The organism is Rufibacter ruber (assembly GCF_001647275.1).
Classification (GTDB): domain Bacteria; phylum Bacteroidota; class Bacteroidia; order Cytophagales; family Hymenobacteraceae; genus Nibribacter; species Nibribacter ruber_C.
The window spans coordinates 1-41632 of sequence record NZ_LRMM01000042.1; the positions used below are offsets into that span (position 1 = coordinate 1).

Consider the following 41632-nt stretch of genomic DNA (forward strand, 5'->3'; position numbering starts at 1 on the left):
TTTTTGGGAACCTGTTTGGGAAAACAGCAAAAACAGAAGGGGTAAAGAATAACCAAGGAAACGGGCGACAAGCGGCAAAGGCCTTTCTCTGGTGTGCATCTCATACACCAAGCCCCGTCCTTTGGAAGGAGGGGCCGCAGGTCTTGCACCTGCCCCACCAGCGTGGAACCGAAGTATCCCTTGCCTACGGCACCGTTTCCTGGCTATTTTTCTTAAAACTCATCCAAACCAGGTGCTTCCTGTAAAACAGGGAACAAGCGGGCGACAAACGGAGGGAGACTTTTGCGTTGCTCTACCTCTGAGCTACACCTCCCGCTTGGGGAGATGGAGGGAATCGAACCCCCGGCACACGGCGGGACAGGCGAAGTAACTCCCCCCTACGGCACCGCTCGTTTTTGCCCTGGTTTACAGAAAACAGCCTGAAAACAGAAAAACAGGAAAGGGCGACAGGCAACGGGAGGCGGTCAAGTGGAAGTAGAAGTAACTCCCGTCTACGGCACCTTTCCTTTTCTCTGGATGGACATTGGAGGTTCATTTAGCAGGCCCCGCCTCCAGAACTCCTGTTCTGAAACAGGGGCATCAGGCAAGGCTGAAATGAGGGAAAGGGCGACAGGCGGTGCGTGTATTTCCGCTGTTGCCAGCGGGCAGGATTCGAACCTGCGAGTCCTAAGACCAACCACGAAGTAGCACGCATTTACGGCACCTTTCCTTTCCTCTGGATTTCAAGCAAGATGTCAAATTCTCTGCCTGCACTAATAGAAATTGTTTTTTCAAAGCACAGGAGAGGAGAGAAGAAGCAGGAAAGGGCGACTGGCAGCGGGAGTAGGTGCATGGCTCTACCACTGAGCTATACCTCTTTTCAGGGAGGTGGGGGGATTCGAACCACCGGCCTATGCGTTGCGAGTTGGAAGTCGAAGTAACTCCTGCTTAACGGCACCTTTCCTTTCTCTTCAAACCTTCCGCCCGTTTGGCGGAAGGGCACTTTATTGATGTTCTTTTATAAGGATTTACTTTGGGCACCCCAGCAGATACTCCTCTTTGAAGCAGGCCGTTTCATTCTCACTTTTCTCTGGTTCAAGTTTCTAACTTGGATCTATTTTGAGCTGAAGTTTTCAACTTCAGTGAGGGGAATGCCTCAAGATACACATGGCTGATTCTCCCAGATTGCTGAAATCTATGGCGCGGAAGTTACTTCCGTGACGTACCAAGAGCGGGTTCAGGCATGCGCGGTTCTCCTGTGTAAACATCCCCCTTCGCCCCCTTCATAAGGGGAGTATCTGCTGGTAACACCACCCGTGGGCTTTGCCGATAATCTTTCTGTTTCCGGCCTGTTTTCCAGAAAACAGGCGAAAACAGAAAAATGGCTTCACTTAGTTACCCTTGCAGCTCAATGGCTTCTACCATGGCCAGGGCATCGCCGCCGTTTTCCAGGGCCTCCAGTACCTCGAAGACTTTGTCTGACCAGCCGGCAATAAGGAACACGTCTTCCTGCAGCAGGCTGAGGGGGGCGGTGCCGTAGCCCGCCAGGTCAAAGAGGTAAAGGCGCGCGCGGGGGTGAAAGGCTTTGTATTGGGTCCACTCCTGCGCCAGGCTGTAGCCGTCATAGTTGCTGTTCCAGAGTTGGCAGTCAGTGAAGAGCATAATTTTGTCTGCCCGCACATAGCCCGCCCGGAGGTTATGCAGCACCAGATGGCCGTTGGTGCTGTAGCCCACTTCGCCCTCGCGCCGGTAGAACTCCTGCACGTTGGCCAGCACGCCCCTGCGGGGCAGGTTGATGACCTTAAACGTATCCCCAAACATGCCCGCCACCACGCGCTCACAGGTGTGCTGCAGCAGCATGCCCAGCAACAGCCCTATGTCATAGAGCTGGATCTTGCTATTGGCCGACACACTCTTTTGCATGGAACCCGACACGTCACAGGCCACCACCACTTTCTGCTCCTTGGAGAAGCCCCGCAGGTTGCGCACGCTGTGCTGCACGGCGGTCTCCAGGGCGTCTAGCACGCGGGGCACGTCTGGCGAGAACAGGGGCTGCACCTCGCGGTACGCCGAGAGGAAGCGGAACGGCAGCTGCCTGGCCTTCTGCACCGCCTGCGGGTTGGCCAGCGTCTGGCACACCTGCTTTATGTGCGCTTTGGACACGTTGGCCTCCAGAATGTTGCGCAAGTTGCGCAGCAGGGCCATGTAGCCCAGCTGGCCGCTGTCTATGAGTTCTTCCCACTTGTTCCGGAACGCCAGATTGCGCTCGCCGCCGTTCCGGAAGTGCTGCTGCCCCAGCGCAGACAACTCGGTTTCCCAGGTGTAGGGGGTGGGCAGGGTGTTGGTGGCAATCTGGTCGAAGACACTTTGCTGCTGCGCGTCTTTGGCCTTGGGGTGCGCCAGGAACAGGGCGTCCCGCAGTTTGACCTCGGCGGCGCGGTTGTACTTGGCGAACTGGTAGGCGTCAAAGCGGTTGAAGGCCAGCGCCACGCCCCGCTGCAGCTGCTTGGAGAGCCGGTGCAGTTTCTTGGTGCCCTGGCGCCCGTTCCGGAACTGGTAGTAGGCCAGCAGCTCGGTGATCTCGTCGGCGCGTTGCAGGGTCTGGGCCACGGCGCGGCTCACCAGGCTGTCGCCGCGGTGGGTGAGGGCCAGTTCTACCAGCAGCACCAGGGGCACGCTGCGCAGGTGCATCTGGGTGCGGGTGTACACCGCCAGTTGGGCCACAAAGGCAGGCTCGTTCTGGGCCACCAGCGTCTGCAACTTCTCCAGCCGCGCGTTGGCGGACTGGTAGAAGCCGTCTTGCAGGGAGGCCGTGACGGCCGCCGCGTACAGCTCGGCCTTCGGTCCCAGTTTCCAGGCCAGCGCCCCCTCGTGGTTGAGGGTGGGGGCCTCGGTGGCGGTCGCTTTCGGTCTGAAGAAGTTGAATCGCATCGTGGTAGTGGTTAGTGAACGATGCAAAGGTGAGGGGCTCCTGCGCAGTCTTTTTGCGCAGGTGGGGAAAGATTAAATTTTTTTTAAGTCTATTGGATAATAAAAAATGTGGATAAAATAATACTTGAAATGGGTTGTTGAAAAAACTAAATCCATATTTTTAAAGAAAAAACTATGTATATATCTAAATTCTACGCTCATAACTATAGAAGCCTGAAGAATGTTGAAGTAAGCTTCAAAAATGGAGTCAATGTTATTGTAGGAAAGAATAATTCTGGAAAGTCAAACATCGTCAAAGGTCTTGATATATTATTAGGTGATAGATTTCCTAACTACATAACCTTCACTGATAATGATTTTTATACTGAAGAACATGTACGTGAATGTTATGACTCAGATGGTAAAATAGTATTGAATGGGAATGATGTCGTTTTTGAACCTTATGAAAGTATAGAACAAAGTTTCTATTTGGAAGCCACTCTAGAGGGGAGAGATTTTGACGAAAATAAAATTAGAACTATAAAGAAAAAAACTGCTCTTTCTAAAATAAAGAGTTTTAATTCCTTATTTAAAGATGATAATGGAAATGTAAAAATAGACTATGAGTTTTTTCAAAACTTAGACGAGATAGATAACTCTAATAATATAGAAGAAATCATTCAGTATGGTAGAAATACCAAAACAAAATGGTGTAGTGCAGAAGAACTATTGCAGTTTCTTAAAAATTCTACAATCATTAAACTTTTCTTTACCAAAAATAAAGATGAGGACCAATCTGGTTATGGTATGTTAATGTGTGATTTGAATGGCGATTACTGGATTACACATTTTATTTCAAAAAAATTACGAGATTCACTGTTAACAACAGCTTTGATTGGAACCTTTAGAAGTCCAAAAGATGAATTAAGGAATGTTCATTATAGCTGGTTTGGAAAGTTAATAAAAGGCTTATGGGATCAAGGGAAAGACAAAGTTGATGACTCTGTTGGCGAACGAATTGAGTTGTTGATCCAGAAGAAAACAGTAGATATAAAAAAATTAGTTGATGGAGTATTTGATGATAATACACTAGACTTAAGAGAAATTCTCATGAGAGCAATCTCTCACAAGAAGGTTAGTTTTAAATTATTAGATGATTCATCATTCGATTTATATAAAAATATAAGACTATTCGTGAATGATGGTATTGATCGGCCTTTGACTGAAAAGGGATCAGGAATACAAAGTGCAATTATAATATCTCTGTTTTCTGAATTTTGTAAACAATTCCATAATAATAGTTCTTTGTTGATTGCAGAGGAGCCTGAGTTGTTTCTGCACCCTCAAGCTAGAAGAGTGATTGCTGCAGAATTAAGTAAGTTTTTGAATACTGGAGAAGCTCAAAAGCGGCAGCTTATCATAAATACTCATTCAACTGAATTTTTGAAAAATATTTCCCCAGACTGTATAATCCGAATTTATAAACCAGAGGATAGTAATTATAGCCTAGTGTATCAGTTATGTGAGGATGTAAGTGGTGCTATTGGTAATGATTTAGTACGGCTATTATGGTCTAACAATTGTGAAATTTTTTTCGCAGATAAGGTAGTTCTTGTTGAAGGTGGTGAGCTTTACTTATTAAGTCCAATAGTGGATAAGCTTACTGGAGATAACCAGCTTTTAGATTATAATAATGTTTCTGTTATTAGAGTTAATGGAAAAGGAAACTTTATTACATATATTAAGATGCTTAATGAATTTAAAATTAAGTGGCTTGTATTAGGTGATTTAGATTGTTATAAGGATGAGGTAGGAAAAATCGTAAGACATTTGCAAATACAAGATATAGATGGTGATGTAGCTCTTGTTCAAAACGCTATTAAGAATATAGAAACAGATTATAGTAAAATTCAAGAAAGGAATAAGAAGATAGTAAAAAATACTGATGCTCAGCAGTTAAAAAGAGTATTCGAGCTTTTTGTGCATGGAGAAATAGAAAGAGATAACGAAGACTTAATTCAAATAATACAGGAGATGCAGGATAAGTATAAGTTGAAAGATTATTATTCTGCTATTCAGGAGTCTGGATTATCTGAAAATTTTTCTAAAGTCCAGAAAGCATTGAAAAAGTGTAATGTATTTGTTTGGTCTAAAGGCGAGCTTGAAAATTATTATACAGATGCATCACGTGCTGTAAAAGGAAGTAAGGATATTGTTGCCCTGGAAATATCATATGCTTTAAAAGAAACAGATAATTCTGTTGATGATTTCTTCAATGAAGTTGATGAGTTAAAGGAGTTAGTTGTATCAATATTTTCTGATATAAAATTAAACAATGATGAGATCGCCAAGGTCATTTCTACATATGGCGTTGTAGAAGAGGAAACTCAGCCTAGTGAAGAGTAGATCATAACAGTGAGTTCCTACTGTTATTGAAATAGATTCTAAAACTGTGGGAACCTCTTATTCCCCCTCCAAATACTGCTCATCCCCACACATACCCACAATCTTCTGCGTGAAAGTCCCCACCACGTTCACCAGTTCCTGCTGGGCGGCCATAACCTGGTGGATGTCTTTGTAGGCCAAGGGCGCTTCGTCCAGGCCAGAGTTGATCACTTATGCCAACCAGTGGCTGCTGCACGCTCAGCTCCTCTTTCTGTTTTTGGTCTGTTTTTCTGAAAACAGCCCAAAAACGGAAAGCCTAATTCCTTCTGCAGAGATCGCAACTGTGTTCAAAGGAAATAAAATTGCAATAGGTGTACATATAGGGGACTACTTGCTACTAACTTACCCATGCCGGCTAATCAGACAGATTGACCTTCCAATCAAACAGATCTCCTTCCTTCTTTTGCTCTTCTTATAGGTGCTCTTCACGTGAAGGAGGAACAAGCTATTAGAGGTTTGATTTTCATTTTGTCACCATACTGGCTAAATGTGCGCAGCTGAATGACGAAATATTAAAAATATTCTTAAAAATTTAGGAAATATATTTTTTTACTCTACCTTTAGATCGTTGAATATGTATGAACATATAGACATATGTCTTTTGAAGGTATGAAGGTTTTTAACATAGATCATGGCAGTGCCATTCCTCTTCACCTACAGGTTGAGGATCTCTTGCGCGAACTTATTAAGAATCCTGAGTACCAGGAAGGCAAACTGTTACCCAATGAAGTAGCCCTGGCCAAACAGTTGGGTATTTCCCGTAACACCGTGCGGCAGGCCACCAACAAACTGGTGTTTGAGCGCCTGCTGGTGCGCAAGAAAGGCGTAGGCACCACGGTGGCCAAAGACAACATCACCACCAAACTTGACAAGTGGTCCAGCTTCACCCATGAGATGGGGGAGAAGGGCGTCACGTTCCGCAACTATGAGATTGAGGTGGCCCAGGTAGAGGCAGATGAGGAAATAAGGCGGCTGTTTAACATTACCCGCAAGTCTAAAGTGGTTAAACTGGAAAGGCTGAGGGGCCTTGACACAGGCCCCGTGGTGTATTTCATCTCCTACTTTCACCCCCGCGTAGGATTAACCGGCAAAGAAGACTTCACCCAGCCGCTGTATGACATGCTGGAGCGCACTTACCATACTGTGGCCTCAGTGTCTAAAGAAGGCATCAGCGCCATCTTGGCAGACAAAGAACTCTCAAAGAAATTAGAGATAGCCGTTGGCGATCCTGTCCTTTTCAGGAAAAGGGTAGTCTGTGACCCAGGCGCCGGCCTATTGAGTATAACCTTGGCTTTTACCGGGCAGATAAATTTACCTATACCATTGAGATAGAAAGAGGATAGGCGTTTCCTGCCGGGCAGGAAGATCTATGTACAGAACGTGTTGCTTTAATAAAACGTGCCTCCTTCATGCCTGGCTAGGATGGCGCGTGCAGGAGAGCGGGCACCTGAACACCTTCTTTTAGACTGTTCCTGTTGGGATTAAGGCTTTTTAGGCTTCTTATATGTCTGAACATATGAACATATAGATTATAGTTCCTTTTGTTTAACCACTGTTGCATACGTACATATGATTTTCCATCAAAAAAGGTCTCTTGTTTTTGCGCTTTTCCTGGGCAGCTTGTGCTGTGGGTACAGTGGGCAAGCAAGAGCCGCCAGCCGATTAAGGGCTTTCCAAGCCCCGGCAACACGCACCGTCACAGGGAAAGTAACCTCTAAAGACGGGAACGAAGCGTTGGTAGGGGTGAGCGTTTCTGTAAAGGGTACTACCACGGGTACCGTTACCAATGCGGCGGGTGAATACTCCATTGCGGTACCCGGAGATGATGCCGTGCTGGTGTTTTCTTACATTGGCTTTGTCACCCGCGAGATTCAGGTGAAAAACCAGTCCACCCTGCCGGTGGTCTTAAGTACCAATGCGCAGGAACTCTCACAAGTGGTGGTGATTGGCTACGGCACCACCACCAAAAGCGATTTAACTGGCTCTGTGGCCTCTGTTAAGTCAGAAGAAATTTTGGCTACGCCTACTACGTCTTTTGAACAGGCGTTACAAGGCCGGGCGGCCGGGGTGCAGGTCACCCAGACCTCAGGCAAGCCCGCGCCGAAGCCTCTATCCGGATCAGGGGAACCAGTTCCATCAACGCGGGCAACGAGCCCCTGTACGTGATTGACGGCATGCTGGTGAGCAGTGACGGCAATGATATGGCCTTGGGGGTGAACCTGGGGCCGCGTATCAGTGCCCTGTCTACCATCAACCCCAATGACATTGAATCTATTGAGGTGCTGAAAGATGCATCGGCCACGGCCATTTACGGTTCAAGGGGGACCAACGGGGTGGTGCTCATCACTACCAAGCGCGGCAAATCAGGTGTTGGTACCGTCACGTTTGATACCTACTATGGGGTGCAGCAGGTGGCTAATAAGTTAGATGTTCTGAACGCAGCTGAGTTCGCAGATTTGGTGAACGAAGCCAAAATCAACGCCGGCCAAACACCTATCTATAACAATCCCACCAGCCTAGGGGAAGGGACTGATTGGCAGGACGAGATATTCAGAACGGCTCCCATGGCAAATTACCAGCTTTCCTTCGCCGGGGGCGATGACAAAACCAAATATGCCATTACGGGCGGCTACTTCACCCAGGACGGCATCATCAGAAACTCAGACTTTAAGCGCTACTCTTTCAGAGCCAACCTGGACCGGGATCTGAGTGCTAAGCTCACGGTGGGTAACAGCCTGAGCTATGCCCGTATCACGTCTTCTGGGGTATTAACCACCACGGAGACCATTGTGCCGGGGGTGACTTCCTCTGCGTTGCAGTTCAACCCAATCCTGCCGGTGTACAACGCCAATGAGCCGGGCGGTTACACGTTTGAGAACCGTGGCGGGAATTACTTAGGAAAGACCCTGGGCAATCCGGTGGCCGATGTAAATGAATTCACCTCCTATGGGGTGACTTCCAGAATCCTGGGGAACGTGTACGCCCGCTACAAAATTCTGGAGAATCTGGAGTTCAGGGCCAGCTTTGGGATTGATGGGTTCTCCTCTAAAGAGAATGCCTTTGGTCCTAACTTCCTGAAAAGAACCCAAGCCAGTAAGGGAGAGGCGTCAATAGGCACCGTGACCGGTCTTACATGGCTAAATGAGAACACGCTTACTTACAAACCAGTCATCCATGAGAACCATAAAGTAGATTTCTTATTAGGGTACACACTGCAGGAGTTTAACAACGAGAGCCTGCTGGTGATGGCGTTTGATTTTCCGGATTCCCGCACCGGCTACCATGATATTTCTGCTGGCCTGCTGCCGCAGAAACCAGCCAACGCGGAGTCTAAGTGGAGCATGGTCTCCTACCTGGGTAGAGCCAATTACACCCTGTTTGACCGCTTCCTGTTCACCCTAACGGGTAGGGTGGACGGATCCTCCAAATTTGCCGCTGGTAAGCAGTATGGCTTCTTCCCGTCTGGAGCGGTAGCCTGGCGTATCTCAGATGAAGCGTTTATGCAGCCGTTTACCTTTCTTAATGATTTGAAGCTGAGAACCAGCTACGGCATCATTGGGAACCAAGCCATTCCTCCGTATCAATCTCTGTCTTTGGTGGGAGCCTACGGACAAGGAGTGTTTAACGGAACAGAGGTATATACCGGGAGAGAGCCGCTCACCTACGCCAATAAAAATCTGAAGTGGGAGACCACCGCTCAGTTTGACATTGGAGTAGATGCTGCCTTCTTGAATAACCGCATCACGGTAACCGCAGATTACTACAAGAAGAAGACGTCTGATCTGCTGCTGTCTACCCCCATCCCGTACACCAGCGGCTTTAACTCTACTGTGCTTAACGTGGGAAATATCCAGAACCAGGGGGTGGAGCTGGACATCCGCACCATTAACACCAAAGGCCGCTTTGACTGGAGAACTTCGGTCAACTTTACGTTGAACCGCAACAAAGTCACCAACCTGAACAGCGAAGTAGACATTCTCATGGGTGGGGGCACGCTGCTGCGGGTGGGTGAGCCGGTAGGTACCTTCTACGGGTACATCTTTGACGGCATCTTCCAAACCGATGAAGAGGCGCGTACCAGTCCTGTGCTGAAAGGGCAAGAAGCTTCATCTTCTAACCCGGCGTCCCGCGCCCGCGCCGGTGACCGGAAGTACCGTGACATCAATGATGACAAAGTGATTGATGAGAAGGACAGAACCATTCTGGGCAGTGCCCAACCTGATTTCACCTGGGGCATCAACAACAGCTTCTCCTTTAAGGGCATTGAACTGAGCTTTTTCTTCCAGGGATCGCAGGGGAACAAGATGGCTAACCTCAATCTGTTTGACCTGCAGAATTTCAACGGCCAAACCAACGTGCTGGCAGAGGCCGCCCTTAACCGCTGGACGCCCTCCAACCCAAGCAATGAGTACCCAAGAGCCTTGGCGTCAGGCAGCCTGGACAACGGTGTCTTTTCTTCAAATATAGTGGAAGACGCTTCTTACATCCGCCTGAAAAGCGTGACGCTGGGGTACCAGGTGCCCACCACCCTTACTCAGAAAGTGAAAGTGAAGAACCTCAGAATCTACGCCAGCGCCACTAACCTCTGGACCATCACCAACTATTCAGGCTACGACCCAGAGGCTAACACCTTTGGACAGAGCACCGCCGTGTTTGGGGTAGACAGAGGCGGGTACCCGCAGGCGAAGACCTATCTGGTAGGGCTGAACATTGGGTTTTAATCTTTGAATGCTATAACCATGAAGACATATTTCATCTCACTCAAAAAATGGGCAGCAGTGCTTTTGGCGGTACTGGTGTTGCCCTCCTGCCAGGATTTTCTGGAGGAGGACCCCAAGAATTTTGTGGCCATCACCAACTACTATAAAACCCCTGATGATGCCATTGCCGCGGTCAATGCCATTTACGCCTACCTCAACTCAACCAGCACCGGTTCTACCGCAGGAGTGTACCACAGTTCCTTCTGGGTAGCGGCTGGTCTGGCCTCAGATGAGCTGTTGAATGCCCATCCGTTTGCGCCTGACCTGGACCAGCTGGCTACTTTTACGCATGGTCCACAAAACGCAGCATTATTGGAAATCTGGGCCATGCATTACAAAGCCATCACTATCGCTAACATCGCCATAGAACGCATTCCGGGTATTGCCATGGAGGAAAACCTGAAGAACCGGTTGCTCAATGAAGCCCGCTTCCTGCGCGGTCTGCTTTATTTCAATATGGTGCGCATGTTCGGGAGCATTCCGTTGCTGACCAAAGAAGTAGAGCCCTTAACCCCTGCGGTGGCTACCCCTGACCAGATTTACGCCCAAATCATTACTGACTTAACTGCCGCCGAAGCGCTCCCATTAAATTATGTGGCGGGCAATGGGAAAGGCAGAGCCACCAGAGGTGCCGCAAAAGCCCTGCTGGCCAAGGTGTACCTCACCCGCAAAGACTGGGATAATGCCGCCAAAAAAGCAAAAGAGGTCATTGACTTAAACCAGTATGAACTGTGGGAAGACTTTGCTGATGTTTTTAAGCTGTCTAGCCGCAACGGGAAGGAAGCCATTTTCTCGGTTGGTTTTGGGGACCAAGGCGGAGCTATAAGTTTCTGGGAGGTGGGACAGTTCAATGTAAGGTTACTCCCTTCAGAACTAAGTGCTGAAGGTGTGGAAAATGCCCAAGGCTGGCAAATCCCTACCCTGTACCTGTACAATTCATATGACTTTAACGACCGGAGAAGGGAGGTCACTTTCTTAACCCAGTATGTGAATAGAAGCGGCGCGGTCACCCAGATAAGACCCTACATCCAGAAGTACTGGGACCGAGCGGCTGAGCCCAAAGGTAATGGGTCTGCCAACGACTTCCCGGTACTGCGCTACGCAGATGTGCTCCTGATGTACGCTGAAGCTAAGAATGAACTTAATGACCAGGCCACTGCGCATGAGTACATCAATAAAGTGCGCAAGAGAGCGCGCTTTGACGGAACGGAGTACCGCACCACAGTGCCAGACTATGTTAATCTAACCAAAGAGCAGATGCGCGCTGCAATCATAAAAGAGCGCGCTATGGAATTTGTGGCTGAAGGGCACCGGTGGTTTGATCTGGCCCGCACGGGTACTCTGGAAACGTTGGTGCCATTGGCTAAGCCGGGTGTGGTGCCTACGGCCAAGCACTATCTGTTCCCTATACCGCAACGGGAGCGTGATCTCAACCCTAACCTTCCGCAGAACAATTACTAATAAACTACTTGCTGAGTATGATGAAGGAACCAATAGCCATTGCCATGGATCTAGGGGGCACTAAGATCAAATTAGGCCTGGTGCAGGGGGGAAAGGTATTGGCCATGACGCAGATGGATGCTTATTCTGACCAGGGGTTGAGAGGACGGCTGCCATATATCCGGCTGACCATTGACTCTCTGCTGGAAGAAAACAAGCTCGCGGCCCCGCAGTTGGGCGGAGTGGGGGTTTCCATTCCGGGTATTGTAGACAGCGTGCAGAAACGAGTCCTTTCTATTGATAAAAAGTTCGGCGACGCTCCGGAAATTGATTTCACAGCCTGGGCCAGGGAGGCATGGGGCTTGCCCATCATCCTGGAAAATGATGCCCGGGCGGCTTTGGTTGGGGAATGGCAATATGGCAATGGCAAGGGAGTGAACAATGTGGTATTAATGACCTTAGGAACCGGGGTAGGTACCTCGGCCGTGATAGAGGGAAAACTGCTTCGGGGCAAACATTTTCAGGCAGGTATCTTGGGGGGGCACTTCACCATCAACGTTGCCGGGAGGCTTTGCAATTGCGGTAATGTGGGCTGTGTGGAGGTAGAAGCCGCCAGTTGGAGCATTGAAGACAAAGTGAAAGCGCACCCAAATTATACCAAAAGCCTGCTACGGGTAGAGCCTAAAATTGATTTTGCCGCACTCTTCCGGTGGGCAGAAGAGAAAGATGCCCTGGCGCAACAGCTACGCGACGAGAGCCTAGATGTCTGGGCTGCCTGCGCCATTAACCTTATTCACGCTTATGACCCCGAAGTACTGCTGGTGGGAGGGGGCATCATGGCCAGTGGCGCCTACATCATTCCCTACCTACAGGAAAAGATAAACCAACTGGCTTGGACCCCTTGGGGGAAAGTGGAAGTAAAACCAGCCTCTTCTTTCAACAGTGCCGCCCTCTTAGGAGCCGGTTATTTAGTGTTACACCAAAATTGATCAGTTTTGAAAAAATCAAATTACGATAAGTTCCCAGAGATTAAAGTCAGCGGACATAGCTGTGTAGTAAGTTGGGAGGCCATTGCCCAAACGCTTCAGCCACAATTAGCAGACAAAGCGGTGATAGCAGTGGATTGTTACCACGGTGTTGACACCGTCAATGTCTTAACCAGTCTGGAGGAGAAACTTCAGCCATCTGCTGTGTTTGACGCCTCCGCCGCCTTCAAATCTGAGGGGCAAATCAATGAGCTGGTAAAAGAATATGTCACTGATGATCCGGTGTTCGGGTACATTGCGCCACTCCACCTTACTGATTTCTTTGATGCGCAGAAGCTGGCGGCAATGAGGGAAGAGATTGAGAAGGTGCCAAATGGGTTGGTGTTGGTGGTAGGGGTTGGAGCCGGTTTGGTGTACCCCAATCCAGATGTGCTGGTGTACGCAGATATGCCCCGCTGGGAAATCCAATTACGGTTCAGAAGGGACAAAGTAGGGAGCCTGGGAGTCTTTAATGAAACAGAAAGCTTCTCCTATCTCTACAAACGCGCCTTCTTTGTTGATTGGCGGGTGTGTGACAGGCACAAGAAAACCTTGATGGATTCTTGGGACTTCCTCTTAGATACCACCAATCCCGATACGCCCAAGCTCATTACCGGGACAGCCTTCAAAGAGGCGTTATTACAGACAATTAGCCAGCCTTTTAGAGTGGTGCCATTTTTTGATCCGGGCCCTTGGGGAGGGCAATGGCTGAAAGAGGTGATAGATTTAGACCGCTCTGAGCAAAATTTCGCTTGGGGGTTTGACTGCGTGCCTGAAGAGAATAGCCTCTTATACCGGTTTGGGGAGAATGTAGTAGAAGTGCCCTCTTTGGATTTGGTGTTTGCGCATCCTAGAGAGTTGTTGGGGGCTGAGGTCTTTGAAACGTTTGGAGACGAATTCCCTATCCGGTTTGATTTTCTGGATACCATGGAAGGCGGCAACCTGAGCCTACAGGTACACCCCCTCACCGAATACATCCAGGAGAAGTTCGGCATGCCTTACACTCAGGATGAAAGCTACTACATGCTGGAGGCCAAGGAAGACGCCTTTGTCTATTTGGGCATGAAAGACAACGTGGTGCCTGAGAAGATGCTACATGAACTGGAGGCGGCCCAAACCCATGGTCATTATTTTGAGGCGGAGAACCATGTGGAGAAATGGCCGATCAAGAAGCATGACCACGTGCTGATTCCGGCGGGAACGGTGCATTGTTCCGGGGCTAACAGTGTGGTGCTGGAGATTAGCGCCACTCCCTACATTTTCACCTTCAAGCTCTGGGATTGGGGACGCATGGGACTAGACGGCAAGCCAAGACCCATCTCCCTAGAGCACGGCAAGAATGTGATCCAGTGGGACAGAACAACCCAATGGACGCAGCAGAACATCATCAACAAAGTAGAATTGGTGGCTGAGGAAGATGGCTGGCGCGAGGAAAGAACCGGTTTGCATGAAGGCTCTTTTATTGAAACGCGCCGGCATTGGTTCTCAAAGGCTGTTCCCCACCATACCAATGGGGTGGTGAATGTGCTCAATCTTATTGAAGGTGCTGAGGCTATTGTAGAGAGTCCTTCCAATGCCTTTGCTCCCTTTGTGATCCACTACGCTGAGACGTTCATTGTGCCAGCCGCCGTGGGAGCCTATACCATTCGGCCTTACGGGGCCGGTGAGGGCAAAGAATGTGCTACGCTCAAAGCCTACGTGAGAACCCCACTCCACTTTAACGCAAAGTATTCCATCACTAAAAATTAGTCTCTTTATGGAAAAGACCGGAAGTACCTGGTTTGTGTACAGAATCACCATGGTGGCGGCCGTAGGTGGACTCCTCTTCGGGTATGACACCGCCGTGATCTCGGGAGCCATTGGCTTCCTACAGACCAACTACAATTTGTCTTCTGCCATGATGGGTTGGATTGCCTCCTGTGCCATTCTGGGATGTATGCTGGGGGCAATGTTTGCCGGTGGGCTCAGTGACAAAGTGGGCAGGAAGAAGGTGTTGATGCTTTCAGCGGTTCTTTTTGCCGTTTCTTCTGTGGGTACGGCCATGCCACCTAGCCTGACCTGGTTTGTGGTGTTTAGATTAATTGGAGGACTAGGCATTGGCATTGCGTCTATCCTAGCTCCTATGTACATCACAGAAATTGCCCCCGCCGCTATTAGAGGGCGGTTGGTCTCTATCAACCAGTTGGGCATTGTCACCGGTATTCTCCTCATCTACTTTGTGAACGCCGGTATAGCAGGTCTGTATGATGAAGCTTGGAATATCACCACGGGCTGGCGCTGGATGTTCGGCTCGGGCATTATTCCTTCGGTCATTTTTATGGCGCTGCTCTTTTTTGTGCCCGAAAGCCCGCGTTGGCTGGCGAAGAAAGGGCAAGTGGAGGAGCCGCTGGCTATCCTTACCAGAATCAACGGCCCACAGAAGGCGCAGGTGGAGTTGAACCAAATCAGGGAAACCCTTTCAGAAGAGACCGGCACCTTGGGCGAGCTGCTGAAGCCGGGACTGCGAAAGGCCTTTTTCATTGGGGTGGTGCTTGCCATCCTTTCCCAGATCACAGGGATAAACGCCATCATGTATTATGCGCCAGAGATTTTCAAGTCAACCGGAGACGGCTCTGACTCTGCCTTGTTGCAGACAATTCTGGTAGGTACAGTGAACCTGCTCTTCACCATTGTGGCTATTAAATATGTAGACAATTGGGGAAGAAAGGGACTGCTGCTGGTTGGTTCTGCGGGCATGGCCGTTTGCCTCCTCATTATTGGTGGTGCCTTCTATCTGGAGATGGTGAAGGGGTACGTGGTGCTGGTCTTCATCTTAGCCTACATCGCCTTTTTTGCCGTGTCTTTAGGGCCGCTGGCCTTTGTGATTATCGCCGAGATTTTCCCTAACCGTACCCGAGGCAGAGCCATGTCTATCTGCTTAAGTGCCCTCTGGATAGCTGTATTTGTGGTTTCCCAGTTCTTTCCCATCCTGCTGGAAGCCATAGGAAGCGCCTATACCTTCTGGATTTTCATGGTCATGTCTGTCATCACCTTTGTCTTTGTTTGGCGCCTGGTGCCGGAAACAAAAGGCAAAACGCTGGAGGAGATAGAAAGGTCATGGACCCACGTGCAGCCTGATTCCCTAGAACCACAATCCATGCTAGTCAAATAGGTTAAGAACACATTTCAGTACTGCTGTTCCTTCTTACAAAATCATCTTTACAGACCAAATTTTCACTCCAAACTGACTAACAAACTCGAAAGCTAATTCCCATGAAAAAGACAAAATCCTACCTCTTTACCTGTCTAGCCTTGGTGGCTATGACCTTCTGGACAGCCTGCTCAGACGATGAAAGTACCCCAGACGGACCAGCAGTGTCCTTGTCAAAAGAAGATGTATCTGGCAAAACGGGGCAGAACATTGAAGTGAAAGTGAATGTTGCCGCACCAGGAGGACTGAAGTCGCTTACTGTGACCAAACAGGTCAACCTGCAGAATGACAATACCTTTGGCACCAACGGTGTGCAAACCATTCAGCTGCCTGCCACTGCGCAGAACAACTACGAGCATACCTTTACCTATACCCATGCTCCCAATGAGGTTGATAAACTGGTAGGTTTCACGTTCAAAGCCACAGACGCCAACGGGAAAACCACAGAGAAAGTACTTACGGTGAATACCGTAGCCTCTGGCGAGCAGATCATTTATTCTTACCGCTGGAACCTGAAAGGCAAAATGCACACCACGCCTAACCCAGATGTGAATGACCTGAAGGATTGCGAGACAGATGATTCCTTTGTGTATAACCAAAACGGCACCATGGCGGTGAACTACGGCACCAAAGCCTGTACGTTTGACGGGTTCAACGTGTATTCTGGCTGGACTTTAAGCGCCGATGAGAAAACCTTTACCCAAACGTATTCAAGTTTGTTTGATCCTTCTAAGGTGACCGTAGAAACTTATAAGGTGAAGTCGCTGACCAAAGACCGGATGGTGTTGGAAATCACCATGGATCTGTCAGAATTCGGGCCTCCTTACACCGCAAATGAGACGTTTGAGTACACCTTTGATGCCAGCCCTAAACAATAAGATGTAAGCTCTCTTAGCTTTCCTGTTTTTGGGCTATTTTTCTAAAAATAGCCCAAAAACAGGAAGTCAAGATTTCCTCAAAAGTGGCTTTGGTGATTCTTGCCAAATGAACCACTTAAAATCTGCATCGACTTGCTTTCATTAATAATGAGATAATCCTTCTCCTTTTCTCCTAAATCCTTTTCAATGAATTTTCATAACCAGATTATAAAAGGAGCGGCGTTGCTGTTGCTGCTCTCTACAGCTTCATGTTCCTCTGAGAAAATTGATTCAGGAGAGGAGACACAACAGAAGCCCGTGAACACAGATATCAACTCCTTAAAGTTCAAAGTGGAGGAGGCCCCAGAATGGACGGCCCTTTTCAAAAGGAACTCTGGGTGGTTTGGGGCCGACGGCATCTTTGCCATTCCTAAAAACGGAGTAGATACAGCAGGAGCCGGGAAAAGCACCGAAACCATGCTGGTTTTCAGCGATACCATGATAGGGGATATTAAAGACGGCAAGTTGAGCCCCGGTTATAAAATGATTCACAACTCGGTAGCCATCATCAAAGGGAGCACTCCTTCGCCGGAGAACATTACCTTTTACTGGGACAAAAACGCAGCGGGGCAGCACAAATCCGTTTTTGAGCCAAAAACACCTGCCACCAAAGACGGTGATTATTATTGGTTAGGAGACGGCTTTGTCAACACCGCCAAGAACAATGATACCTACATTTTCGGGTACCGCGTGCGGGACACCGGGGCGCAGGTGTTTGGGTTTCAGGAAGTGGGCAATGCCTTGATTATCATTCCAGCGGGCAGCAAGCCGCCATTCAAAGACCAGCGCCAAATGGATACGCCCTTCTACCTGGCAGGCAGTAATCCTGAGGAGTACGGGTCATTGGGTGCAGGCATTTTTGTGAACACCAAAGAGGCTGGGGCGCCTAAACCTGATGGGTATGTGTACGTGTACGGGGTGCGGGGCAAAGCAAAAAACGTGATCCTGGCCAGAGTGCTTCCCGCTGATATTGAGAATTTTGGCAAATGGCGTTACTGGGACGGGGCAGGCTGGAGCGAAGACATCAACAAACTCGCTAACATCACAGACCGAGCCTCTAATGAGTTAAGCGTGACGCCGCTGCCAGACGGGCGGTACGCCATGGTTTTCCAGACCGATGGTATTGGCAGGACCGTAGGCCTGCGACTGGGGCTTAGCCCGCAGGGACCTTTCGGCCCTATCATTAACCTCTGGGACTGTACCGAAGACATAAAAATGGACAAGGATTTCATTGTCTATAACGCCAAAGTACACTCCAACCTTTCTGAGCCTGGTGAGCTGTTGATCAGCTACAACGTGAACTCCTTTGACTTCTTCAAAGACATTCTGGTACATCCTAATCTCTACCGCCCACGGTTTATTAAAGTAAAACTGCAATAGGTTTAGAGATTCTATTCTTTACTTCTTGGTTTCCGTTTTCCTGTTTTCTTGAAAACAGCCCGAAAACGGAAATAGACCCTTAAGCACTAGAGGTTGAATCTGTCTCATTAAAATCATTTGAAACCAAGGTCACTTCTTCCATGATGCAAAGTCATTTTCCCCGCTGCTTAAAAAGGAGGCCTTCTCGGTACTTGCCCTTTGGGCTTTTGTGTTTGCTGGGGGCTGGTTGTCAGAAGGATAAGCTGGTGGCGCAAAATGAGAAAACATCTCAAGCCCCTACTTCTCAACTGGAGGTTGTGGCAGATCAGAAATGGGATAAAATGCTGGTGCGCACATCGGGGTGGCTAGGCGGGGACGGACTTTACAGCATGCCCTTGGACGGAGTCAGAAGAACGGGCGGCACCGGAAAGGCAGAGACCTTTCTGTGGTTCAGTGACACCATTGTGGGCGAAATAGAGGAAGATTCCCTGCAGCCGGGTTGGGAAATGATCCATAACTCGGTGGGGTACCTGCGGGGCAATTCGCCTGATCCCAGTAAAATAGATTTCCACTGGGGCAAAGACGAAATAGGGAAACCTGCCGCCATGTTCCATCCCAACACAGCCCAAGCACAACCGGGAGATTACTATTGGCTGGGTGACGGTTTCTTCAACCACCGCAGAGACAGCACGCTCTACCTCTTCGCATACCGCATCAAAAAGATGCCAGGGGGGGTGTATCCGTTTGAAGATGTGGGGGTTTCTTTAATCGCGTTGCCCAAAGGCAGCCGTCCGCCCTTCAAGAACCACCGTCAGCTAGACACTCCTTTGTTCCAGAAAGACAGCCAAGGCAAAGGGAAAGTAGTGTTCGGGGTGGCCGTTTTGGCGAATACCATTGGTGCGGGGGCTCCCAAACCAGATGGCTACGTGTATGTGTACGGCGTGCGTGGAATTGGGAAGGAACTTCTGGTGGCCAGAGTCAAGGACGAAGCTTTTGAGGACTTCAGCCAGTGGCGCTACTGGGACGGAAACAGTTGGAATATAGACATTCATCAAGCAGCCGCGCTGACCAACAGGGTCTCCAATGAGATGAGCGTGACCTTTCTGGAAGATGGGCGGGTATTGGCCACTTACCAGTTAGACACGGATGCCCCTACCGTCATGGTTCAGGCAGGACAAACGCCTGTGGGACCGTTCCAACCGGCAAAAAAAATTTTTGAGACCCCAGAGATTTATAATGATCTGGACTTCTACACCTATAATGCCAAGGCCCATCCGCATCTCTCCAAACCAGGCGAGCTGTTGATCAGCTACAACGTGAACTCCTTTGACTTCTTCAAGGATATTCTGGTACATCCCAACCATTACCGCTCCCGGTTTATCAAAGTGAAATTGTAAGAGCAAAAGCTAAGCACAGGTGCGTTTTTGGCCTCTTTTGGTCAAAATAGCCCCAAAACAGAATTTATCTACTCAACAAGTGAATGCGTTGCCACATGAAAAGAAGTTTCTATGCACTGCTGATTTTGTTTTGCCTGTCAGGAGCTACTTTGAGCAACGCAGACAGTTATGAAAAACAAATTTCCTCTCAGGAAAACGTAGTGGAGGTTGAATTCTCTGTGGCTTCCATTCTGCAGAGCAACATGGTGGTACAGCAGGCGAAACCGTTTACCCTGTGGGGGACTGCCCCCGCTGGCGACACCGTGTTTCTTGCTGCTGACTGGACAGGCACTCAAGTTCCTGCTGTGGCAGATGCCGCTGGCCAATGGAAAGGGCAGTTGCCCGTACCCGCCGCCCAACCCAATGACTTCACCCCGCATGCCATCACCGTCTTCTCAAAAGGTAAAAAGATCATTCTGTCAAACGTGCTCATTGGAGAAGTATGGCTCTGCAGCGGGCAGTCTAACATGGACATGGAAATGAAGCCCCAGCTGCCGTGGCTGAGAGGTGTATTGAACCATGAAGAAGAGATTGCGGCAGCGAACCACCCGGCCATACGGCTGATCAATATTGAGAACAGTTTCAAAAAGGAGCCCCAGGCAAATGCCAAAGGAACCTGGCTGGTCTGCTCCCCTGAAACCGCAGGAGACTTCAGCGGAGTGGCTTATTTCTACGGGCGTGAACTATTGCAAAAACTCAAAGTACCTATCGGTTTGGTGGTGGCCTCGGTAGGAGGTTCGGCCTGCCAGGCCTGGGCCAGCCGTGAAGCCCTGCAAACAGACCCTGTGGTCAAAGCCAAGTATCTCACACCGTATGACCTGAGCCCGCAAGCGAAAGAAAACCTGGATTCCATTAAGACTTTGGAGAAACTGTTTGAGGTGCTGGAAAGGCCTACCTTGCTGTATAACGCCATGATCCATCCGCTTAAGAACCTTTCTGTCAAAGGCTTCCTCTGGTACCAGGGAGAGTCAAATAAAAAAGACGGAAGTGCTTACACCCGCCTGTGCACGGCCATGCTCCAAGGCTGGCGGAAGGATTTTGCCCAGGGAGACCTACCTTTCTATTTTGTACAGGTCACGCCCTACAACTGGGAAGAGAAAGATTCTACCTTAACCTATTACGCCAAACTCCGCGAAGCCCAGGAGGCCGTGTTGCAGGTAAAGAACACGGGCATGGCGGTCACCATGGATATTGGGGAGGTCAATGACATTCATCCGCGTAATAAAAAAGACGTGGGGGTACGCCTGGCAAAAATTGCCTTCGCCAAAACCTATGGGCAACCAGAAATTGTGCATCAAGGGCCGACCTTCCAATCTTTTACGTGGAAGGGAAACACGGTAAGGATTACCTTCCGGAAGGAGGGCCTGGGCTCTGGTTTAACCACCTCAGACGGATTGGCACCCAAACATTTCTATGTGGCTGGCAAGGATCAGGTTTTTTACCCTGCCACCGCAGAAATAGTGAGGGACCAGATTTGGCTCACCTCAGAGAAGGTGAAAAAGCCAGTAGCCGTACGGTATGCCTTTACAAACTTTCCCGTGACGAATCTGGCCAACAAAGAAGGCTTGCCCGCCCAGCCTTTCCGCACAGACTCTTGGGAGAAGTAAATCATTTTCTTTTACCGCACCTTTTAAGCAGCGCATTCTCCAATAGCTTATCACTATCAAACAAAAGATAAATATGTTCCTCAAACACTGCACTAAAGTATTTGGCTATAGCTTCCTTTCTGTTGCGGCCACGTCATTTCTTCTCACAGGCTGTGCTGAAAAACAAAACACTGCCGAAGAGCCAACGGTAAATTCAAGTACAGCAGAATTGGATTCCCAACAAGTCAAGGCTGTTTCTGTGCCTCAATGGGAGCAGATGCTGCAGCACAATTCTGGTTGGCTAGGTGCCGATGGCATTTACAGTGTAGCCTTGAACGGCGTGGAGAAAGCCGGCCAAGCTGATAGCGCCAATACCTTTTTCTGGTTCAGTGACACCATTATCGGTGAGGTGAAGGGAGATTCTCTTCAGGCCGATTGGGAGATGATCCATAACTCGGTGGGGTACATGCAGGGCGCTACGCCAGATCCTGCAAAGATTAAATTCCACTGGAAAAAGAATGGGCAAGGTCTTTCTGAGTCCATGTTTGAGCCGCACACTCCTAATTCCCAACCCGATGACTACTATTGGTTAGGCGACGGCTTCTTCAACCACAGCAAAGACAGCACCATCTACCTCTTTGCGTACCGTATCAAGAAGCTTCCTAGCGGGGTATATCCTTTTGAAGATGTGGGGGTGTCACTCATTGCGTTGCCCAAAGGCAGCCGACCGCCCTTTGAGAAGCACCGCCAAGTAGACACTCCTTTGTTTCTGAAAGACAGCAAAGGCAAAGGAAAAGTGGTGTTTGGGGTGGCGGTTCTTGCCAATACGGTGGGCGCCAGAGCCCCTAAACCAGACGGCTACATCTATGTGTACGGCATAAGAGGCGAGAAGAAGGAGCTGCTGGTGGCACGAGTGAAAGATCAGGAGTTTGAAGACTTCAGCCAGTGGCGGTACTGGGACGGGGCAAATTGGGGTGAAGATATTCACAGAGCGGCAGCCCTCACCAACCGGGTTTCCAATGAGATGAGCGTCTCCTTTATGGAAGACGGAAGAGTGTTGGCGGCTTACCAGTTAGACACCAATTCTCCGGTGGTGGCCATACAGGCTGGGCAAACGCCCGCCGGGCCATTTCAACCAGCTAAAAAGATCTATGAGACGCCTCAGATCTATGAGGATCTTGATTTCTACACCTACAATGCCAAGGCGCACCCGCACCTTTCTAAACCTGGTGAATTGTTAATAAGTTACAATGTAAACTCATTTGACTTTATTGCTGATATTCACAAGCACCCTCACCACTTACGGCCTAGGTTTGTCTCTTTGAAATATTGATACCATAAAGATTCCTGTAGAGGATTTCTAAATGTTTCACATCCCTTTTAACAAAGACGGATGTTTGCTTTCTGTACTGTTGTGCCAAACAGGTCAAAAACAGAAGGTAGTATTAAAGCATAGGTTTTACATCAAAGTTATACTAGAGGGCTTCTTAATTCACTCCCCCTCCAGATACTGTTCATCCCCACACATGCGCACGATCTTCGGTGTGAAAGTCCCCACCACGTCTACCAGTTCCTGCTGGGCGGCCATGACCTGGTGGATGTCTTTGTAGGCCATGGGCGCTTCGTCCAGGCCAGAACCGATAAGCTCTACGCCCGCTTCCTCTAGATGCTGTTTCACCATGGCGGGGGAAAGGGTGTTCTTGGCCAGGGTGCGGGATAGCTGGCGTCCGGCCCCGTGCGAGGCGGAGTTCACCGAGGCCGCCGTTCCGCGCCCGCGCACAATGAAGCCGGGGGCCGTCATGGAGCCCGGGATAATCCCCAGCACGCCCAGGCCCGCGGGCGTGGCGCCTTTGCGGTGCACAATCAGTTCCTGGCCCTGCGCGTCCAGCTCTTTCCAGGCGAAGTTATGGTGGTTCTCTACCAGAGCCAGCGGCTCCAGCGCCAGGGCCTGCGCCAGCCGCGCATGGATCTGGTGGTGGCACGCACTGGCGTAGTCGCCGGCCAGGTTCATGGCGAGCCAGTATTCCTGTCCCGCCTCAGAGTTCAGGTCCAGCCACGCCAGATGGCGCGCCTCCGGCGGGAGCGGGCACGCCTGCATGGCCAGCTTGGTGTAATGGCCCGCAATGGCCGCCCCCATGCCGCGCGAACCTGAGTGCGACAGCACGGCCAGGTATTCGCCCACGGGCAACCCGAACTCATTCTGCGCATCAGAGAGCGCCACCGTCCCGAACTCCACAAAGTGGTTTCCGCCGCCCGAGGAACCCAACTGCGCAAACGCCCGGTCCTTCAGACCGCGCAGCACGGGAATCTCCGCAAATTCCGTCCGGTCAATAACTGCGTGCTCCAGGGGTTTCTGGAACGTGGCCCTCCCGAAGCGGGTGTTGTCCAGCAGAATCTTCTTGAGGGTATCGCGCTCCCGTGTGATGAGATCAGCGGGGGCAGGGTAGAGGGTGAGGCACATGCGGCAGCCAATGTCCACGCCCACACCGTAGGGAATCACCGCGTTGCGTGTGGCCAGCACCCCGCCAATGGGCAGGCCGTAACCTTGGTGGGCATCGGGCATGAGGGCGCCCGCCACCGCCACGGGCAAGCGCATGGCCGTCTCCATCTGGCGTCTGGCGCCGTTCTGAATACCTGCCCCGTCATACACCGCAAACGGCAGCGGTGCTGGGTGCAGGGGAATCATGGCGGGTGTCTTAGGGGCCGTCAAGGCCTCGGCCAGCGGGGCCAGGGTGGCGTGCGTCAGGAACTCGGCGGGTTGCGCCAGGACCTGGGCCAACAGATGGCGTTGTTCATCCTGAGGCGTGGTGGCAAAGTGTTCCGCCAACAGGCGAAGGGCCAAGCCCATGGTTTTGTCTTGTGGGTAGCCTAGTGCCAGCAGGTCTTTGCCGGTGAGCGTGGAGGGGACGTGTGTCATGGTTCAACGTGTTGGTTGGTTTACGCTGGCAAAGCAAAAGACCATGTGCGCAGGCTTTTTGCGCAGGTGCAGGAAAGGTTGACATATTTTTGCAGGTGCGTTTTTGGCCTGATTTCAGAAAAACAGGCTAAAAACGGAAAGTGATTGGTCAGTTGTGCTATAAAAAAAGGCCAGAAAATGAATTCTGGCCTTTGCTTTACACGAAGTGTGCCTTATAATATTGAAATCCTTTTCAGCACCTTTCCGCGTTGGGTTTCTATGATAAGCAAGTATAGGCCTGCCTGATGGTGTTGAAGATTCACCTCTATTTGCCCCGTCTGGGTAGTCGCAACTGCGGTCTGATATACCTGTTTGCCCGTTGAATCAAACACCTTGACAGATTGTACATCAAAATCAGCTTTGATAAAATCTACAATGAATTTTCCTGTGCTGGGATTAGGGTATACTTGAATGGATTGGTCAGGGGTTAGTTCTTCAACGGTAAAGCTTTTGGTATCACGTCCGCCAAGGCCGGCCACCATAACATTCCCAGTAGTGGCTCCCCTAGGGACCCGCACTTTCAGAACGGTTTCAGATGCGCTCAATATCAATGCCTTAATACTTCCAAACATAACAGTGTCTTGCTCGCCAAAGGTATTAAAGTGGTCACCTTTGAGCTCTACCACTGTTCCTACGCTACCTTGAGCCGGCAATATCTGTGTTAGTATTGGGGCGGGAATTACTTCAAAGGCCTTTGATGCAGTCCCCCCGGGAGTGGTAACCTTTACAGTGCCTGAGGTGGCACCTGCCGGTACCCGCACCAGCAATTGGCTTTCACTGGCCTGGAGCACTTCGGCTGAAAGACTGTTAAAGTTTACGGTATTTCGCTGAGCCGTTGGCGCAAAATTGGTGCCTTGCAGGGAAAGGTTTCCGCCCACACGCTGTCTATTCAAGTTAAATCCAGAAATGACAGGGGGGGGCCAAACCTGATAGGTGCCAACGCTGGTAACCTGGCCACCCTTGGTTTGAATGATGAATTTATTTGAACCTGCCCCGGTGGGTATTTTAATAGTAACCGCGTTTGCTCCTATGCTTAAAATTTCACAGGTGAGCGTACCTAACATCACGCTTTCTACTAGTTCAGAAGTTAAATGATTTCCCTCTAGCGTTACCTCTGCACCTATGATGCCTTCAGCCGGGGCAAAGCGCGTCAAAATGGGCGGTTGGTACACGGTAAAGTTTGTGGTGCTGGAGCCATTCCCGTTTTCTGTGACTACTTTTATTTTTCCGGAGCTGGCTCCGGTGGGAACTTTCACTTTCAGGGTGGTGCCGGTACTTTCTAGTACTTCAGCCTTGATCTGGTTAAAAAAGACTTGATTGCCGGCGGCGGTGGGGGCAAATTTTGATCCTGTCAGGAGAACCTCTGCTCCAAATTTCCCCGCCCTAGGCGAAAAAGAAGAAAGTTCAGGGTGGTGCCACACCATGAAGAGTTCTTGGCTTTCTACCTTTCCGCCCAACGTCTTCACTTCCACCTTCCCTTTTAATGCCGCTTCAGGCACTTGTACTTTTAAATAGGTGAGGGTGGCTTCCTGTACAGTGGCAGCTACTCCGTTAAAGGTAACTGTATCTTGTCGTGCTTCCGGTGAAAAATGGTTGCCAGTGATGGTAACAACTTCGCCAGGAACTGCCTCATTGGGTGTGATGGCAGTTATTGTAGGCTTTTGGTAGACAGTGAATTCTTCAAGGCTTGAAACTGCGCCGTCTGGAGTAACCACTTTAATCTTACCACTAACTGCAGTGGCCGGGACTATTGCTTTTATTTCAGTTGCGCTCGCCCATAACACCTGAGCGGCTATTCCATTGAAGGCTACTTTGTTTTCGGCGGCTACCGCCGAAAAGTTTTTCCCTGTGATCGTTACCGGGGTGCCTATGCGGCTTTGGATAGGGGAAAAACTGCTTATTGCGGGAGAGGCAACAATTTCACTGGCCTTCAGCTGCTGATCGGCTATAACCGGTGGCAAGTCATAGATGCGGTTCTGCGTGGTATTGGTTCTAACTGGCTCATTAAAGTCAAAAAAGATATCAGCATAATTCTCAATCAGATGCTTCTCTGGTAGGTCTGCTTTAGGTTTGATGCTGAACTGGATGGCCCCATTGCTACCTGCCTGGTTGGTACCGCTGTCTGGCAGCATGATGTTATTGAAGGTGAAAGTAAGAATGGGTCTTTCTTTGCCCGAAACGGTGAGCCGGTACGGGTGAGAGACTGCGCCAATTTTAAACGTGCTCAAATCTAAATCTGATGACAGTGTGTCTACCACCACCACTTTGTAGGCTACATCATTGCCTGTATTCTGGAACCGGATGGTGTATTTGAGCGGGGCATTGGTGGGGGTATAGCGTTCTGGAGTAAGGCCAACTGGAACTACCTGTTTGTCATTAGGATCAAAAGAGTCTGTGATGGGAAGGCATTCCTCAGCTATTTCCGGTTCTGACTCATCTGGTTGATAAGCCAACATGGCAACATCTGGCAGGCCGGTTACATTGGCTTTCTGCATTTCAAGATTTGCACTAGCAATAGTTTTGTGAGGGTGCCCCTGGGGCTGATCTGCCTCTACTCTAACCACACGGCTGTCTGTTTGGAACCGAAGCACCAGGCTGTCGCCAGTGGCAAGTTTATATTTACCGGTCAGTGATAGTGCTAAATTTTGATACACTCTATAAGTAAGGCTATCAGACATGTTCGCCACCCCTTTATTGCTAATGACAAACCTTGCCTGACCCTCTTGGGTAACTTTGCCAAGTACTCCCATGTAAGAATTATCCCAATGAGGCTTTGGCGAATAGATATTGTTAGGGGTGATCCAAACTTTAGTACAAACGGTAAGGCCCCGTATGGACGGATCATCACAGGATACCTTGTCCCTAATGAAAATAGTGCCAGATTGATTGGGGTTAAGATCACCTACTAAAAAAACATAATTTCCTTTAGCATCTATGTAATGAGGGATAGATGCTGAAATAAAATGTATCTGTGGCGGCAACTGTACTGTTACCTTAGCTTGGTAGGCTGTTGCAAACCCTTTATTAGCATAGGTAACAGTTGTAAGATTCTCCATACACCTACGGCGGCGGTTAGAGGTGATGTTTACAGTAAGAAAAGGTTTACCTACTTCTTGAAATCCAAAATCAGGCCCTCTTTTTGTATTACCTAAGTTTGAAAAATATACTGTCTGAGGTGTGGCGCAAATATTTTGCATCTGGCTCATCAGGTCTGGAGGAACCAGTTGTTTGACTGTAAATCTCCCTACACCTACTTCAAGCCTATATTCTCCCTTTTCATTCGTTACCGCATACCTGGGGCCAGGTTCTGCACTTACTATAATTCCGGCTAAACTATATTCAAGTTCTCCTTTATTGCAATCATTATTTGCGTCAACATAGATCTTACCTGTTATATAATTAGGGAGAGAAATATCTTTGTAAGTGAAAATGGCAAGGGTACCGTCTGTTTCACGGGTTACATACGTGTTGCCTGTCTTGTTAGGTGTGATGCTACCTTTTTCTTCGGAAACCTCTTTCTGCAGCTGGCCAGAGGAGCTAAATATTCTATAAAGCCCCAGTCTTTTATTTATATGCCTAAAAGCAATGTACACTTTTCCAGCATTATCTACACCAAAATTGATTGGGTGAACGTCTGGTGCCACTTCTCCAGTGTAATATTCAAGCACTTTCTCACCAGAGGGGGTAAATTTCTTTATTCTAGAATCTGGCCAGCTCAATGTATAGGCATTTCCTTGGCCATCAAACTCTAATAAGTTAATATTATTTAAGATCTCTGACCAAGGGCCTCTGGTACCTAGGGGTTCAAGTAAAACTCCTTCTGGGTTTATTTGTTGAATTAGTTTACTCTCTAAATCATGCACTCTGATAATACCTGCGTGGTTCACTGAAATGCCGCCAGGGTAAAATATTCTATCATTTACATTCGTGCTTAAGTTTATCTTGAAACTCTTGAGAAAACTACCGCTGCTGCTAAACTTTTGAATGCGTAGGGAATTTTCTTTGTGTTCAAGATGGTATATATTCCCTGAATTGTCTACCGCAAGGTGATTGGTCGTAGAATAATACTCATCATTAGGGAAAATATTTGCTTTTATTTTTAAAAGGAGATTACCAGTAGCATCATATTTGAGTATTTCCATCCTGTTGTTTTCATAGACATATAGATTGCCCTGCTGATCAAATGTTGGTATAAAAAAACTCTTTTTAAATTGAAAGGTCTGTAGCAAATCTCCGGAAGGGGAAAATTTTTTAAAGTAAGATTTAGACTGGCCAGATGAAGGTGTTGGTCTACCGTCTAGCAAATAAAGATTGCCGGTTTCGTCTAAGGCCAATTTTAAATGTGGCCCCACTAAAAGATCCTCATTATTACCAGTATGGTGAATGGGTTTAATGAACACTCCATTACTGTCAAACTGTAGTATTTTTTTGTTGAAAATTAAGTAAATGCCCCCAAATTTGCCTACTGCCAATGAAAGCCCTCCAGTATTTGCTTGGCCCCACCCATTTTGGTCAAAAGAGAAAGATCCCAATACATCACCATTTGGTGAAAATTTGTGCACAAGCTTTTCCACATCATCAAGCACATATAGATTTTGTTGTGCGTCAAAACCTATATCAGCAACAGCGCCTAATGTTCCCCCCGTTGCAATTGAATTCCCAATTTGCTGAATTAAGGTACCACTCTGATTAAATTTGAGGACGGTATTTTTGGTTTTATCAGCTATAAAGACATTTTTTTGTTCATCAATGATTATTGAACCTATGCTCAATATTCCTCCTGTATTAGTACTTGATGAACCAAATGTCTGTTGTGGTTGGCCATCTATGCTAAATTTGGTGACGCAGTTACATGATAAATCAGCTGCATATATATCACCAGCATTGTCAAGTGCAATGGATGCATTATTTGTTAGCGGGCTATTTTTACCAATATCAATTCTCTCAAGAACTTTGCCCGTATTATTTAAAACAGTAACACTAAATGGCTCTAAAATGTATAGGTTGCCTGCTTTGTCAATGGCTATATCATGCGGGGTGCTTATAGTTGTACTAATGATGCTCTCTTTCTGAAAATCAAAGTCTTGGGAAAAGGTTAGGTGAAAGTGGAATAGCAGAGCTAAAAGGAGAAGATATCTTTGCATCATCAAAGTGTTATATAATTATCAAAATATATAAAGCTAGTATTTAAAGAAAGAGGTGTCTCCCTAAGTGAAAGAATGCTTTGGCTTTTAAATTTCAGTGAAAAGTCTCCCAAAATAAAAATCCCAAAATCTTATTAACATAGAGTTTATCACTTCCTAGTAAAGATATATGATTTTAATCAGGTTACTGTAACTCATTTAGTTAAATATAAGCTCGTATTCTGGGTAAGGTTTGCTTATGATTTATATTGGGCCTCCAGTGCACGTAGTCTTTGTTGAAATTGCTTTCCCCTTGTTTGACCTTTTAATTATACATAGGAAAGCGGATACTGCGCAGGCTTTTTGCGCCGGAGAAAGTTTTTTCTAACTTTCTTTCAAATATCTTCCCATGCCTGTTAACCGCAACGCCCTCATCCGCTTCAGAACCATTGACAACTGCCTGCGCAACCGCTACCGCCGGTGGACCCTGGAGGATTTGATGGAGGCCTGCTCTGAGGCGCTGTATGAATATGAGGGCATAGACAAGGGCGTGAGCCGCCGAACCGTGCAGATGGATCTGCAGCTCATGCGCAGCGACAAGCTGGGGTACAACGCGCCCATTGTGGTGGTGGACAAAAAGTACTACGCCTATGAAGACCCAGACTACTCCATCACCAATATTCCGCTCACCGACCAGGATCTGGGCAAGCTCACCGAGGTGGTGGAGATCCTGCGGCAGTTCAAAGGGTTCAGCCACTTCCATGAACTCAACGGCATGGTGCAGAAGCTGGAAGACCGCATTATCAGCGCCAAAACCAAACAAGCCCCCATCATTGACCTGGAGAAGAACGAGCACCTGAAAGGCCTGGAGCACCTTGATTTTCTTTACCAATCCATCCTGAACAAGAAGGCCATTGCCCTCTCTTACCAGTCCTTCCGGGCGCGGGAGGCCAGTGTGTTTTACTTCCACCCGTATTTCCTGAAAGAATACCGCAACCGTTGGTTCCTGATTGGGGTCCGGAAGGAGAACCAGCCGGTGTTGACGCTGGCGCTGGACCGCATCCTGACCGTAGAGGAGGCCGCTGTGCCCTATGTGGAGAATACCACTCTGAACATTGGCACCTATTTCAAGGACGTGATAGGGGTGACCGTGAGCCCTACGGGGGAGCCGCAGACGGTAGAGCTGTATTTCAACGCCGAGACGGCGCCGTATGTGCTCACCAAGCCCCTGCACCACTCGCAGAGGGTGCTGGAGCGCACGGGCAACGGCCTCATCATCCAGCTGCAGGTACAGCCCAACTTTGAGCTGGAGCGGGAGATCCTGGGCTTCGGAGACTGTGTGAAGGTGCTGAAACCGGAGCGGCTGCGCCGAAGGATTCAGGAAAAAATGAGCAACGCCGCCGAGCTGTATGAGAAGGAGCTTCGCTTGATTGAGCTGGAGTCCAGCAAGAAGAAACTGCTGCGCAGCGGCACCGCCATCCTGGATGGCCTCTACACCCAGAAAGAGGTGGAGCACCTGCTGTCTGTCATCAACCGCGCCACCCAGGACACCGGCCGCTTCAGGAGAACCGGGGATCTGTTCGCCATCAGGGGGCTGTTGCAGGAGATCCCCAAGCTGAAAGCGGTGCTCTTCAACCACAACCTCTGCTCTCTGGTGAAAGAGGCCTTCGGGGAGAACTACTTCCTCACCAAGGCCATCTACTTTGACAAACCTCCCCAGTCTAACTGGTACGTGACCTGGCACCAGGATGTGCCCATCAATGTTCGGGAGAAAGTGGAAACCAACGGGTTCAAAGGCTGGACCAACAAGGCCGGACTTATCAGTGTGGTTCCGCCAATAGAGTACCTGCAGAAAGCGTTCACGGTGCGCCTTCACCTGGATGACACCGATGAGAAGAACGGCGCGCTGCGGGTGATCCCCAAGACCCATTTCAGCATCCTGTCTAACCAAGAGATGGCGCACCTGCGCGAAACCAGTGAAAGCAAATGCTGCCGTGTCTTGCGCGGCGGGGTACACCTCATGAAACCGCTCACCTGCATGCCTCCTCCAAGACCGAGGATGACCGGCACCGCCGGGTGATCCACCTGGAGTTTAACTGCCTGGAGCTGCCCAACGGCCTGGAGTGGCTGGAGCGGGAGAGTTTCTAGGTGGTATATTGAGCCTCTCTGAAGTAGAAAAGCCAACCCACTCCCTAATTTCTGTCATCTGCAATTTTTTCTGTACTCCTTTTTTGCAGCGGTTGGTTTGAGCAAAACAACCTAATTGAAGGAGGATCTCTATAATCAGGCCAAAGGAAAGCGAAGCAAATTATTATGCTGCCATTTTCTCCAGTGTGTCACTTGCCAGGGCGCACTGTGAATTTATTTCTGAGCTGTCCTTTTTTTAGAGAGTCAGATAATACCAATGATAGTGAGCCTGTTTAGTGTTTTCTGATCATTGGCGCAAGTGTCTGCTTTTTGTAGCCTTTTGAAGTTTTTTGCCTCTGTTTCTGGCCTGTTTTCGCAAAAGAAGAGCCAAAACAGCGATACAAGCGGGTGCTGGCGCCAGTACAGAAGCTGTCTAAAGCTCATTTTTGGAAATGCTAAACAGGCTCAGTATAAGACGGTTTTTGGTGAGTTATTTTCTGCTGAAAGAAAGAAGTGCCAGAGCAGGTCTTTAGCAGTAAATGAGTGCATCTAAGTAAAGGGTCATGCCGTTAAACGGTGCAGGTCTGGATGTAAAATCTCGGCGGCAGGGTTGGAAAGAATCATACAGGCCAGTATTCATCCCTTAAAAGAAGATGCACATGAAATGGCAAGGCAGAAGAAACAGTAGCAATATAGAAGACCGGAGAGGACAGGCTGGAGGCGGTTTAGGCGGCGGCAGAGGCATGAATCCCATGCTGCTCGTTTCCTTGTTCCGGCTGCTTTTCTCAAAAGCAGGGTTGGTGATTGTAGCAGTGCTGGCGGTGGTTTTCTTTCTAACCGGAACCAACCCCATCGCCTTCCTGCAGCAGTTTGTGGGCGGGGAACCGCAGTATGCCCAAACTTCTACAGACCAGCGCAATCCAGAAGAGCAGGCGTTGGCTGAACAGACTGGCATTGTACTGGCAGACACTGAAGATGTTTGGAATAAGCTGTTGCAAGGGTACCGAGAGCCTACGCTGGTGCTGTTTTCCGGGCAGATAAACTCCGCCTGCGGGCTCGCCTCTTCGGCCTCCGGCCCATTTTATTGCCCCGGCGATGAGAAACTATACATAGATTTGAGCTTTTTTGGCGAAATGGAACACCAACTTGGGGCTGCCGGAGATTTTGCGCAAGCGTACGTGGTAGGCCATGAAGTTGGCCACCATGTGCAGAAGCTGACCGGGACTATGGAGCAGGTAAACGCCATGCGCGGCCAACTGTCAGAAGTAGAATTCAATAAACTCATGGTAAGAGTAGAGCTCCAGGCCGATTTCTATGCCGGGGTGTGGGCGCATCATACCCAGCGCGCCACCGGGTTTATGGAGCCGGGTGATCTGGAAGAAGCCTTGAACGCGGCTAGTGCCATTGGTGATGACCGCCTGCAGAAACGGTCAACCGGAAGGGTGGTGCCAGATTTCTTCACACACGGTACTTCGGCCCAACGGGTTAGGTGGTTCAAAAAAGGTTTTGAGACCGGCGATGTCTCACAGGGTGATACGTTTAATGCAGCTGTTTTATAATACAGATGAAGCGAGGATGTTTGATTTTTAGGAGGAAGTAAACAGGGGAGGGGTAAATAATTCAGGGAACTCTGCTGAATCACGCCCCTGTAAGTCTCGGGGCTATACTAGCTGTAATATTTTTTGCGAGAATGAAAACCGCTCTGTTGCTGCAGTAAGGTTTTTAGTAAACTCTGTAATAAGAGTATTGAGCCGTTTATTGAAAGATTAATTCTATTGCTTTTTCCCTATTTTGAAGAGCAACCCGGGTTAGGCAAATATCTGTAATAAGGAACAGGACATGTGTAGAACTAAACCTTTAGTGATTTTTAAAATTGTAGAATCTTAGTGAAACGTGATCATTCGGTTTCATTTTTGGGAAAGCAATGTAATTGGAGCCTTATGGGAATTAGGGCTTAGCAGGGGCTAAATAGTAATTGCAGATAATAACTTTTAAACAATGAGTACCAGATCAGGAGACCAACAGAAGAAGCAGCGCCAAAAGGAGTTCCGGGAAAGGAAAGAGCATCAGGAGTTACTGAAAGCAGAGGCAAAGAAAGCAAAACGCAATTCCTCAATAGCGGAGGAGGAAATTGACAGGAAGCCCCATGATCAAGATTAATGTAGAAGGCATGGAGAGCTGGCGGTGCTGGTATTGCCTCTGGACTATTTTCTGGCATTACAACCGGTAGGGCATGGACACCTCAGCAGTTGGGCTGCATCTGGAAGATGCCCAATCTGCAAGAAAAAAGCCCCTCAGATTGAGCTGAGGGGCTTTTTTGTAGTCCGTAGGGGAATCGAACCCCTGTTACCAGAATGAAAATCTGGTGTCCTAACCCCTAGACGAACGGACCATCTTTCGGTTTTGATGGTGCAAATATAGAAGGCTGTTTTTTATTTGCCAAATAGTGAGTAAAAAAATATTCTGCCTCAGCCTCTGTACAGGTAGCTGTGTCTTTAAAAGCCTTGAAAAGCAATAATTTGCAAACGGATGATTTTTTCAAAAAAAATCTGTTTTCAGGCTGTTTTCGTAAAAACAGCCTGAAAACAGAAGGTACAGATGATTGGGGGCGGTCTGCAAAATGTGCTGGAACAGAGTTGGCATGATCCTGAGTCTGATCCAGCCCCTGAACTCCCTTTATATTAAAGCAGCGCCAAACAGTTGAAGATTTCTTGCTGGTTTTCTTATCTTATGGGTGTTATCCTACAAGGTTGACCAGACCAGAGGAGTTATTTATTCTGCATAAATGAAAGTAAATTACCATAAGCGAGAGCTGCGGCAATGGTATGTTGGCGCAAGTTCAGAATGGTTTTTGGCGCTAAAAACGGGCATCAGAAGAACCTGATATGGCGGTTGCCTTGCATCATAGCGCTGCTATGCTGCTCTAAAAGCGCACGCCAGAACCTTTTGCTCCTCACGTTGGCCTGTACAATCTACATGTACTCATGTCCTTAGCGCAGAAATATAAACCATAAGCAAATGCGGGTAGCCTACCAGGAACTAGAAAAACAATTCAGGCGGGTGTTGCTGAAAAACGGATTTCCGGCGGAAAAAGCGGAGCTCTGCGCCCGCATCTTCGCAGAGAATAGCCGGGACGGTGTGTACTCCCATGGGGTGAACCGCTTCCCGGTGTTTGTGCAGATGGTGCAGGAGGGATGGGTGTTGCCTTCGGCAGAGCCGGAAAAAGTGAGTGCCATGGGAGTACTGGAGCAGTGGGACGGGCATCTGGCACCTGGAATGTATACGGCCACACTAGCCATGCAACGCGCCATAGACCTGGCCAAAGCCAATGGGATAGGAGCTGTTGCTGTCAAGCATTCCAACCACTGGATGCGCGGCGGCACCTATGGCTGGCAAGCCGCCGAAGCCGGTTGCATTGGCATTTGCATGACCAACACCATTGCCAACATGCCCCCTTGGGGCGGAACGGAGCCAACGCTGGGCAATAATCCAGTAGTGATAGCGGTGCCCCGAGCCGGTGGTCATGTAGTGCTGGACATGGCCATGACCCAGTATTCCTTTGGAAAGCTTCAGGAGTATAGCTTACAAGAAGAGCAGCTTCCTTACAGTGGCGGCTTTAACAACTCTGGAGAGCTTTCCCAAGATCCAGACGAAATCAGAGCTTCCGGCAGAGCTTTGCCCATTGGCCTTTGGAAAGGGGCCGGCTTGTCTTTGGTCATTGATCTGTTGGTGGCTTCATTGAGCGGTGGACGCACAGTTGCCCAAATCTCAGAAGCGGCGCAGGAGGCAGGCGTTTCACAGTTTTTCCTGTGCATCAAGGCAGATCAGATGGATCCCGAAATCAGTAACCGTGTAATTGCCTTTGCGAAGAGCAGTGCCTTGGCAGAAGAGGGCAAAGACATAAGATACCCCGGCGAAAGGACCTTGGCCACCCGCCACAGAAATGAGCAGGAAGGAGTTCCCGTCAACGAAGAGATTTGGCAACAGCTAACAAAAAATATGTAGGAGAAGCCAGGTGTGTGTTGTGGCATCCGGTTTGCGTTTTTGGCTTGTTTTCTGAAAAATAGGCCAAAAACAGATACCTTGCTTTTCCATTGATGCAAGCATGAAAAAAGAGAAGTACAAGATAGTTGTGGCCTCAAACAACCCGGTAAAAGTGGCGGCGGCCTTGGGCGGTTTCCAGAAGATGTTACCCCGGCTTTCCTTTGAAACCGAGGCTGTCTCAGTTCCTTCGGGCGTTGCCGACCAACCCATGACCGATGCGGAGACGTTACTTGGCGCCGTAAACCGCGTACATGCGGCCAAAACCGCCCAGCCTGAGGCAGATTTCTGGATCGGTTTGGAAGGGGGCGTGGAGATGGATAAGGGGGAACTGTCTGCCTTCGCGTGGATTGTGGTAAGCTCTAAGGATCGATTGGGCAAAGCCCGAACGGGGGCCTTTTACCTTCCGCGTGCGGTCACCGAATTGGTAGGGCAAGGCCTTGAAATGGGAAAAGCCAATGACCAGATCTTCAGCCAGGTGAACTCCAAACAGAAAGGCGGCGCCATTGGGATTTTATCTGACGGGGCGGTAGGCCGGAAGGAATTGTATGAACAGGCCGTGGTGTTGGCGCTGGTGCCGTTCAAGAATGAACAGCTGTATGCCCTTTAAAGGAAGGTGATTTTTGACTTAACTAGTCCATCCTTAATTCTGTACCTTTTCTCCCTTGCCATTTTATCTAAAACAAGAAAGCCCCAACCATGAGTCGGGGCTTTCCTGTACAAGTAGCAAAAACTACTTCACCTCCTTCAACAACTCCTGCACGGCAGCTTCCAGCTGTTGGTCGCGGCCTTTGCTCATCACGTCAAACTCGTTCATCACTTTCACATCGGGTTCGGTCTGGGCATTTTCCAGATAACGGCCTTGTACGTCTTTCACACCCAAAGACGGAACGCCCCAGCGCAGGCTGTTGTCTTGCAGGGTTTCCCAACCGCCGAAGGTACAGGTGCCCGGCACCGGCATGCCCACCAGTTTGCCCAGTTTCAAATCCTGGTAACTGAACGCGAAGCAGTGGCCGTCTGAATAGTTGGCTTCGTTGGCGAGGGCAATACTAGGTTTGGTCCACCTAAAGAACGGTTCCATGCCCACCGAGCGGCTGTCTGTGGTGTAGCTCAGAAACTGTTTGCCGCTCAGGAACATGGCCAAATCGGCCACCAGGTCACCGCCGCTATTGTTGCGGGTGTCTACCACCATGCCTTTGCGGTTGGCGTATTTGCCCATCACGTCTTCATACACAGTTCTAAAGGCCGGGTCGTTCATGCCGGGAATGTGCACGTAACCCAACTGGCCGTTGCTCAGGCGGTCTACTTCTTCGGCGTTACGCTTCACCCAGCGCTTGTAGAGCAGGGCGTTTTCTTCACCGGCAGAGATGGGCTTTACGGTAATGTCGCGGCGTTTTTTGGTGGCCGGGTCATAGATAGTGAGAAGCGTGTTTTTGCCAGCCTTGCGGTTCAGGAACTGGGCGTAGTCTTTGTCTGGCGTTAAGGTTTCGCCGTCAATTTTCTCAATCACCATTCCGGCCGAAACGTCTAAACCTGCTTTCTTCAATGGACCTTCCGGCAGCACTTCGCCAATTTTGAGGCCATTGCCGGTATACGTTTGGTCATAGAAAATACCCAATGAAGCGGTCGCATCGGCGTTAGCCGGAACATTAGAGAAGCTGGCCCCGGAGTGCGACACGTTCAGCTCACCCAGCAACTCGCTTAATAGTTCAGAGAACTCATAGTTGTTACTGATGTGCGGCAGGTATTTCTCGTAATCCGGCTTGAGACCGGCCCAGTTGGTGCCGTGCAAATTGGTGGTGTAGAACGCTTTGCCCGTGCGGCGCCAAACGTGCTCCAGCATGAACGCCCGCTCGGCGGCGATGTTCAGGTTCAAATCCCCGCTGATGCTCACATTCTCCTGTTTGCTGCTGGCCGGGTCCAGTTTAATGACTTTGCCATCGGCAAGAAAAAAGATATGTTTCTGCTCTTTGTCCCAGTCCATGCTGGCGCGGTTGGCGTTGAGCGTGACAGCCATTTTGGTTTCCTTGGTGCGCAGGTTGGTGCTCCAGAGGTTGTAGCCTTTCTCAAAGCGGGCCAAGTAATACAACGTGCTTTCGTCTTTAGACACCAACGCGTCACCCTGCGTAGACGAGTGCAGCGTGAGGCGGGCTTTGCGGGTTTTCAGGCCTTCCCAGTCAATTTTGAGGGCGTCGGCGTCATCTTTCTTCTTCTTTTTGTCTTTCTCTTTTTCCTGCTCTTTGGCCAGTTTCTCTTCCTGCTCCTTCACCAGCGCATAATCTTCTTTGCTCAGCTTGAATTTGTCAAAGGCTTCTTGCGTGAGGAACATGGCGTATATGTCTGACTGTGAGCCGCCGCTGTTGGCTTGGGTGCGCATGCCCTCGCGGGTGCTGTGCCAGAGGAGCATGTTGCCCGCCATCATCCATTGCGGCTGGGTGTCCTGGTAACCACTCTCGGTGAGGTTGATTTTCTTGCCTTTGCCGTCGGCGGAAATCAACCCGATTTCACCGTTCCAGTAGCCGGGCTCAGAGAAGTCGAAGGCCAGCCATTTGCCGTCTGGGCTCCAGGTGAAATACAGGTCATTGTCGCGCATAGAGAACAGCTCCTGGTTGGTGAGCACCGTGCGCACCTGTTTGCTGGCCAGGTTGAGGACTTTAACGGTATTGCGGTTCTCCACAAACGCCACTTCTTTGCCGTCCGGCGAAAACTGGGGCGAGTAGTTCTCGTGCTCATTGTCAATGAGCGGCGTCTCGTTGAGCAGGGTAGAGGCATAGAAATACGGTTCTTCCTTCCGGACTATCTGGGTTTGGTAAATCTTCCAGAGGTTGCCGCGCTCACTGGCATACAGCAAGGTTTTGCCGTCGGGCGAGAAACTCACGCTGCGCTCTTGCTCGGGCGTGTCCGTGATGCGTTTGGTCACGTTGCCTTCCACCGCCGAGACAAAGACCTCGCCGCGGTAAATGAACGCAATTTCTTTGCCGTTCGGTGACACGGCCAAATCCTGTACGCCGCTCCCGGCCACTTGCACCAGCCGCTCATTGTTGGTTTTGGCATCTACGGCCAAGGTTACGGGCACTTTCTTCGGCTCGCCATTACTTGGCATCGTGTACAGTTCCCCATCAAAGCTGAAGCACAAAGTACCGTTGTTAGACGCGCTCAGGAACCGCACAGGGTGCTTCGTAAACTTGGTCACCTGGGTAGATTTGCCCTGGCCGCTGGCCGAAATTTTGTGCACGTTGAAGGTGCCGCTCTCTTCACTCAAATAGAAGATAGTCTGCTCATTCTCTGCGAACACGGGGTTACGGTCTTCGCCGTTGAACGTAGTGAGTTTGGTGTGTTTGCCAGTCTTGGTTTCATAGCGCCACAAGTCACGTGTCACCGCCGAGGCATGGTGCTTGCGCCATTGGTTTTCGCCGCCTTTGCGGTCATGGTAAATCAAGGTCTGGCCGTCTTTGCTCACCTGCACGTCCTCGGCGGGTGTAGTCAGAACCTGCTGCACCCGTCCGCCGTTCACCGGCACCTGGTACAGCTCGGGTAAATAGAACGCCGGGTACTGGCGGTTGCTGGCCATGTCCAGGCGCGTAGACCCAAAGTACACCGTCTTGCCGTCTGCGCTGAAATCATAGGGATATTCATTGACCGAGTGGAACGTCATGCGCGTGGCCTCTCCGCCCGTGGCGGGAATCCTGAACAAATCAAAGTTGCCGTACCGGTCAGACGCGAAGACAATAGATTTCCCGTCTGGGCTCCAGACCGGCATAAAATCATGCGCCTCATGTGCCGTCAAAGGTATAGCCGCGCCTCCGGTGGAAGGCACCCGGTACAAATCACCTTTGTACGTGAACACAATGGTCTGCCCGTCGGGCGAAATAGACGGGTACCGCAGCCAGGTAGGCGTATTCTGGGCGCTGCCCGATAATAAAGTACCTGTCACCAAGGCACTGATAGTAAGAGTTTTTTGAACATGGGTTGTGGGTGTATGCTAACTCAATTCTGGCGCAAGTGATTGCCTGTGTCAAATACATTCGGTTTCCGTTTTCGGCCTGTTTTCCGGAAAGTAGGCCAAAAACGCTGGCCCAAACAGATGGTTGCGCCAGGAAATTTCTTCTCTCCCGCAAGTTTAGCGTAGTGTAACTTGTGGGTATTTATTCTGCCAGTTTTCAACTGGATTAACTATAATTCTCCCTTTTGAACTTTCGGGAAATGAGCCGCTGCTTTCCTTCGCACGAGCAAATTAAAGAAGGAGTTCCTGTAAAAATGAAGTTGAACTTCATTTTCCTGTCATTCTGGAAGAATCTTGGTGGCGAACGGTAACCGCATTGACTACCAGTCTGACTAGTTTGCCCACAAGGTCCTTTCAGGATGACAGAAGTGGGTAATGATTTTGCTTGTGCGTTTTTGGGCTGTTTTCCTGAAAACAGCCCAAAAACGCAAAGTCTCACGAAGGAATAGTCGTTCTCAAAAACTGCGGTGCTTTCCGGTGTTTGGTGGCTTGTTCAAAGGCGTAGGCTACTTTCAGGATTTCCCCTTCGGCGTACGCCTTGCCAATAAAAGACAACCCGATGGGCAGCCCCTGCACCTGACCCATGGGCACCGTGATGTGCGGGTACCCCGAAATAGCCGCCGGGGTAGACATGCCGTAGCCCGTGAAAGAGTCACCGTTCACCAGGTCAATGCACCAGGACGGGCCGTAGGTGGGACCCGTAATGGCATCCAGTTTGTGCTCGGCCATGAGGTTGTTGATGGCTTCACGGGAGCCGGTGACTTGCTTTTCCAGTGCCTCGGTGTATTCTTTGGTGGTCAGATCGCCCAGCTTGTCAGACATCTCCAAAATTTCCTGCTTGAAATAGGGCATGGAGGTGGCCTCGTTCTGCTTGTTGAATTCAATTACATCAGAAAGGGTTTTCACTTTGGCGTTGGCGGTTCTGAGGTAGTTGTTCACGCCGTCTTTGAATTCGTACTGCAGAATTTTGAAGCTGTTGCCAGAGACTTCCCTGATCTTCTTCATCATCTCCACCTCCACAATAGTGGCGCCTTTGCTTTTAAGCACGTCCAGCGCCTGCTGCAGCATAGCGTCAATGGCTACCTGCCCTTTCAGGAAAGATTTCTCCACGCCAATGCGCTTGCCCTGCAAGCCGTTGGCGTCTAAGAACTGGGTGTAGTCATTTGCGGCTTTCCCGGCGCTTTCTCTGGTCACGGCGTCTAAAGGGTCAACGCCTGCCAACACGCCTAAAAGAAGGGCAGCGTCTGTAACGGTTCTGGCAATGGGACCCGCCGTGTCTTGCGTGTGCGAAATGGGAATAATGCCGCTGCGGCTCACCAAACCCACCGTCGGTTTCAGGCCCACCACGCCGCTCACCGCCGACGGGCACACCACCGAGCCATTGGTTTCGGTGCCCACCGCCACCACGCACAGGTTGGCGGCCACGGCTACCCCAGAGCCGGAACTTGAGCCGCAAGGGGTGCGGTCCAGCACGTACGGGTTGCGGGTCTGTCCGCCGCGGGCGCTCCAGCCGCTGGTTGATTTGGTAGATCTGAAGTTGGCCCACTCGCTCAGGTTGGTTTTGCCAATGATGACGGCGCCAGCTTCGCGGAGTTTGGTCACGATAAAGGCATCTTTGGCGGCTTTGTTTTCGGCCAGGGCCAAGGCGCCAGCCGAGGTGGACATTTTATCAGCGGTGTCAATGTTGTCTTTCACCATGACCGGAATGCCGTGCAGCGGACCGCGTACGTTGCCTGCCTTGCGTTCCTGATCCATGGCCTCGGCAATCTGCAGGGCATCTGGGTTTACCTCAATCACCGAATTCAATTTAGGCCCACTTTTATCAATGGAGTTGATGCGGTCCAGGTAGAGCTGGGTAATGGCTTTGGAAGTCAGTTCGCCGCTCTGCATTTTCTGCTGCAGCTCCTGAATGGTGGCCTCATTGAGCTTGAAATTATCTTTAAAAGGTCCGTCTGTTAAGAGGGGCGCAGGCTGCTCAGAGGCAGCCGTATTGGCGCCGCTGGCGCAGGCGCCCAGCCCGAAGGCGGAAAGCGTGAGGCCGGCAAAAGAGCCCGCTTTGATAAAGAGTCGTCTGTTCATTGGTGTGGTGTGGATTTGGTAGAAAGATAGGAGACGCCGCCAACTTTTAAAAGGGCATTCTATTTGAATTTCGGCTGAAGAAGCTCGCGCAGAGACGCAGGTTGGTTTCTGAGCAAAGATAGTTAGCTAGAGTTTGCGTTTTCGGCCTGTTTTCCTGCAATACTTCGGACATTTTAAGGTAGAAGGATAAAAAAGGGCAGAAGCACTGTTAGCGGTGTGTGAAAACTACTACGGCTTCCGCCCCCGGCCCCGAGGG

General features: G+C 49.7%; 24 protein-coding genes and 1 tRNA gene. 18 read left to right on the forward strand and 7 right to left on the reverse strand.

Going from position 1 to position 41632, the window contains the following annotated elements:
• Positions 1 to 1374: 1374 nt before the first annotated feature.
• Positions 1375 to 2910 (reverse strand): TROVE domain-containing protein, encoded by a 1536-nt coding sequence (locus A8O25_RS14860; RefSeq protein ID WP_066836263.1) that lies wholly within the window; start codon positions 2908 to 2910, stop codon positions 1375 to 1377.
• Between the two features lie 174 nt (positions 2911 to 3084).
• Here A8O25_RS14860 and A8O25_RS14865 point away from each other — a divergent pair, with 174 nt between their 5' ends.
• Positions 3085 to 5295: an ATP-dependent nuclease gene (locus A8O25_RS14865; RefSeq protein ID WP_066836265.1), complete on the forward strand. Its 2211-nt coding sequence runs from the start codon at positions 3085 to 3087 to the stop codon at positions 5293 to 5295.
• A gap of 57 nt (positions 5296 to 5352) precedes the next feature.
• Here the strand turns inward: A8O25_RS14865 and A8O25_RS23000 are convergent, their stop codons facing one another.
• Complete coding sequence (locus A8O25_RS23000) at positions 5353 to 5505, reverse strand: RtcB family protein (RefSeq protein ID WP_153042764.1); 153 nt, start codon at positions 5503 to 5505, stop codon at positions 5353 to 5355.
• 438 nt (positions 5506 to 5943) lie between these two features.
• Between A8O25_RS23000 and A8O25_RS14870 the strand changes: the two genes are divergently transcribed.
• The 12 genes from A8O25_RS14870 to A8O25_RS14925 all read left to right on the forward strand — a co-directional run bounded on the left by A8O25_RS14870 (position 5944) and on the right by A8O25_RS14925 (position 22380).
• On the forward strand, positions 5944 to 6666 hold the full coding sequence (locus A8O25_RS14870) for a GntR family transcriptional regulator (protein ID WP_241499041.1): 723 nt from the start codon (positions 5944 to 5946) through the stop codon (positions 6664 to 6666).
• Between the two features lie 237 nt (positions 6667 to 6903).
• Positions 6904 to 7500, forward strand: a complete 597-nt coding sequence (locus tag A8O25_RS22735) for a carboxypeptidase-like regulatory domain-containing protein (RefSeq protein ID WP_082893667.1) — start codon at positions 6904 to 6906, stop codon at positions 7498 to 7500.
• Positions 7470 to 10055 (forward strand): SusC/RagA family TonB-linked outer membrane protein, encoded by a 2586-nt coding sequence (locus A8O25_RS14880; protein ID WP_338152753.1) that lies wholly within the window; start codon positions 7470 to 7472, stop codon positions 10053 to 10055. Before A8O25_RS22735 ends, A8O25_RS14880 begins: the two co-directional genes overlap by 31 nt.
• A gap of 18 nt (positions 10056 to 10073) precedes the next feature.
• The gene (locus tag A8O25_RS14885; RefSeq protein WP_066836271.1) at positions 10074 to 11555 is read left to right on the forward strand and encodes a RagB/SusD family nutrient uptake outer membrane protein; all 1482 of its coding nucleotides are present in this window, start codon (positions 10074 to 10076) and stop codon (positions 11553 to 11555) included.
• A gap of 17 nt (positions 11556 to 11572) precedes the next feature.
• Positions 11573 to 12523, forward strand: coding sequence for an ROK family protein (locus A8O25_RS14890; protein ID WP_241499042.1), 951 nt, complete (start codon positions 11573 to 11575; stop codon positions 12521 to 12523).
• A 6-nt stretch (positions 12524 to 12529) separates the two neighbouring features.
• The gene (locus A8O25_RS14895) at positions 12530 to 14308 is read left to right on the forward strand and encodes a class I mannose-6-phosphate isomerase (protein ID WP_066836273.1); all 1779 of its coding nucleotides are present in this window, start codon (positions 12530 to 12532) and stop codon (positions 14306 to 14308) included.
• Between the two features lie 7 nt (positions 14309 to 14315).
• Positions 14316 to 15710, forward strand: a complete 1395-nt coding sequence (locus A8O25_RS14900; RefSeq protein WP_066836275.1) for a sugar porter family MFS transporter — start codon at positions 14316 to 14318, stop codon at positions 15708 to 15710.
• Between the two features lie 101 nt (positions 15711 to 15811).
• Positions 15812 to 16627 (forward strand): hypothetical protein, encoded by an 816-nt coding sequence (locus A8O25_RS14905; protein ID WP_153042765.1) that lies wholly within the window; start codon positions 15812 to 15814, stop codon positions 16625 to 16627.
• A 186-nt stretch (positions 16628 to 16813) separates the two neighbouring features.
• A complete protein-coding gene (locus tag A8O25_RS14910) occupies positions 16814 to 18046 on the forward strand; it encodes a DUF4185 domain-containing protein (protein WP_066836279.1) in 1233 nt (410 codons plus the stop codon).
• A gap of 296 nt (positions 18047 to 18342) precedes the next feature.
• Entirely contained in the window at positions 18343 to 19422 is a 1080-nt protein-coding gene (locus A8O25_RS14915) for a DUF4185 domain-containing protein (protein ID WP_161947755.1), read from the forward strand.
• A gap of 95 nt (positions 19423 to 19517) precedes the next feature.
• Positions 19518 to 21068: a sialate O-acetylesterase gene (locus tag A8O25_RS14920; RefSeq protein WP_066836282.1), complete on the forward strand. Its 1551-nt coding sequence runs from the start codon at positions 19518 to 19520 to the stop codon at positions 21066 to 21068.
• A 208-nt stretch (positions 21069 to 21276) separates the two neighbouring features.
• Complete coding sequence (locus A8O25_RS14925; protein WP_161947756.1) at positions 21277 to 22380, forward strand: DUF4185 domain-containing protein; 1104 nt, start codon at positions 21277 to 21279, stop codon at positions 22378 to 22380.
• 159 nt (positions 22381 to 22539) lie between these two features.
• Here the strand turns inward: A8O25_RS14925 and A8O25_RS14930 are convergent, their stop codons facing one another.
• A complete protein-coding gene (locus tag A8O25_RS14930) occupies positions 22540 to 23964 on the reverse strand; it encodes an RtcB family protein (RefSeq protein WP_066836289.1) in 1425 nt (474 codons plus the stop codon).
• 212 nt (positions 23965 to 24176) lie between these two features.
• The gene (locus tag A8O25_RS14935) at positions 24177 to 29150 is read right to left on the reverse strand and encodes an IPT/TIG domain-containing protein (protein ID WP_066836291.1); all 4974 of its coding nucleotides are present in this window, start codon (positions 29148 to 29150) and stop codon (positions 24177 to 24179) included.
• A gap of 385 nt (positions 29151 to 29535) precedes the next feature.
• Here A8O25_RS14935 and A8O25_RS14940 point away from each other — a divergent pair, with 385 nt between their 5' ends.
• From A8O25_RS14940 to A8O25_RS23265, 3 genes are all read left to right on the forward strand, one after another.
• On the forward strand, positions 29536 to 31206 hold the full coding sequence (locus A8O25_RS14940) for a WYL domain-containing protein (protein ID WP_169818143.1): 1671 nt from the start codon (positions 29536 to 29538) through the stop codon (positions 31204 to 31206).
• A 706-nt stretch (positions 31207 to 31912) separates the two neighbouring features.
• Positions 31913 to 32812, forward strand: a complete 900-nt coding sequence (gene ypfJ, locus A8O25_RS14950; RefSeq protein ID WP_066836315.1) for a KPN_02809 family neutral zinc metallopeptidase — start codon at positions 31913 to 31915, stop codon at positions 32810 to 32812.
• Between the two features lie 439 nt (positions 32813 to 33251).
• The gene (locus tag A8O25_RS23265) at positions 33252 to 33413 is read left to right on the forward strand and encodes a hypothetical protein (RefSeq protein ID WP_161947757.1); all 162 of its coding nucleotides are present in this window, start codon (positions 33252 to 33254) and stop codon (positions 33411 to 33413) included.
• A gap of 160 nt (positions 33414 to 33573) precedes the next feature.
• Here the strand turns inward: A8O25_RS23265 and A8O25_RS14955 are convergent.
• Positions 33574 to 33645 (reverse strand) — tRNA-Glu (locus A8O25_RS14955).
• Positions 33646 to 34271: 626 nt separating this feature from the next.
• Here A8O25_RS14955 and yiaK point away from each other — a divergent pair.
• Positions 34272 to 35258 (forward strand): 3-dehydro-L-gulonate 2-dehydrogenase, encoded by a 987-nt coding sequence (gene yiaK, locus A8O25_RS14960; protein ID WP_066836299.1) that lies wholly within the window; start codon positions 34272 to 34274, stop codon positions 35256 to 35258.
• Between the two features lie 100 nt (positions 35259 to 35358).
• The gene (yjjX, locus tag A8O25_RS14965; protein ID WP_066836301.1) at positions 35359 to 35904 is read left to right on the forward strand and encodes an inosine/xanthosine triphosphatase; all 546 of its coding nucleotides are present in this window, start codon (positions 35359 to 35361) and stop codon (positions 35902 to 35904) included.
• A 123-nt stretch (positions 35905 to 36027) separates the two neighbouring features.
• Here the strand turns inward: yjjX and A8O25_RS14970 are convergent, their stop codons facing one another.
• Positions 36028 to 39228, reverse strand: coding sequence for a S41 family peptidase (locus A8O25_RS14970; RefSeq protein WP_241499043.1), 3201 nt, complete (start codon positions 39226 to 39228; stop codon positions 36028 to 36030).
• Between the two features lie 504 nt (positions 39229 to 39732).
• A complete protein-coding gene (locus A8O25_RS14975; RefSeq protein ID WP_066836309.1) occupies positions 39733 to 41376 on the reverse strand; it encodes an amidase in 1644 nt (547 codons plus the stop codon).
• Positions 41377 to 41632 lie beyond the last annotated feature (256 nt).

Coding starts and splice junctions, on each gene's coding strand:
- A8O25_RS14870 (WP_241499041.1), top strand. CDS start 5,944: ATGAAGGTTTTTAACATAGATCATGGCAGTGCCATTCCTCTTCACCTA.
- A8O25_RS22735 (WP_082893667.1), top strand. CDS start 6,904: ATGATTTTCCATCAAAAAAGGTCTCTTGTTTTTGCGCTTTTCCTGGGC.
- A8O25_RS23265 (WP_161947757.1), top strand. CDS start 33,252: ATGAGTACCAGATCAGGAGACCAACAGAAGAAGCAGCGCCAAAAGGAG.
- yjjX (WP_066836301.1), top strand. CDS start 35,359: ATGAAAAAAGAGAAGTACAAGATAGTTGTGGCCTCAAACAACCCGGTA.
- A8O25_RS14865 (WP_066836265.1), top strand. CDS start 3,085: ATGTATATATCTAAATTCTACGCTCATAACTATAGAAGCCTGAAGAAT.
- yiaK (WP_066836299.1), top strand. CDS start 34,272: ATGCGGGTAGCCTACCAGGAACTAGAAAAACAATTCAGGCGGGTGTTG.
- A8O25_RS14975 (WP_066836309.1), bottom strand. CDS start 41,376: ATGAACAGACGACTCTTTATCAAAGCGGGCTCTTTTGCCGGCCTCACG.
- A8O25_RS14910 (WP_066836279.1), top strand. CDS start 16,814: ATGAATTTTCATAACCAGATTATAAAAGGAGCGGCGTTGCTGTTGCTG.
- A8O25_RS14920 (WP_066836282.1), top strand. CDS start 19,518: ATGAAAAGAAGTTTCTATGCACTGCTGATTTTGTTTTGCCTGTCAGGA.
- A8O25_RS14885 (WP_066836271.1), top strand. CDS start 10,074: ATGAAGACATATTTCATCTCACTCAAAAAATGGGCAGCAGTGCTTTTG.
- A8O25_RS14900 (WP_066836275.1), top strand. CDS start 14,316: ATGGAAAAGACCGGAAGTACCTGGTTTGTGTACAGAATCACCATGGTG.
- A8O25_RS14860 (WP_066836263.1), bottom strand. CDS start 2,910: ATGCGATTCAACTTCTTCAGACCGAAAGCGACCGCCACCGAGGCCCCC.
- A8O25_RS14940 (WP_169818143.1), top strand. CDS start 29,536: ATGCCTGTTAACCGCAACGCCCTCATCCGCTTCAGAACCATTGACAAC.
- A8O25_RS14935 (WP_066836291.1), bottom strand. CDS start 29,150: ATGATGCAAAGATATCTTCTCCTTTTAGCTCTGCTATTCCACTTTCAC.
- A8O25_RS14890 (WP_241499042.1), top strand. CDS start 11,573: ATGATGAAGGAACCAATAGCCATTGCCATGGATCTAGGGGGCACTAAG.
- A8O25_RS14905 (WP_153042765.1), top strand. CDS start 15,812: ATGAAAAAGACAAAATCCTACCTCTTTACCTGTCTAGCCTTGGTGGCT.
- A8O25_RS14930 (WP_066836289.1), bottom strand. CDS start 23,964: ATGACACACGTCCCCTCCACGCTCACCGGCAAAGACCTGCTGGCACTA.
- ypfJ (WP_066836315.1), top strand. CDS start 31,913: ATGAAATGGCAAGGCAGAAGAAACAGTAGCAATATAGAAGACCGGAGA.